Origin of the sequence: Streptomyces sp. NPDC017890, from assembly GCF_044328675.1 — a bacterium.
Taxonomy (GTDB): domain Bacteria; phylum Actinomycetota; class Actinomycetes; order Streptomycetales; family Streptomycetaceae; genus Streptomyces.
On record NZ_JBIRHU010000016.1, the window covers coordinates 111,539 to 168,029 of the forward strand.

Genomic DNA, 56,491 nt, shown 5'->3' on the forward strand with positions numbered 1-56,491 from the left:
GCGCCCGCGAAGGCGGCCAGCGCCTCCTTCCCGGCCCGGCCGGCCACCGCTGCCGCGATCTCGTCGATCAGCTCGCCGCCGGCCAGCAACGAGACCCGGACGCGCAGGTCCTGGAGGTTCCTGACGTGCGTGTAGAGGCTGGCGTCCTTCACCCCGAAGCGGCGGGCGAGCGCGGAGACGGTGACGTTCTCGAACCCGGTCTCGTCGGCGAGGTCGGCGGCGGCGGCGACGACGCGGTCGGTCGTAAGACCCGCTCGGGGCATGGGCCACCTTCCCGCTTCCTAGGGATCCTAGGTTTCATGCTAGGGCAGGCCGGGCGGCAGGCGGGGCTCATCTCCGAGTCGTTAAACGTTCATCTTCTGCCTCGATTCTCCTCACAGCCGCGCACGGCGGCGGTATCCAGGAGGACCTTCATGGGGCACGGACACGGGCACACGCACGGCCATCACCACCACGGACACGCACACACGCACGACCACGATCACGAGGCCGCGCATCCCCTGCCCGCCGCCTTCGACACCAGCGTCCCCGACGAGGCCCTGAGCCCCGAACAGCAGTCGCGCCGCGGCCTGCTGCGCCGCGCCGGCCTGCTCGGCGCCGGGCTGGCCGCCGGCACCGTCCTCGCCCAGACCGCGACCGCCGCTCCCGCCGAGGCCGCGGGCAACGGCCGCCGCGGGAAGGGCTTCCTCTGGCTCGCCGGCGACCACCACATCCACACCCAGTACAGCAGCGACGGCAAGTACCGCGTCGTCGACCAGGTCCGTCAGGGCGCCCGGCACGGCATGGACTGGATGGTCATCACCGACCACGGCAGCGTCACCCACGCCAAGATCGGCGTGGAGAAGGTCAACCCGGACATCCGCGAGGCCCGCGACGCCCACGAGGACACCCTCGTCTTCCAGGGCCTGGAGTGGAACATCCCGGCCGCCGAGCACGGCACGGTCTTCGTCCACCCCGGCAAGAACGAGGTCTCCGTCCTCAAGCAGTTCGAGACCGACTACGACGGCGGCGTCAAGGGCGCCACCGCCTCCACGCCCGCCAACGAGGCCCTCGCCGTCGCCGGCCTCTCCTTCCTCGCCGACCAGGTCAAGCGGCGCAAGGTCAAGGACGCCCTGATGCTCGCCAACCACCCGGCGCGCAAGGGTATCGACTCCCCGCACGAGATCCGCGCCTGGCGCGACGCCACCTCCCGCGGCCACCAGATCGCCGTCGGCTTCGAGGGCGCCCCCGGCCACCAGGCTGCGGGCCTGCCCGAACCGCTCGGCATGGGCCGCGCCCGCGGCATCTACGACGGCAGCCCGGGCGCCAACTCCTTCCCCGGCTACCCGCTGGAGAGCTACCGCACCTGGGGCGGCTTCGACTGGATGACCGCCACCGTCGGCGGTCTGTGGGACAGCCTCCTCGCCGAGGGCCGCCCCTGGTGGATCACCGCCAACTCCGACTCCCACCAGGTCTACGCCGACACCGCCGCCCGCGGCGGCGGCGACTTCAACGCCAACGGCCGCTACGACGACCCCGTCTACGCCGGCCAGATCGACGTCACCCAGGGCGACTTCTGGCCCGGCCAGTACAGCCGCACCCACGTCGGCGCCGACGGCTTCGACTACGCCGCCGTCATGGACGGCATCCGCGCCGGCCGCATCTGGGTCGACCACGGTCAGCTCATCAGCGGCCTCGACGTCCGCGTCTCGGGCGGCGGCCGCTGGGCCACGCTCGGCGGCGCCCTGCACGTCCGCAAGGGAACCCGGGTCACCCTGTCCATGGACGTCGCCCTGGCCGGCGGCCCCAACTGGGCCGGATTCACCCCGAAGCTGGCCCGGGTCGACGTCATCCAGGGCGACGTGACCGGCACGGTCGCCGACAAGGACACCTTCACCGCGCCGACCGCCAGGGTCGTCAAGTCGTACGAGGTGAACAAGGACACCGGCACCGTCCGCCTCACCTACGACCTCGGCCGCGTCGACCACCCCGTCTACCTCCGCACACGGGGCACCGACGGCAACCGGTCCGCCGTCGGCGCCCTGGGCGCGAAGGTCGACCCGGCCGGGCCCGCCATCGACGTCGTCGGCGACGCCGACCCGTGGCGCGACCTGTGGTTCTACTCCAACCCGGTGTGGATCCTGCCCTCGTGACACAGCCCTCCGCGCCGTACACCATCGGCATCGACACCGACGCGACGACGCTGCGCGAGGCCGATCACCTGCTCCAGGCGCTCGCGGCCGAACTCGCCCTCCCCGAGAGCGTCTTCGGCTGCACGCACCTGGTGCGGGACGGCCGCCCGCGCGTCGCCCTGTCGCTGGCCGCCGGGGCGGAGCCGGTCCTGCGCACCGCCCGGGACCGGCTCACCGCCCAGGGGTACGAGGTCCGCGACGGCGCCCCGGACGAGGTCGGCCGCGCCGTCCTCTACCCGGGCGCGGGCGCCCTCACCGGCACGCTGACCCTCACCGAGCTGCTGGCGCGCTCCGCGATCGACCGGGTGACCGTACTGGGCACGCCGGAGGAACCGGCCCCGGACATGCGGTTGGTGACGCGGGAACACGTCCGCCCGCAGTGGCAGGACGGCCACCTCGTCCTGGCCGCCATGCCCGCGGCGGGCGGCACCCTGGTGCCGTTCGAGGACCCCGACCCGACGCCGTGCTGCGCGGACCACTGACACCTCCGTAAGGTGGTCGCCGACCGGACAGGGGAGCGGACGGGGGAGGCGGCCGGTATGCGGCGACGACAGCGGACGGCACCGGCCCGATGACCCACGAGGCACGGGACACCGGGCGCGCCGCGGACCGCTCCCACGAGGACGGCCGCCCCCTGTGGCGGCAACGGGACTTCGGCGTCTTCTGGGCCGCGCAGACCCTGTCCGTCCTCGGTGACTCCTTCGCCCTGATCGCGCTGCCGCTGCTCGTCCTGGAGGCCACGGGTTCCATCGCGCGGATGGGCCTGCTGACGGCCGTCGGCGGCGCGGCCGCGGTCCTGGCTGCCGTGTTCGCCGGGGCCGTGGTCGACCGGGTGGACCGCCGCAAGCTGCTCATCGGCTGCGATCTCGTGCGGATGGTCGTCTACGGGCTGGTGCCCGTCGTCTGGCTGTTCGGCCCGCAGATCTGGCTGCTCTACGTCGTGCTGCCGCTGTGCGAGGCCGTCGGCATGCTGTTCGCCGTCGGCTACGTCACCGTCGTGCGCAGCCTGGTCGGCACCGAACAGCTCACCGAGGCCAACGGACGCCTCAATGCCACCGCCGCCGCGGCCGGCGTGCTGGGACCGCTGTGCGCCGGAGTGGTCGCCGGCTGGTCGGGACCGGCGACCGCCATCGGCGTGGACGCGGCCAGCTTCGGCGTCTCGGCCGCCTGCGTCGTCTTCGTCCGCTTCCGGTCCCGCCCCGCCGACGACGCCCCGGCCACCGGGAAGCGGCCCGGCCTGTGGCAGGACCTGCGCACCGGCGTCGCCTTCCTGTACGGGCATCCGGTGCTGCGCTCGCTCACCGTGCTGCTGTGCGGGTTCAGTTTCTTCACCCTTGGCCTGAACGACCTGGTCATCTACCACCTCAAGCACGACCTGGGCCGCGACGACGGCACGGTCGGCACCGTCATGGCGGTCGGCGCGCTGGGCACCATCACCGGGGCGCTGCTGGTGGCACGCGCGCGGCGCGTGCTCGGCTTCGGCCGGACCTGGACCGGAGCGGTCGCGGTGTGCGGGCTGGCCTTCGCCGGTCTCGGCTGGGTGAGCGAGGTGCCCGCCGTCGCCCTGCTGAGCGCCGTCTTCCTCGCCTGCGTCGGCATGGCGGGCACCTGCTCGATGTCCCTGCGCCAGGAGGTGACCCCGGAGCCACTGCTCGGCCGGGTCACCTCCGCCTTCTGGACCCTTCAGTACTCGGTGGCGCCCATCGGCGCGGCAGTCCTCACCTGGGCGGCGGAGCGGCGCGGCACCACGCCGGTCGCTCTGGCGGCGGGCGCCTGCTGCGTCCTCATCGCGGCCGTCGCGCTGCTCACGCCGATTCGCCGGGCGGGCCGGACCTAGGGCCGTCCGACCGCGCCCGCAGTCCCGCCCGGTCCCGTCCAGTCCCGCCCGGTCCCGCCCCGGTCCCGTCCGGTCCCGCCCTGTGCCGTCCCGTGCCGACAGCCGGGGCCGTCAGCCGCCCAGCACCCCGCGGACGAACGCGTTGGTGAACTTCCCCGCCGGGTCCAGCGCCCCGGCCAGCGCCCGGAAGTCGTCGAGCCGCGGGTAGAGGGCGCGCAGCGCGCCCGCAGGTGTCGTGAACACCTTCCCCCAGTGCGGCCGGGCCGCGAAGGGGGCCAGCGCCTCCTCCAGCCGCCGCACCACCGGCAGCACCGCCGCCGTGTCCTCGACCCAGGTGAAGTGCGCGGCCACGGTGTCCCGGCCGTACGCCGGGCTCAGCCACTGCCCGTCGGCGGCGACCGTGCGCACCTCGCAGGTCTGGAGCACCGGCGCGATCGTCTCCCGTATCGCGTCCATCGCGCGCAGGGCGCCCAGGGCGTGCTCGCGCGGCATCAGGTACTCCGACTGGAGCTCGGCACCGCTGCTGGGCGTGAACTCGGCGCGGAAGTGCGGCAGCCGCTCGTGCCAGGGGCCCGGCACCCCGAACTGCTCGGTGCAGTTGACGGCGGGCATCCCCGGCACCGGATGCATCTTCTCGGCGGCCGGCGTGGCGTACGGGAACTCGGGCAGCGGCTGGTCGGTGCGCCGCTTCAGCCACACCTGCCGGAAGCCGGGAGCCCGCCAGTCCGTGAAGAGGCTCACGCTGTACGCGGCCGCCATCACCGTGTCGAAGGCCGCCGCGTCCAGCCCGGCGAGCGGCAGCTCGGTGAAGACGTGCTGTTCGACCTCGTAGGCCGGCTCCAGGTCGAGGGTGAGCGAGGTCACGACGCCCAGCGCGCCGAGCGAGGTCACCGCACCGCCGAACCGCTCGTCGTCCCGCCCGACGGTCACCGTCGAGCCGTCCGCCGTGACCAGCTCCACCTCGCGCACGGACGAGGAGAGCGGCCCGTTGCCGACCCCGGAACCGTGCGTGCCGGTCGCCACCGACCCGGCGACCGAGATGTGCGGCAGCGACGCCATGTTCGGCAGCGCCAGCCCCCGTCCGTGCACCAGCCGGGCCAGCTCCGCGTACCGGACGCCGCCGCCCACCCGTACCGTACGGGCCGCCGTGTCGACGTCCACCTCGGCCGGCAGCGCGGCCAGCGACAGCAGGACGCCCTCGGCACCGGGCTCCGCGATCTCGTTGAAGGAGTGTCCGCTGCCCAGCACCCGCACCCTCGCGCTGTCCGCCACCAGGGCCCGCAGCGCGTCCGGTGAGTGCGGCCGGAGCAGCTCCTTGGCCGTGTACGTGATGTTGCCGGCCCAATTGGTCACGGTGATGTCGCTCATACCGCGGAAACCTACCCGGCGCGTCTGGAGGGGCCCCGCGCGGGAAGCCGCACCGGCGGGGGCATACCGTGAGAAGTCGAACGCCTGAGCCGGGAGGAGACACGGGATGGGCAGCCGTACCGCGCTGGTCGAGGATCTGATGGAGCGCTTTCCGCACGTACCGCGGGAAGCCGTCTTCAAGGAGGACCTGCTCCGCGGCGGGGTGGCCTTCGACCCCTCCGCGCTGAGCGACAACGAAGACGGCGAGGTGAAGCCGAAGTCGTACTTCATCTTCTCCTTCGACCACGGCACCCTGCCCGAGCTGGGGGAGGCCGCGCTGCGCCGCCCGCCCGAGGAGATCATCCTCACCGGCGGCCCCTACGACCTGCGCCGCACCGTCGTCTCGGTCCGCGTGAACCCGTCCTCCCCGTACCGCGTGGCGGCCGACGAGCAGGGCCAGCTCGGCCTCTACCTCGACGGCAAGCGCATCTCGGACGTCGGCGTGCCGCCCATGCCGGAGTACTACCGGCACAAGCTCGCCAACGGGAAGTCGGTCATGGAGGTCGCCCCGACCATCCAGTGGGGCTACCTGATCTACCTGACCGCCTTCCGGGTCTGCCAGTACTTCGGCGCCAAGGAGGAGTGCCAGTACTGCGACATCAATCACAACTGGCGCCAGCACAAGGCGGCGGGCCGCCCGTACACGGGCGTGAAGGACGTCGACGAGGTCCTCGAAGCGCTGGACATCATCAACACGTACGACACGGCCAAGACGTCCACCGCGTACACCCTCACCGGCGGCGCGATCACCTCGAAGGTCCAGGGCCTGGACGAGGCGGACTTCTACGGGCGCTACGCCAAGGCCATCGAGGAGCACTTCCCCGGCCGCTGGATCGGCAAGGTCGTCGCCCAGGCCCTGCCCAAGGACGACGTCCAGCGCTTCAAGGACTACGGCGTCCAGATCTACCACCCCAACTACGAGGTGTGGGACGAGTACCTGTTCAAGATGTACTGCCCCGGCAAGGAGCGCTACGTCGGCCGCGACGAGTGGCACAAGCGCATCCTCGACTCCACCGAGGTCTTCGGCGCGCGCAACGTCATCCCGAACTTCGTCGCGGGCGTGGAGATGGCCGAGCCCTTCGGCTTCAAGACGGTCGACGAGGCCATCGCCTCCACCACCGAGGGCCTGCGCTTCTTCATGTCGCACGGCATCACGCCCCGCTTCACCACCTGGTGCCCCGAGCCCACCACCCCGCTCGGCAAGGCCAACCCGCAGGGCGCGCCGCTGGAGTACCACATCCGGCTGCTGGAGGCCTACCGCGCCACGATGGACGAGTTCGGCCTGTCCTCGCCCCCCGGCTACGGCCTGCCCGGCGCCGGCCGCGCGGTCTTCTCGGTCAGCTCCTTCATGGACAGCCTGCCGGAGGACGAGCCCGTCGAGGTGTGAGCCGCCGCACGAGCGCACGTGACGTGCGAGCCGCGAGGTGGGACGAGCCGGCCGCCCGGCCCCCGCAGGACTCCTGCGGGGACCGGCTCCGCAGGCGGGTCCGCGCGGGGGCGGCGGTCGCGCCCACGGCGCTCAGCAGGACGGCTGTCCCGGGAGGCGCACCGTGAAGCTGACCAGCGGGCCGAGCCACACCCGGTCGCCGTCCACCAGGCGTTCCGTCCGGCCCGGAGCCAGGACCCGGTCGTTGACCCGCACGCCGTTGGTGGCGCCCTGCGGGACCTCCGTCAGCGAGACAGTGCCGTCCTCGCCGTGGGCGACGCCGGCGTGCCGGGCCGACACCGTCGATTCCCCGGCGAGGAGCCCGGCCGCCTCCGGGGCCCAGACAGGGTCCCGCCCGAGGCGCAGTTCCCCGCCGGGCGGCACCTCGAGATGACTCCCGGCGCCGCGGAACACCAGCCGCAGCGCCGCGGTCCTGGACGGCCCCCGCGGGGCGCCCGCCGGCGCCGGGCCGCTCCGGAGCGGCGACAGGCACGCCGGACACGAGGCCGTGCCGGCCGGAAGCCGGGCGCCGCAGTGCGGACACGGGACGAGGCGTGGCGCGGCGGCGGGTGGCGTCACGGGGGTCGCGGTGCCACCCCCGCGCGGGCGCAGACCGGACCGCGGGACCAGGGCCAGCCCGTCGTCCTCGGGCCCTCGCGCGTCGTCGTCGAACCCGGCGTCCGGCACCGTCATCGCGCCCCGTCCTCCGCGCCGTTCTTGAAGTCGACCGCGATCTCCACCCGCCCGGTCTCGTCCTGCCTGACGTCCGAGACCAGCGCCACCGCCCCCGGGACCAGATGGGGCTTGGCGAACAGGGCGCGGGCCAGCGGGTTGATCAGGTGGGTCTCCAGGACCATGCCGATGCCCCGCCCGCCCTTCCAGGGGTCCTGCGTGCAGTGGCCGAGCAGTACCTCGCGCGCCTCGTCGGTCAGTTCCAGCACGATGCCGTGCCCGGCGGCCAGCTGCCGCCGGACGTTGCCGACCTGGAGGTCGAAGATCTGCTCGGCCACCTGAGCGGAGATGAAGTCGAACACCACGACGTTCCCGCCCAGCCGGTTCATCAACTCCGGCCTTCCGATGACCCGTTCGAAGTGTTCCTTGATGTTCCTGCGGACCAGGGCCTCCAGCTCCGGGTACGGCGTGCCCGGCTCCACCAGCGGCTGCCACTCCTGGGTCTGCGGGTCGGTGCGCTGCACGCCCAGGTTGGAGGTGAAGATCAGCACGCACTCGCTGAAGTACGTGGTGACGCCCTGCCCGTCGGTGAGCCGGCCGTCCTCGAGGACCTGCAGGAACTTGTCGAGGACACCCTTGTCGGCCTTCTCGATCTCGTCGAAGAGGATCACCCGGAACGGGTTCTCCCGCACCGCGGTGGTGAGTTCACCTCCTGCCTCGAACCCGACGTAGCCGGGCGGCGCCCCGACCAGGCGGTCGGCGGAGTGCGCCGCGGAGAACTCGCTCATGTCGAAGCGGAGGTACGCCTGGTCGCTGTCGAACAGCACAGAGGCGACCGCCTTCGCCAGCTCGGTCTTGCCGGTGCCGGTGGGCCCGGCGAAGAACAGCACGCCGCGCGGCCGGTGCCCGGGGCTGGTGGCCTGCGCGCCGGAGAGCCCCAGCGCGGCCCGCTTCAGGATGTCGAGGGTCATCGCCACGGCGGCCTCCTGGCCCAGGACCCGCCGCGGGATGGCCCGTTCGTCCGAGGGGTCCTCGCCTTTGAGGATGCGCCGGCGGATCTCGTCGCGGCTCCACGGGTTGCGCTCCACGCCGAGCCGGTAGATCCGGACCGCGTCCGGCATCCGGTCGAACGGGAGGTGCCGGGCGAGTGCGAGGCGCAGGCTCTCCTGCATGGCGGTGAGGTTCATGCCGGAAGCGGCCCGCGCGAACGCTCCGACGGCCTCCTCCGCCGCCTCCTCGGCCGCCTGCTCCCCGGCCGCCTGCCAGGACGGTGCGGCGCGCAGGTACTCCCGCCGCAGCTGCCGCGCCATCCGCCGCCGCTCGTCGGCGTCCGGCTCGGGCACCGCCACGGTACGGATCCGCTCGCTGCCCGCGAGCAGCCAGTTCGGCAGGTCCCGTTCGCCGTCGGCCAGCCAGATCAGCGGGTTGAACAGCGCTCCGGCCGCGTCATCGGTGGCTCCCGGCGGGCCCGGTACGGGCTTGGCCTCGCCCGCGAGCTGGAGGCAGGCGAGGAAGAAGTCGCGTTCCTCGGGGGTCAGCCGGTTCACGTCGCCCACCAGCCGTGAGGCGTGGTCGATCACCAGGGCCACGCGCAGCGGCGGCAGTACGCGGTCGCCGCGCACCTTGGCCCGCTCCGGTCCCCAGCCCTCGCTGATCGCCCTCAGCTGCGCCACCGTGCGCTGGGTCTGCGCCGGACCGGTGCCGGGGAAGTCCAGCGGCTCCAGGAGCGTCAGTACCGCCTCCCGGACGTTGTCGTCCGCCTGCATCACCTGGATGCCCGAGACCTGGTCGCACAGCAGCAGCGCCTGGTAGCCCAGCGGCCGCAGCCGGTTCCACAGCACCCCCAGCAGCGGCAGCGGATGGTCGCGGTCGCGGATCCGCACCAGGTGCAGGTCGCGGAAGTTGCCGTACAGCACGTACTGCGCGTGCACGCTCAGGGTGCCCGCCAGCTCCTCCGCGAAGAGCGGGAACCGGGCTTCCTTCTGCAGGTCCATGTGTCCTTCCCGATGGGGGTGCCCCGGCCGTCTCAGCGGGTCCGGTCACCGACGGTCCGGGCTTTGCGGGCGGTTGCCCCGTGGTCCGGTACGCGGCCCCGGGTGCCCGTCGCGAGCATCTCGTCCAGTTCGACGGCACCGTCCTCGCCGCGCAGGCCCGGCAGCGCGCCCTCGGTCCGTTCGATGCGCATGTCCAGGTCCAGCCCCAGCTCGCGTGCCACGACGGCGAACTCGTCGATCCGGCGGCGGGCCTCCGCGCACCGTGCGTCGTCCACCGCCCGGTCCTCGGGCCGCCGCTCGCCGGGGCCGCCGCCGCGGTACATCGTGGCGATGCGCAGCGTGCCGCGGACCAGGGTCGCCCGAAGCCAGTGCTCGGGCCCCCAGCCGTCCGGGGTCCAGTCCAGGCGCAGTTCCTGCCCCTCGGGACGCGTCGCGTCGGCCGGTCCTCCGTGCCGGGCCGCCAGTTCGGCCAACACTGCGGTCAACTGGGTACGTACGTACAGGGCTTCGAGGTGGGTCAACCGCTCGGTGACCCGCAGTTCCACCAGCCGCCGTTCCTCGGGGGTGAGCGGCACCCCGTCCGCCAGGAGCCGGCGCAGGGGCCGCTCCGCGTCGGGCGCCTCGGGCAGCGGCTCCGCGTCCCCGGGGGCGCGGCGGGTGAGGAAGTCCAGCTGTGCGGCGGCCCACTCCTCCTCGGCCCGGCGGACCCGTGCCCTGCGGTTGGCGTCCTGCACGAATCTGCGGGCCTCGCCCAGGTGGCGCCGGGCCCGCGTCGGGTTCTCCCCGGCATGCCGCGTGGCCCGCCCCACCGACGCGACGGCCAGCTCGACGGTGGCCGGTGCCGCCTGCGGGTCCAGTGCGGCCAGGATGTCCGCGCCCAGCCGGCGGACGGCCTCGGTGTCCCGCTCCGTGTCCGCCGACGCCCGGGGCGGTTCCGCAAGGGTCTGACCGGCCTGCTCCGCGGTCGGCTCGCGGTGCGTCATGTGGCGGGCCAGCATGGCCTTCTGACGCTCCCGGACCAGGCGCCGCCAGGTGTCGTCGGCCTCGGCCGCGTCGTCCATCACGTCCGTGAGCCGGCTGATCTCCCAGGCCGTCTGCGTCTCCTCGGCCCGGCGTACGGCCTCCTCGAAGCACGCCAGATCGGCACGGAGGGCGCCGAGCGGCCGGCCGACCGGGTCCAGTGGCGGAGGCAGGTCGGGGCGCGGCGGCCCCTGGTCGCCGCCGGACGGGGCACCGGCGCGAGCGTGCCGGGCCAGCAGCGCGGTCCTGCGGGCGTTCGCCCGGACCACGGCGTACGCGGCCGCCTCCCACTGCTCGGCGGCGGTGGCGGACAGGGCCTCCTGCCGTTCCAGGCAACGCTGTTCCTCGGCCGCCCGGACGGCGGCCGAGGCGAGGACCTGGGTGGTGAGCATCGCGGCACGGCCGGCGAGCAGGACGCCGCTGAGTGTGCCGAGTACCTCCACGGCGGCCTGGCCCGCCTCCTGCAGCCCGTGGCTCACCGCGTCCGACACCTGCGTGGCGGCCTCGCTCACCTGGGTGGACGCCTGGGCGGCGGCGTCGCCCACCTGTGCCGCACCGGCGTCGGGCACCGCGTACAGGTCGACCGGTGGTGCCGGGGCCGGGAAGGCCACGGCCGGTGCCACCAGGTCGAGGGTGGGAAGCGCGGCTCCTGCGCTCATCCCCTGCCTCCCGTTCTCTGATCACTTGCATCGGAATGTCGGTGCCGGACGGGGCCGTCAGACACGGCGGGCGGCGACCCGGCCGCGCCGCACGTCCAGGCGGCGGGCCAGCCGGGCGCGCCGTTCCCGGCGCCAGGTGTGGCAGCGGCGCACGCTCCACCCGGCGAGGAGGACGGCACTGGCCAGGGGCCATACCCACGGGGCGACGGCGAGCGCGTAGAAGCCCAGCGTCACCGCCCCGGCCAGGACGGCCGCGCCGAGCAGCACCGTCACGAACCGGCGGGAGCGCACGAACGCGGCGGGCCGGTCGGCGGTGCGGATCAGCAGCGCGGCCAGCGACCGGTGCGGGTGGTACGCGGGCGGCCCGATGTAGGCGGCGGTCAGCAGCTCCGCGGTGAAGACCGCGGCCGCCGCCGGGACCGTCTGCACCCACGCGGTGACGACCGCCTCCTGGGAGGCGCGGCCGAGTGCGTCGGCCAGCCCGATCACGAAGCACCAGGGCGCCATCAGCACGGTGGCGCCGAACAGCGCCCAGGCCAGCGTGGGCAGTCGGTCCATGCGCCGCATGACGGCCACCACTCCGTCCGCGTCCTCGTCCATCAGCCGCTGGACCTCCTCGTCCACATGCCGCCGGTGCAGCTCGGCGGCCTCGCGGACGGCGTGCTCGGCGAGCAGCAGCGCCATCAGCAGCCGCGACGGCTCGACGTCCGTGCCGGACTCCACGAGCCGGTCGAACCAGGGCACGGATGCCACGAGCCGGCCCCGCACCGCGGCGGCCTCCTCCGCGAGCCGGGCCGCCGCGCGGTCGGGTTCACGGGCCAGTTCGAGGAGCCGGGCGTCCACGGCGGGGGTCCGCCTGAGAGCCCTGCGGACGCGGTCCAGGCCGCCGATGTCCGGGTTGCGGCGCACCTCCCGCACCTGGTGCGGCCAGCGGTCCCGCAGCGCACCCCAGTCCGCGCGCACCTCGTCCAGGCCTTCCCCGCGGGGTCGCCGGGACAGTTCGGTCAGGATCTCCGGTGTCGCCGTCAGGTGCCGGATCAGGGCGAGAGCCTCGGAGTCGCCCCGGCGGGCCCCCCGGCTCAGCGCGCGGATGCCGTCGGCGGTCAGCGGTATGCCCCACAGGGAGACCTCGCGGTACGGGCCGAGCCAGGTGATCAGCCGGACGCCGGTCTCCGGACCCGGGGGCTCGCGCAGCTCGCGGCGGAGCGCGGTGAGCCGCCGCAGCTCCTCGGGGCTGCGTCCGCCGGCGGTCTCGAACTGGCCGAGCCACTCCACGAGGGCGGCACGGTCCTCGGTGTCGGCCAGCATCGCGGCGGTGGCGGACGGATGGCAGTCCAGGGCCCGGGCCAGGTGTTCCGGTTCCACGTGCCGCTCGCCGAGGAAATGGAAGGGCCGCAGGTCGGAGGGGGGCGGGGTACCGGGTGCCTGCCCCCGGGTCCGGCCCGGGACCGGCGGTGATTCCCCGGCCAGCCACGCCGCGACCTCGTCCGCGCCCCAGCGGTCCTCCGGGGCGCGGGTCAGCAGCCCCTCGCACAGCCGGCGGGTCCGGCCGTCGCGGACGCCGCTGATGTCCGGGTCGTGCGTGGCTATCTCCCTGAGTACCGCTTCGTCGCTGAAGAAGTCCACGGGGTGTGTACCCAGGGCGAGTTCGGCGAGAATCATGCCGACCGACCACCAGTCTCCCGCCTCGGAGACGGTCTGGTGGAGGGGGCCGGCCTCGGGCGCGAGGTACTTGGGCTTGCCCCGCCAGGCACGTCGCGGTCCCGGGTCCTCGTCGGGCCGGTACGCGGCGACCCCGTAGTCGACGAGCACCAGCTCCAGCGCGTTCCCGCGGCGGCTCTGGACCATGATGTTGTCCGGGGTGACGTCGCGGTGGACGATCTCCCGCTCGTGCAGCGCGGACACCGCGGCGTGCAGCTGCCGGGCCACCGCCTCGAGGTTCGCGGGCGGCATGGGGCCGGGGTCCTGGTCGAGGTAGGCCCGCAGGTCCGTCTCCCCGTGCGACCGGAACAGCTGGTAGGGGTGGCCGTCTGCGAGGCCCGCCTCGACGAGCCGTTCCAGGTGCGGGCCGGGGTCCTCGCCCAGCAGCCGTCCCACCGCGGGGTCCGGGGCGTGCATGCGGTGGTACCACTTCAGCACCAGCGGCGCGTCACTCGCCTGGGCGTCGGCCTCCCGGACGCGCAGCACGACGGCCTGGCTGGGGCGTTGTGCGGCCCTGATGAGCTTCACCAGGGCGAATCTCCGGGCCAGCGCCGGCGGCACGTCGTCGCGTACGGGGCGGGTTTCGGTCCGGCCGGCGTCGGTGAATCCGCCGTCCGTGGGAGAAACGAAATCAGTCACCATCCGGCCTTCCGGGAAGTCGGCTTCGGGGACGACCGCAATGACGGGTGCGGGGGTGGCACGACAATACCGAAGACAATTCCCGGTACGAACGCGTTCCACGGAATTACCCGGGACCGTACCAGCGTACACAGAATGCGCGCTCCGGACCGCTCTCCTCGCGCGCCCCCCGGATTACCATGCACCGCATGCGCTCCCTTCCCCCGCACCACGCTCTCGTCGAGGAACTGAGGGCCCTCAGGCGGCCCGGTCTGCCCAGGCTCCGGCACTGCGCCCGGGAAGCGCTGCGGGACACCGCCGTCGCGGCCGGGCTGTGCGGTGGAGAGGACGACGAACTGGAGGGCATCGAAAGGCTGCTGGCGGCGGCCGTGCGCCGTCTGACGGGCGGCGGCCCCCTGCACGATGGACCGGGGTGCGATCCGCTGGCCCGCGCAGCCGCGCACACCTTCGGACTGTTCGCCGACCGGCGCGGAGTGCCCGCGGCCGACCGGAGGAAGGCCGCGGCGGCCGTCTACGGAGTGAGCACCGAGCGGTTCCGGCGCAGCCACGAGCTGGAGGTGTTCGCCGAACTGGCGACCGGCGCCCTGGCGTTGGCCCGAAGGGTCACGGCGGGTCAGCCGGGCCAGAACGGCCGGAACAACCAGAACGGCCCGGACGGCCCGGACGGCCCGGACGGCCAGAACGGCCCGGACGGTTCGAACAGCCAGAACGGTCGGAACGACCCGAACGAGCAGAGTGGTCCGAACGGTCGGAACGCCCCGGGCGGCGCGGCGGGCGACACCTCGTCGTGGACCGCGCCGACGGCGGCCGCGTCCCTCCTGTTCGCCGATCCACCGCCCGCCGCCCCGGTGCCCGGGCACGTGGCGGCCCGCATCGAGATCCGGGTCTGTCCGATAGAACTCGTACGGGACGCTGACATCCTGGTCTCCTCGGAGAACGTCTACCTCGAGATGTCCAAGATCTTCCGCCCGACCGTCTCCGCGGCGCTGCGCAGGGCCGCCGCCACCCGCAACGCCGCCGGGGAGATCGTCGACGACGTCCTGCCGCGCGAGCTGAGCACCTGGCTCCGCGGCCACGGCCGGGCCGGTCTGCCGGTGCGGCCCGGCACCGTGGTCGCCACCTCCCCCGGAGCGCTCGCCGCGCACGGCGTACGACGCATCCACCACGCCGCCGTCTCCACCCCCGTGGAAGACGGTGACCGCTACCACGTCGCACCCGCGGCACTCGCCGAGGCCGTGCAGGCCTCGTTCGCGCTCGCCCGCAAGGAGCGCGCGGCCCTGTCCCTGCCCCTGTCCACCATCTGCTTCCCCCTGATCGGCGCGGGGCGGGGCGGCCTGCCCGCCCTGATCGCCGCCCGCTGGCTGCTGTGGGCCGTCTGGCGCGAACTGAGCGAGGACACCACCTGGTCGGTGCGTCTTGTGACGCGCCGACCGGACCACGCCGACGTGCTCAGGGCCGCCAGCTCGGATCGCTGAGCGACACGCCCGCTCCCTTCGACCGCCTTTCCAGCAGCGCCAGTTCGCCGCGCGACGGCACCCCGTAGAGCCGCAGACCCACGGTGGCCCCGGTGTCGACCACCACCTGGAGGCGGGCGCCGGTGCTCTCCCGCTCCAGGTGCGGCGCGTAGCGGGCGACCCCCCGGGGCGTGCGCGGCCGGATGCGCTGGTTGGCGGAGCCCCGCCACACCAGGCCAGTCGGCTCGGCCACCCGGAACCGTCCGGTGACCACGGCGTCGGCGTACCGGAGCGCCGCCGCCTGAGCCTCCGTCAACTCGGTCGGCTCGTAACCCGTGTACACCAGCAGGTCGGCCGTGGCGATCCCCCCGGCCGCCCCGGCCCCGGCGCCGGCCGCGGAGCCGCCCGCCGCCTCGTCCCGCAGACCGGCCGCACCGGCCAGCAACCCGGCCAGCGCGTCCGGCTGCTGGAGGGGCTCACCGCCACTGACCGTGAGCCCCTCCGCACCCCTTTCCAACGCCTCCCCCCACAACTCCAGCAGCGCGGAAACGGATACGTGCGTCCCCCCTCGGGCATCCCATGTGTGCCGGGACATGCACCCCGCGCACGCCAGGGAGCAGCCCTGGAACCAGACACCGAGACGCCTGCCCGGCCCCAGTGTCTCCAGGGGGAAGTGGGTCCCGCTGATCCGGACGTCCATGACCGCTCCTCCTCGGGTGCTGACCGCGAGTATGTCGGGCTCCGGATCCGGCCCGCAATGGCGTTCCCGCCTCTGCCCGGCCGGATCCCGGACGGAATCCGGTTGTTTTTCGGAGGGCCGCCGGAATGGTCGATTCCCTCTCTGTTTTCCCGTCTCCACAGACGATCGTTTCCGCTACTCTCTCCGTCACCGCGCCACGGTCTCCGCGGAGATCACGCGGGGAATGGGGGTAGCTCCAATGATCAATTCCGGCCGCACGGGCGGAACCGCCCGAAGACTGAGAATCGGACTCGTTTCGTCGGCCGTCGCCCGCGGCCACGGCCGACGCGACGCACCGGGACTCCTGGACTTGCTGACGGACGTAGGGGAGGGGCGGCACCCCTCCACGGACGGCCTGCCGCCCTATGTGCTGGGCGTGCGGGCGCAGGTCGTCCGCAGCACCACCCGGTTGCGTTCGCGCATGCTGCTCGGCAACCGCGCACTGAGCGAACGGATCCAGGCGGAGTCCGTCCGGGTCGTCACCCAGTACACGGTGCGCGGTACGCCGGCTCCGGCCGCCCTCGCCCGCTACGGCGAGATGGTCGGCACCTGGCGCAACTCCGCGACCGTCTGCCGGTCCCGCGCCCAGGGCCTCGTCGACGAGGCCAACCACCTGCTGGCCTGCTACTGGGACGCGGCCTGGATACGTGCCCGCCGCTCGCGCGAGATCCCGGAGCGGCGCCCCACCGGCTGGCTGCCGGGCCGGACCGAACTGGACACCACCTGGCACCGGGTCGACGACGGCCTGCTGTCCGACCGCTGGTACGAGTCGCCCGGTCCACCCGGTCCACCCGGGGCGGCCGGCGACCCGGCGGCCGTCGCGCAGGCCCTGGCCATCCTCGACAGCCAGGCCACCCGGGGCGGCGCGCTGCGCGGAACAGGCAACAGGGGATGAGCTCCCCCTCCACAAGGAAGGTCACCGTGCACTCCTCAGCACACCTGCGGCCCCGGCCGCCCCGCGGGGGCCGGCTGCTCGCCCTGATACCGACGGCCGCCCTGGTCGGCGCCCTGGCGTCCTGCACCTCCCAGTCCGAGGCGCTCACCACACCCTGCGGGGTGGTCGTCGACGGTTCGGGCTCGGCGGGCGCGACGAAGAACGGGTTCGACGCGGAGGCGAAGCTGAAGGACGAGCTGCTGCCGTTCCTCCAGGAACAGAAGTGCGGCACCGTCGACTTCGCCCCCATCACGTACACCTCCCAGATCTCGTCCTGCAAGGTGGACCGGATCGACCTCGACCCGCCGCACGACGAGACGACGGACCAGGACAGCCAGCGGCGACAGGCCCGCGCCCGCGCCGCCGGCGAGGCGCTCAAGGAACTGAAGTGCGCCAAGGAGGAGCGTCCGGGCTCCGACGTGTGGGGCGCGCTGGACCGCATCGCCTCGGTGATGCCCTCGGACGGCCCGAAGGCCAAACTGCTCGTGGTGAGCGACTTCGAGCAGTCCGACCCCGAGTTCTCGATCGGTGACGCCGATCTCACGACGAAGGCGGGGCGGGACAAGGCCATCTCCTCCCTGGTCAAGCAGCGCGGCCTGCCCGCCATCAACGGAATGGGCGTCTACCCCGTCGGCTTCGGCATGAAGTACGGGGACCGGGCCAGCGAGTACGAGGGGTTCGAGACGTTCTGGATGGAGGTCCTGGAAGAGAGGGCGAAGGCCGATGTCCACAACGAATACCAGTGAGCCGCGCCGCCAGCGGCGCGGCCGGCTGAGCCTGCCGACGCCCCGCAGAGCGGACCGGCCGAGCGGTGTCCGCGGCCGCAGCGTCGTGCCCGTACCGCCGTCCGACGGTTCCGCCGTCCTCAACGACCGGGCCGAGCGGCGGCTGCTGCGGACCGCGAGCGCCATGGGCGGCAAGGCGGCCAAGCGGGGGGTTCTCGACCCCTGGGTGCTGCAGAGCGGGGACCGCGTCCCCTACTTCGCCGAACTCGCCTCCGTACGGGACCGGGTCATCGGGCGGATCGGTGAACAGGCCGGGCTCACCGAGGAACAGGAGAAGCTCCAGGACGCCCGCGCGGAGTCCGAGGTCACCAAGTGCACTGCGGACACCACGCTGATCGACCACCGCCTGCGCGAGGCCGAGGAGCAGATCGCCACCGCCAAGGAGCAACTCGACATCCTCGCCCGGCGCACCACCCGCTGGAACCGCTTCCGCGACGCCATCCGCGCCCGGCTGGAGGCCCGGTGGATGGAGCAGACCTTCCCCGCCGTACCGTCACCCCGCCGCGCCGACGGCGGTGACGGTGACGGTGACGGGGACGGCGACGGCCGGCAGGCGCAGACGCCCGCGGCCGTCCCCGCCCAGGCGCGGCAGACCCGTTCCGAGGAGGAGCCGGACATCCTCCAGCCGGTGCCCCGTACCGGTGAGGCGCCCCGGCCCGCCGACGGTGACGGTGAGGGCGGTCCGGCACCGGCCCGCACCTCGTTCACCGGGGCGCGGACCGTCGTCGGGGACGTCCCCGCCGACGCGTGGGAGGGACTGGCCAAACGGCCCGGGCTGCCCGGCTGGATGACGTGGGCGACGCTCCTGGCGATCGTTCTGGTGGAGGCGCCCATCTACTGGGCGGCCTTCCAGCCGTTCCACGGGGTGGGCAGCGTCGATGCCGACACCCAGACCATCACACTGGCGGCGGCCGCGGCGTTCGTCATGGTCCTGCTGCCCCACCTCGCCGGACGCATGCTGCGCTGGCGTGCCACGACCGGAGCCGTCCGCGCCTCGTGGCTGCCGTCCCTCACCCTGCTCGGGGTGTGGGTGGCGCTGACCGTCCTCTTCGGCGTCCTGCGTGCCAAGTTCGTGACACAGAGCGAGGGCGAGACCGACCTGCCCCCGGAGGCCGAGGGGTTCGCCGGCGCGGACACGGGACCGACCGCCACCCTGCTCGACCGCCTGGATCTGGCGCCCCAGACGGTCACCGCGATGTTCTGCGCCCTTCTGCTGCTGTCCGGCGGGATCGGCTTCCTCCTCGGGCTCTTCCGCGAACACCCCTTCCTCGACGCCTACCGGACGGCGCTGGAACGCCGCGCCGCACTCCTGCGTCGCCGCGAGGAGAGCGTCGCGGCGACGGAACGGGCACGGGCCACGCAGAACACGGCCGAGGCACGCAGGGAGGACCGACGGCAGGCGACGGAGCAGCGGATCCGCGCCGTGCACGCGCTGTACGACGCGGCGGCGGCGGCCTATCTGAACGGCCTGGTCAGCGGATCCGGCGACCCGGCGGTGACGGAGGCGGCCATGAAGCTGGCCGACACCTGGCCGCTGTTGCCGACCGCCGGACGGCACTGACCGCTGGACGGCACAAACCGTCGGCCGCCTCGGGGGCCGTCTCCCGGACCCGCCCGCCCGGGCGGGTCCGGGAGACGGCCCTTGGCCATCGTCGGGACCATCGCCGGGTCCGGGTCCGGGTCCGTGGCCGGGGCGGCGGAGGGCAGTGGTGCGGCTGAGGCCCTGGGCTGCCTGCCGGTACTACGGCCGGGCAGCCGGCCGGCGGAGGCCCTGCCGGACTCCGCGGGCCGGACTCCGCCGTCAGAACTCCGGCTCCGAGATCACCGCCCGCAGCGGGCCCAGCAGCCGGTTGGCCTCCGCGAGGCCACTGGGGGAGTCCAGCCGGTAGTACTCCTCCGGCCGGGACGCGAAAAGCGGCTCGGGGCACCGGTCGCCGAAGAACTGCAGGGCCCGCCGCGGCATGCAGCGCTTGGACGTCCAGCACAACCCCTGCGCGTCCAGGCTGTTCGCACGGATCAGCCGGACCCAGTACCGGGTCTGCGCGTACTCCATGCTGGTCACCAGCCAGTCGTCCTGCCACACCGCCGCCAGGCCCTCCGCGCTGGTGAGGTCGACCAGCGTCACGTCCGAGACCGTACGGACCGCCGAGAGCAGGTACCGGGACGCCTGCGCCCACGGCACCTGCCGGACGGCCGCCCGGTCGTCGAACTCGACCGACCTCAGCAGCACCTCCGCGAGCGCGGTCACCGGATCGAGCGCGGCGTACAGGTACGGGTACGGGTCCTTCTCCGTGGAGTCGAACCGGCTGCCCTTGAAGTGCTCGTGCGCCGTGCGAGGGTTGTACTGCCCCACGCCGTACCGGGCCTCGTGGCAGCGCCAGAGCAGGGTCCCTGCCGGGAGTTCGGTGGTCACCGGCTCCATGGCCACGCCCTCGGGCGGAATCTGGCCGACCATCAGCCGCCCTCCACCAGTTCGGCGGCGGCCTCGACCAGGTCCTCGTCCGGCAGGGTGCCGAGCAGCTCCGCCGGGACCCCGCGCAGCCATGTGTTGCCGCCCAGCCACCAGTCGGCGGCGCCCCAGGGGTCCCGGTCGGCCCGCAGCAGCTCGTTGATCCGCCGGACGACGGGCAGCGGCTCAGCCGTGCCCGGCAGGAACTGGAACCGCGGGTAACGCGGGCCGCTCCCCGGGTCGTTGAGCCGGATCACCCCGGGTGGCTCCGGCCCGCCGTCCGGCACACGGGCCAGGAGGCCCGCGTGTTCCTGCGGAGACAGGGCCGGCGCGGCGAGCAGGCGAGCGCGGGCGGAGCGTCGCAACTCCTGCGGTCCGGGCGGTGCTTCACCCAGGATGCCGATGAGGTCCGCCACGAGCGCGGCGGACGGAACGCTCGGGGCCTCGGTGGCGTACCGCCGGCCGTCGAGATGTTCCGCGACGGGATGGCCGGGCGGGAGCACCGCCAGCGCGCGCACCAGCCGGCGCAGCGCGCGGGCCGTGCCCGGCACCCGGCCGGCGACGGCCTCGTCGTACAGAAGGCGCAGCGCGGCGACGACCTTCTGCCGGGATTCCTCGTCGAGTTCGCCCGGCAGCAGGCGGGCGTTCTCCTTCAGTGACAGGAGCAGGTCGGTCGGGTTCACCGGGTTCCCTCCTGGGCGGTCTCGGGCGGTGCGGCCGGGGCGGGATTGCCCTGGTGGACGAAGGCGGCCCAGGTTTCGGGCCGTTCGCGGAAGTCCTGGCGGAGCCGGTAGCCGGAGACGTCCGCCAGTCCGGCCACCGAGGGACGCAGGTCCGGCGGGGTGATCATCCAGCGCTGTGCGGCTCGCAGGGCGTCCGGTGGCGCGAGCCCCGCGGCGAGCCGGTCGTGCAGGACCAGCATGAGGAGCTCGGAGCTGCCGTCGGGCACCCGCCAACGGGAACCGATGGCGTCGGCCGCGAGCCGGTGGACCAGGACCGAGGTGACCGTCAGGGCCTCGTCGTGGTCGCGGGTGGTGAGGTCCGTCTCGCACGCGCTGCACACCACCAGCGGGCCCGGCGTCTGCGGCGAGGCGCCGCCGGAAGGGGTGTCCAGCAGCGTGCTGAGGGTGAGGTCGGCGCTGACGGCACCGTCCGCCGCGGCCGCCGGGGGCGGTGCCAGCCGCAGCGCGGACGTGGTCGGGTCCGGGCCTGCCAGCCCGTGGCAGGCGAGGTGCACCAGCGATGCGGGAGTACCGTCCCGCGCGCCGAGCAGCCCCAGGACCGTCTCCGGGGTGGGGGTGGTGCCGTACGACTCGGTGAAGTGCTCGGCATCCGGGTAGTACCGCTCCTGGAGGACCTCGACCTCCTCCTCCGCCCACACCAGGTCGTGCCCGTGGAAGACCAGGGCGGGCCGTTCGGCCGGGCGCATGCGCCGCCGTGCCGACGCGCGGAGGAACTCCCGCCCCGAGGCGGCGTGCGAGACGACCGCGACCTCGCACAGCCGCACCGCGTCCGGGCCGCCGGCCCCGGAGGGCGGCCGCAGCACGGCCGCCTGCCACGGCACCACCCCCAGCTCACCGCAGGGCACCAACACCAGCCGTACGGCGGCCGAGCGTGCACCCTCCGCGCGGGCCGAGCGTGCACCCTCTGCGCCGGCCGAGTGTGCGCCCTGCCCGTCGGCGGAGGGCGCACTCTCCGCGCCGGCCGAGTGTGCGCCCTGCCCGTCGGCGGAGCGTGCGCGCTCCGTCTCCGCCGGGTGACGGGCGAGTCCGGATTCGTGCAGGGCCCGTTCCCACAGGCCGAGGCGGTCCAGAACCGGGCCCACCACGCCACCGGCCCAGTCGCACAGCGCGGCGAGGGCCGCCGACCACGCCCGGTCCGCCCGGTCGTGTTCCTGGTGCGACACCTCGCCGTCGGCCGACTCCAGCCGCTGCCGGGCCGCTCCGGCCGCCAGGAAGTCCGTGACCGGGGTCCGGCCGGCCCCGGACAGTCCGGGCGACCGGACCACGCCGACCGGTCCGTCCGGGGTGACGAGGAGCAGCGCGCCGTCCTCGGCACCGGAGCCCGGCAGCAGATGGACCAGGGCGTCGACCCCGGACCGCGCCAGACCGGCGCGCAGTGCGGCCACCGTCTCGGCCGACGGTTCGTCGGCCGGCCGCTCCCGGCCGCGCAGCAGGGCCAGCGACTCGCGCCGCAGGTCGCCGGGGAGCGAGGGCCCGCCGGGCGATCCGGACAGCAGTTCGTCGAGTGGTGAGCGGGACTCTGCGTCGGCGGCCGGGACCTGGCCCACCGGTGCGGTGGCGCGCCAGCGTTCCGCGAGTTCCCGCGCGCCGAGCGCGGCCAGTCGGTCGGCGACGCCCAAGGACACCGCGGCGGCCCGGAGCACCAGCGAACGGCCGGCCTCCAGACAGCCGACCGCTTCCTCAGGGTCCCCGATCCGCAGAGCCCACAGGGCAGCCGTGCGCCCCCGGTCGGCCCCCTGCCGGGCCATCCGCAGTCCGTGGCGCACCCCGGCCTGCAGCAGCACGTCGTCCGCCGTGGCCCGCAGCGCGTCCCGCGCCGCACCCACGGCGGCGCGCAGGTCCTCGGTGGCCTCGGGAGTGCCGGGCCGCGTGCCCGCCCGGTCGGCCAGGGTCTTCGCCAGCGATCCGTGGACGGAAGCGTTGCCGGGGGCGTCCGGTGGCAGCGCCGACCGGGCCAGCCGCAGCTCCGCCACGGCCTCGTCCAGGGCGGCCGGGTCGCCCGTGAGCTCGTACAGCGTCCCCAGGGCGATGGCGAGCGCGCTCCGCACACGTGACTCGAAGTCGAAGGTCACTCCGGGGCCTTCGAGAGCGGACCGGGTGCGCTCGATGCCCGCGGCGAGGCGGCTCGGGTCCTTCTCCACCGCCGCGGTGAGCGCCAGCAGCGGGGCCGAGGAGGCGTCCAGCAGTTTCCGGAGTGCGGGGATGTCCACCGACTGCTCCATGACCTGCTCGAAGTGGTGCACGGCCGTGCGGACGTCCGCCGTCGCCCGGCTGAGCAGCGCCATCGCCAGAGATGCCGAGCCCAGCAGGAACGAGTGCATCACCGTCACCCACTCCTCGGCCCCGGCGAGCGCGTCGTCCAGATCCTGAAGCTCGAGCAGCACTGACTCGACGGCGTCCAGGTCACCGCTGTCCGACGCCCGGGACAGGGCGATCTGAAGCCGCAGGAAATGGCCGCACGCGCGGAGCGTGATCGCCAGCCGGCCGCCCGACGGACCGCCGGCCCGGTCGAGATCGCGCAGAATGGCGTCGGCCAGCTCCTCGTCCTGGAGGCTGCCCCCGGTCATCGAGGCTCCGGCGAGCATGCCGGCCGTGACGCCCGGCAGCCAGTCGGTGAGCTGGTCCGCGTCGAACTCGCCGGCCGCGAACGCCTCGTGCACGAGTTCCAGCCCGGCGTTCATGCCCGTCATGTCGCCGGTGCGGGTGGCCTGCGCCAAGTGGAGCATGGCCGCGATCATCCGGGCGGACAGCGAGGAGTCGTCCGGCCCGGCGTCCCCGCGGCCCGTCAGGGCGACGAGGAGCTTGGGCAACTCGGCGGGGGCCAGCGTCCCGGGGTCCTGCGCCTCGGTCAGGGCAAGGATCTCCCACAGGGCGTCCATGCCGCCGTTCGGGTTCGGAGTCTGTTCCTCCGCGTCCGCCGGAGAGTCGGCCGGCAGCACCGACAGCAGGGTGGGCAGCACGGAGTCCAGCAGGCGGGGCAGGAAGGAACCCTCGTGTCGACCGGACCGTACCAGCGCTTCGGCCGAGGCGAACACGCCGTGCATGTCGTCGCGCTGCATCGCCTCCAGGGCGGTACCGAGCAGGAGGAAGTGTTCCCGCTGCTCGGGGCTCAGGTTCCCCGAGTCGTTCGCCAGCACCAGTCGGAGCAGCAGCTGGGAGTCCTCCGGAAGGCCGGAGCCGCCGTACCGCTCGGGCCTGCCGGCCTCCATGGCCATGCGTACGTCGTCGAGCCGCAGACCGTCCGCGGCGTCGACCCCCGCCTCCCGCGCCTGCGCTTCCAACCGCACCAGCCGCGACCCCAGCAGGGCGACGAGATCGCGGCGCGCGGTGCCGCGGCACTCCGTGTCGAGCAGCGCCGACTCGCAGGCCTCCTGCAGCAGCTCGCGGGCCCGGAGCCGGTCCTCGGGCCGCTGTCCGAGGACGTACCGCGTGGCGACCAGCGCCCCGAGCCGTGCCCTGAGCCGGGCCCGGAGCACCTCATGGCCGGCCGCCCGCACCGACTCGTCGGCGAGCAGGGACAGTTCGTCGATCAGGGCGTCCAACTCCGGGCCGCTGGGGCCGCTGTGCTCCCCGGCGCGGAAGGGGACGACGCAGTCCCCGGTGCCGGCCAGGGCGGCCTCGGCCCGTGCGCCGGGCGGCGAGTCGTCCGAGTGGTGCGGGGCGTGTGTGTCGTGCGCGGCGTCGTCCATCCGGTGTTCCCTCCCGTACTCATCATGCCCGTTCGTCAATTCCGGTACGGCCGGTTGGCGAGGGCCGTCGCCGCACGACCGGAGATCGACCGCTTACCGCCCGGCAGCCGACCACTCTCCGTCCGAACCGGGCGTTTCCCGGTCGTGGCCCGTCGACGCGGGGCTTCTCATGGTGTCCTGGCAGGGGTTTCGGGCCAACGGGCGCCCGACAGGCGCGTGGTGGGCTCGAGGAGACACACATGACGGACGCTGACACGGGCACGGGCACGGGCACGGGCACGGGCACCGGCACGGGCACCGGCACCGGCACGGGCACGGGCACGGGCACGGGCACGGGCACGGGCACGGGCATCGACACCGGCACGGACACGGGCACCGCCCCGGCCGGTCGGGCTGCGGCCGGTTCGGCTCCGGCCGGTTCGGCGCCGGGAGCCCGTGAGCCCGTCGCCTACCGGGAGACGACGCAGGCCGAGTACGCGGCGACGTACACGGACGCCTTGGACGTCGTGCCCGTCAACCAGGAGACGCTGGTGCTCAGCGGACGGTGCCCGCGGTGCGGATGCGCGTGCACCTACCTCCACGTCCGGCGCGCGTTCCGCGGACCGTCGCACCGCGCGGACGGCATCCCGGTCATCTGCACCTGCGAGACCGCGCATCCTGGCCGCCCGGAAGGGGAGACCGGCTGCGGCGCCTACTGGAACGTACGGCTGGAGCGCGTGTGACGGCCGGCCGGCGCGTCGTGCCCGGGCCCCCGGCGACGGCTGCCGACCGCGAGGCGGCCCGCCGGACCGTGGATCTGCTGGCCGCCGAACTGCCCCGCGTCCGGGAGGCCGCGTACGCCTGGCGGCACGGACTGGCCGGCCTCTTCGTCGGGCTGCTCGGCTTCGGCCTGATCAAGGGACGGACCGACGTCAGCAAACTCGCCGCCCCCTACGGCGTGTTGGTCGGCGGGACGCTCCTGCTCTCCCTGGTGTGCGGCACGGCCGGTGCCCTCCTGCTGCTGCGTGCGGCCCACGGTGCGCCCGGCATGGTCTCCCTCGCGTCGGACACCGCACCGGCCGCCGCACGGCTCCGGGCGGGCGAACACGTGGAGACGCTGCGCGCCGTGCGGGCGCTGCGGCTGGGCGTGCTCCTCACCCTGGGCTGCGGTGCGGCGCTGGTGGGTGCGGTCGCGCTCACCTGGTACGGCCCGGTCCAGGAGGGGCCGCGGCTGCTCGTGAGGACCTCCTCGGCCGCCTTCTGCGGGCAGTCCCTGCGCGTCACCGACGGCCGGCTGGTACTCAGGACCGACTCGGGTGAGGTGAGGGTGAGTCTCGCGGACATCGTCTCCCTGGGCGCCGTCGACGCCTGCCCGGCGGCCGGGGCGAGCCCGTGAGGGTCCCGAGGAGTGCGCGGACTTCACCGCCGGACCGGCCACGTCACATCGATGGCAACGGACGCTGCCCGCATCCGGTGCTCCCTCAGCCCACCTCCACGGCCGTCGGCCGGCTCGGACCGTCCGAGTCGTGAGCCCGGGGCCGCCCCCTCGAAGGCTCACGTGCCCGTGTCCACCGCTACTGCTCATCGACGGCGAGGTCGGCCGCCACGGGCACGGCTGCCCGCGCCGGCCCCCGCCGGGTGGCCATGGCCCTCAGCGTCTCGAAGGCGGTCGCCGTGGGGCTGGCCGGTTCGGCTTGATAGACCACAAGTTGCTGATGCGGAGCCCCGTTGACCGTGAAAGCCGCGAACTTGATGTGCAGGTCTCCGACCTGGGGGTGCTTGAGATGCTTGCCTTCCTGGGACTTGCTCTTGACCTCGTGCATCTGCCAGATGCCGGCGAACTCCTCGCTCTGGGCGGACAGTTCAGCCACGACCTCGGCGATGCGGGCCGACTGCGGGTCGTGGCCGAAGGCGGCCCTGATTTCGGCGACACAGGAGTGTGCGGCTCGCTCCCATTCCTGGTAGAACTCGCGTCCTGCCGGGTCGACGAACACCATGCGGGCCAGGTTGTCGAACTCGTCGAACCCGCTGTGGAGGGCCGTGGCGAGGGAGTTGCCCGCCATGATGTCGAGCGCCGGACCGACGACGAAAGCCGGAGTGTGGTCCCATCCGTCCATCAGCTGCAGCAATTGTCGGCTGACGTCCGTCTCACCCCAGTCGCGCGGGCGCTGCGAGGCGGTGAGGCACAGGCGGTTGAGGTGGGCGGTGGCCTCCGCGTCCAGTTTCAGTGCCTGCGCCACGGCGTCGAGGACCTGCGGGGACGGGCTGTTCTCGCGCCCCTGCTCGAGTCTGATGTAGTAGTCGGAGCTGACTCCGGCGAGCAGCGCGACCTCCTCTCTGCGAAGTCCCGGCACCCGGCGTCGCCCGTGTTCCGGCAGGCCGACGTCGTGCGGCTTCAAGGCGTCTCGGCGGGCTCTGAGGAAATCACCCAAAGGTGTTCCATTGTCCATGCGGCAAGGCTAAGTGGTTGCGACTGACGAGAGCCATCGGTCGCCCGGAATCGCACCGGGTGTTCACGGTTGCACGCAGGGCGATTGTCCGGGGCGACGGAGGGGCGCCGGTGACTGGGACGTGACGCTTGCGCAGCGCCCGTCACGACTTCCCGCGGTCCGTCACGGGCTTCTCCTCCCCGGGGAGGCCCGGTGTTCCTGGGTGCGATGCACCCACCGTCGGCAGGACTTCGCCCGGCGTTCTCCGCCTAACCTCGACTCCATGGACAACGACGCGCGCCCTGACCCGGTCGGAGGGCTCGGTCAGTTCCTCCGCTCCCGCAGAGAACGCCTCGGTCCTGCCGCGGCGGGACTGTCCCTGGCGGGCCGGCGAAGGGTGCCCGGCCTGCGGCGTGACGAGGTCGCGACGCTCGCAGGTGTCAGCCTGAGCCACTACAGCCGACTTGAGCAGGGCCGCGAACTCAGCCCTTCGCTCCGGGTGCTGGAGGCCCTTGCCCGCGCACTGCAGCTCGGGGACGAGGACAAAGGGGAACTCTTCCGGCTGGCCCGGCCGACAGCACGCCGCACGAAGCCCCCGGTCCGGGTCGAGCGGGTCCACCCGCACCTGCGGCAGCTGATCGAAAGCTGGACCGGGACGCCGGCCTTCATCATCGGGCACGCCCAGGACCTGCTGGCCACCAACGCACTGGCCGACGCCCTCCACAGTGACTTCGCGCAGCACGACAACGTGTTGCGCATGCTCTTCCTCGACCCCGCGGCGAAGTCCTTCTACCGAAACGCGCAGCGGGCCCGGCATCGTGCGGTCGCCGACCTCCAGCAGACCGCGGCGGGCACTCCACAGGACCCCCGCGTCCTCGAGCTCGTCGGCGAACTGTCCGTGCGCAGCGGCGAGTTCCGCTGCCTGTGGGCCCGCGAGCGCACCCGGGTCCCGTCCTGCGACGTCCAGCACGTGCACCACTCCGTCGTGGGAGGCCTGGAGTTGCGGCACGAAGCCCTCACCATCCGCAGCGCCCCGGGGCAGCAGCTCATCATCCTGCAGGCCGAGCCGGGCTCCCCCTCCGCCGACGGGCTGGCCCTGCTGGGCTCCCTCGGCGCACCGGTAGTCCCGCCCCACCGGCCGAATCCCGCGCACGGCTCCTGAACCAGGAGACCGCCGGAACAGCGCCTCCACCGGTACACGCAGGTACGCCTGGACCGTCATGGGGGATCGAGGCTGGGTGTGACACTCCTAGGAATGGCACAGCCACCATAGCGTCGTAGCCGACGGGAACACTCGAAAACGTCCACAGGAAATCCCCGAAAGGGGAAGAGACGAAAGAGGTTCTCCCATGGCTACGTGGTTTGTCACCGGCGCCTCGCGTGGAATCGGTGCGGAAATCTCCCGTGCCGCTCTGGCGGGAGGTGACAATGTCGTGGTCGCCGTACGGAATCCGGAGCGTCTGCCGGACGATCTGAAGAACTCGGACAAGGTTTTCGCCGTCGCCCTGGACGTCACGGACAACGACAGCATCCCGCTGGCGGTCGAGGCCGCCGTGGACCGGTTCGGCGGCATCGACGTCCTGGTCAACAACGCCGGCCGCGGCCTGCTAGGCGCGCTGGAGGAGGTCACCGACACGGAGGCCCGGTCGCTGTTCGACCTCAACGTCTTCGGCCTGATCAACGTCACCCGCGCCGTGCTGCCCGTCATGCGCAAGCAGGGCGCGGGCCGACTGGTGCACATCGGTTCCCGCTCCGGTTTCGAGGGCGAGCCCGGCGTCAGCCTCTACAGCGCGTCGAAGTTCGCCGTCGCCGGCATCAGCGAGGCACTCTCCGCCGAGATGGCCCCGTTCGGTATCCAGTCGATGGTCGTCGAGCCGGGTGTCTTCCGCACCGACTTCCTCGACGCCAGCTCCCTGTCGGTCGCCGCGAACCGCATCGCCGACTACGACGGCACACCCGCCCACGTGACGCTGGACTGGGTCGACCGGGCCAACCACGCCCAGCTCGGTGACCCCGTCAAGGGCGCCGCGCTCATCGTCGAGGCCGCCTCCGCGGAGAGGCCGCCCACGCACCTCTACCTCGGGCGCGACACCCTCGAGCGGCTCGACGTCAAGTACCGGCAGGTACAGGAGGATCTCGCCCCGTGGCGCGAGAAGTCCGCTGCCACCGGCCACGACGACGCCGCCTGACATTCCGCCGGGCGTCCTCGCCTTCGGGCGCCCGCGGCCCTCTCCAGCAGCCCGGCGGGGCAGGACGATCCGGCCCGCCGGGCACCGCGCCACCCCTGCTCTCCCCACCTCCGGGGCCTTCCGGTCAAGAGAGATTGAGGTTCTGTGATGTCCGCTGCCCTGATCACCGGTACTCCCCTCGACGGTCGTGTCGCCGTCGTCTCCGGCGCCTCCAGCGGCATGGGTGCCGTCACCGCTCAGCGCCTCGCTGAACTCGGTGCCACCGTGGCCGTACTGGCCCGGCGCAAGGAGCGTCTCGACAGCCTCGTCAAGGACATCGAGGCCGCCGGCGGCACCGCGCTCGCCCTGGCCGTCGACGTCACCGACCGCGCCGCCGTGCAGACCGCCGCCGACCAGGTCGCCGCCCGCTTCGGCAAAGCCGACCTCGTGTTCAACAACGCCGGCGTCCAGCTCGTCTCCGGCATCGAGGAACTCAAGACCGACGAATGGCAGCGCCAGATCGACCTCAACATCACCGGCCTGATGAACGTCATCGCCGCGTTCCTCCCGCACCTGACGGACTCCGCCGCCCAGGGCAAGCCCGCCGACCTGATCAACACCTCGTCCATCGCGGCCACCCGAATCCTGGAGAAGTTCTCCGTCTACTCCGGCACCAAGGCGTACATCAGCCACCTCACCCGGCTGCTCCGCGTCGAACTCGGGCGCAAAATGGTCCGCGTGGCCACCATCGAGCCCGGCATGGTCGAGACGGAACTCCCCGAGCACGTCACCGACCCCGACGCCTCCAAGCTGATGGCCGACCTCATCCACGACATCGACTGCCTGCGGTCCGCCGACATCGCGGAGACCGTCGCCTTCATGGCCGCCGTCCCGCGCCACGTCAACCTCACCGAGATCACCGTCCTGCCCACCGCCCAGGCCGTCTGAAGCCCCTCAGCCGGCGCGATGGCACCACCGGGACGCGTGGGAGTCTCCCCGGCCGCGGGAGGAACGGCCGGGGAGTGAAGGAGGGGAAGGCGAATGCCCGGGCGGTGGGAAGGCTCAGGCAGCCGGGGTGTTCAGCACGTACTCGCGCGAGGCGTGCACCTCGCCGCGCAGGGCGGACAGGTCGACGTCGAGGACCTGCCCGTCCCACTTGCGGGGCTCGCCGTTGATGAGGACGGCGCTGATGTTGCGGGCGTCGGAGCCCAGCACGATCGTGCCGAACGGGTCGTTGAGCGGCATGTTGTTGAGGTCCTCGGCCTGGATGACCAGCAGGTCGGCCTTCTTGCCCGGGGTGAGTGAGCCGGTGACCCCGGCCAGGCCGTTGGTACGGGCGCCCTGGAGGGTGGCGAAGTCGAGGACGTCGTGGGTGGTGATGCGGGAGGGCTGTCGGCCGGTGCCGTGAACGGCGTTGACCGCGCGCATCCGCTGAATGGCGTGCAGGGCCCGCATCTGCGTGAACATGTCGCTGGCCAGGGCGACTTCGACGTCGATGCTCAGTCCGGGGCGGATGCCGACGGACAGGGCCTCGTCGACGGCGGGGATCGCGGTCTCCAGGCCGATCTGCGCGTCGGAGGTGGGGGCGAGGGCGACGGTGGTGCCGGTGTCCCCCATGACCCTCCATGCCTCGGAGGTCAGCCCGGTGGCGTGGATGAGGGTGACGTCGGCGTTGAGGATGCCGGCCTTGGCCCAGCGCAGGACCGCCTCGGAGGAGGCCGTGCCGAAGACCGCGTCCACGCTCACTCCGATGCCGAGGTCCTCGGCGACGCGGGCGAGTCCGGGACCGTAGGCGAGCGCCGGCCCGGCGATCTCGTCGGTGGCGAGCGTGGCCAGGCGCAGGGTCAGCAGCTGTTCGGTACTGCTGAAGTACTGCTCCTTGAGGCGGGTCAGGTCATCGGGCCACTGCTTGTCCCAGTCGCCGAAGTGCGGACCCATGGAGGCGTGCACGCCGCGGATGCCGGTGTCGCGGAGAGCCGCGATGGCGGCGTCGGAGTGCTCGCGGGTGCGGGAGTTGTGGGAGAAGTCGAGCATGGTCGTGATGCCGCTGTCGATCGCGGTGAGGGCGGCCAGCTTGGTGCCGATGTACATGTCCTGGGGCCGGTAGACCGTGGCGTAGCCGGCCAGGGTGGACATGACGTAGGCGCCGAGGTCGTCGACGTCCGGCATGATCCGGCGCAGCTGGGCCTCCCAGGCATGCCGGTGGGTGTCGACGAAGCCGGGGGCGAGGATCGTGCCGGTGGCGTCGGCGACCACGGCGTCTGCCGCTTCGAGGTCGCGGCCGACGGCGGTGATGGTGTCGCCCTCGACGAGGAGGTCGCCGCCGTCGATGACGCCGAGGCCGGGGTCCATGGTGACGACGGTCGCACCGGTGAACAGGATGCGCCGCCGGTCGGCGGGCCGGCGCCGGAGCACTTGGAGGACGGCGGCGCCGGCGGCGTCGTCGAAGTTCATGAGAGGTCTTCCTTCCGTACGGGGGAGAGGACGAGGGGACACGGGCCGTCCGCCGGAGAGGGCGGTAAGGACTGGGACGGTCAGCCCAGCTTCATGACGTAGCCCGCGTGGTGCAGTTCGTCGCCCTGGAACTCTCCGTAGGCCCAGAAGCCGAGGTCGTCCAGGTAGTCGATGTGGTCGCCGTCGATCCAGTACCGGCCCTGGTAGGCGTGCGGACGTCCGCCCCGGGTCTCGTCGTAGCGGCCGTCGGCGGTGAGTTCCTGGTGCAGGAAGCCGTTCGTGTCGATCCAGGTTCCGACGCGCGGGCTGCCGGTCAGGTCTTCGGCCGCCGGGATGCCCGCCTCCGGGGCGGTGGCCCGGCCGGGGACGCCGCCGCCGGCCCACAGGACCGGCCGGCCGGCCGCGACGAGTGCGCGCACCTGCTCCGGCCGGGTGATGAGAGTGGCCACCGCGCTCGGAACGTCGGCGGCGAGTTCGTCGGGCAGCACCAGGAAGTCGGCGGTGTTGCCCGGTGACAGCGTCGCGACGTACTCGGAGCGGTGGCCGCGGCCGCCGGCCAGCGCGACGGTGTCCACGACGGCGGGGGTGATGGTCAGGCCGGTGCAGTCGACCACGACGGCGTTGTCGTCCCCCGCCGCGGTGATGATGGCGGGGCCGACCCCGACGACGAGGGAGCCGACGAAGAGGAGGTCGGCGCCGGTCGTGGTCGCGATCAGCGGGTCCATCGTCAGGATGCGGGCGTTGGTGAACAGAACGGGACGCCCCTCGTCGTTCGAGAGGATCGCGTCGAGGGCCTCGGGGTTCCAGCTCACGGTGTCGGTGATGCTCAATGCGTGCTCCTCGGTAGCGTCGCCTCATCGGCGTCCCCGCCGCGCGAGATGCGCGCCGGTGCGGGTCCGAGGCGAGTGTCCGGCAGCCACGACGGCTGCCGGCTTCCTGACCACCAGGTTGGTCGCACCGTGGAGTCGGAACCAGACCGTGGTGACCCCAGGTGTCGGACACCCAGGATCCCGGGTGTACCGCGGCACGAACCGGTGGAGACCACCACGCCTCCCGGGGTCGCCGTGAGCTACCGGCGGCCGGTCGTCGAGGCCGGTGACACCCGGGCCCTCGCCCAGGACGTTGTACGGCTCGCGGCATGACGTCGGTCTGCGGCAGCTCCTTTTTTTCGTGCGGGTGAGGCCCGGCGTTTAATCGGTGGTGCCGCGACCTGGGGCGGGGCTAGGCTTCCGCTCAGCCGTTCTCGAGGGGGCGGTGTTGGTTCGTCGAGAAGAAGCAGGAGGTGAGGACGTTGATGACTGTCACGGTGACGGGCACGGCCCGCATTCAGGAGTTCATCGTTCCCACCCCTGTGGTCTCCGGCTGACACCCACTCGACTTCCGCGCGGAGCGCGCCGCCGGGGCCACCCTTCGAAGGGCCCCCCTTGTTCAACGCTTCACTCAACACATCCTCCCTTTCCCATGCCCAGCAGGTCCTCGCCGCCTACGGCTGGGACGCGGGCTGGGAGGGCGAGTTCGCCCCGTACGCCGGGCAGGGTCTCCTGCCCGGCCGGGTCGTCCGCGTCGACCGCGGTCAGTGCGACGTCGTCACCGCCGACGGGATCCTGCGGGCCGACACCGCCTTCGTCACCCCGCACGACCCCCTGCGCGTCGTCTGCACCGGCGACTGGGCCGCCGTCGAACCGGACGGCAACCCGCGCTACGTACGGACCTGTCTGCCGCGCCGTACGGCCTTCGTGCGCTCCACCTCCTCCAAGCGCTCCGAGGGGCAGATCCTCGCGGCCAACGTCGACCACGCGATCGTCGCCGTGTCGCTCGCGGCCGAGCTCGACCTCGCCCGGATCGAACGGTTCCTCGCGCTCGCCTGGGAGTCCGGGGCGCAGCCCCTGGTCGTGCTCACCAAGGCCGACCTCGTTCCCGACCCGGTGTCCCTGGCGTACCTCGTCCAGGACGTGGAGACCGCCGCGCCCGGCGTGCCGGTGCTGTCCGTCAGCGCCGAGCACGGCGAAGGGCTCGACGTGCTCGGCGCCGTCGTCAGCGGTGGTACGGCCGTGCTGCTCGGGCAGTCCGGCGCGGGCAAGTCCACCCTCGCCAACGCACTGCTCGGCGAGGACGTCATGGACGTACAGGCCACCCGGGACGTCGACGGCAAGGGCCGGCACACCACCACCACCCGCAACCTCCTCGTGATGCCCGGCGGGGGAGTACTGATCGACACCCCCGGGCTGCGGGGCGTCGGGCTCTGGGACGCGAGCACCGGGGTCGGGCAGGTGTTCGCCGAGATCGAGGAGCTGGCCCGCGGCTGCCGGTTCCACGACTGCGCCCACGAGAGCGAGCCGGGCTGCGCGGTCGTCGCCGCCATCGACACCGGTGAGCTGCCCGTGCGACGGCTGGAGAGCTACCGCAAGCTCATGCGGGAGAACCAGCGCATCGTCGCCAAGACCGACGCCCGGGTGCGCGCCGAGATCCGCAAGGAGTGGAAGCGCCGGGGAGCCATCGGCAAGGCGGCGATGGAGGCCAAGCGGGGCCGCGTGCGGTAGCCGCCGCCCCGCCGACGCCATGTCCGAATTCCGCCAGCCCGGCCCTCCGGTCCGGCGGAGACTGGAGAGCGTGATGGGGAACGGGACGAAGACCGCAGAGCACCTGACGGACGAGGACAGCAGGTACGAGGCCGTCCGCAGCCGGGACGCCCGGTTCGACGGCGCGTTCTTCTTCGCCGTCGAGACGACCGGCATCTACTGCCGGCCCAGCTGCCCGGCGGTCACGCCGAAGCGGCACAACGTGCGGTTCTACGCGACGGCCGCCGCCGCGCAGGGCTCGGGGTTCCGGGCCTGCCGGCGGTGCCGTCCGGACGCCGTGCCGGGCTCGGCGGACTGGAACGTCCGCGCCGACGTCGTCGGCCGGGCCATGCGGCTGATCGGCGACGGCGTCGTCGACCGCGAGGGTGTCGCCGGACTCGCCGGCCGGCTCGGCTACAGCGCCCGCCAGGTGCAGCGGCAGCTCACCGCCGAGCTCGGCGCCGGGCCCGTGGCCCTGGCCCGCGCCCAGCGGGCGCACACCGCGCGGGTCCTGCTGCAGACCACCGGCCTGCCGGTCACCGAGATCGCGTTCGCGTCGGGGTTCGCCAGCGTGCGGCAGTTCAACGACACGATCCGGGCCGTCTACGCGGCCACCCCGAGCGCGCTGCGCGCCACCGCCCCGGCACGCGACCGGGCGGCCGCCCGGCGCGCGGCCGCCCCCTCCGCCGGCATCCCGCTGCGGCTCGCCCACCGGGGCCCCTACCAGCCCGGTCCCGTCTTCGACCTGCTCCAGCGGGAGGCCGTCGCGGGAGTGGAGGAGATGAGCGGCCCGCCGGGCCGCCGCGTCTACCGGCGCACCCTGCGCCTGCCCCACGGCACCGGGATCGTCGCCGTCGACGAGCGGCCGGGCGGACCACGCGCGGGCAGCGGCGGCTGGCTCGACGCCCGCCTCCACCTCACCGACCTCCGCGACCTGACCACCTCCGTGCAGCGGCTGCGGCGGCTGTTCGACCTCGACGCCGACCCGTACGCCGTCGACGAGCGGCTCGGCGCCGACCCCCGGCTCGGCCCGCTGGTCGCCGCCCGCCCCGGGCTGCGCTCACCGGGCACCGCCGACCCCGACGAACTCGCCGTCCGGGCCCTGGTCGGGCGGGCGGAGGCCGAGCGGCTGGTGCGGCGGTACGGCAAGACGCTGGACGCGCCGTGCGGCACCCTCACTCACCTCTTCCCCGAACCGGCCGTCCTCGCCGGTGCCGAGCCGGACGGCACCCCGGGCGCGCTCGCCGCCGCCCTCGCCGACGGCACCGTACGCCTGGACCCGGGCGCCGACCGGGACGACGCCGAGCGCGCGCTGCTCGCCGTGCCGGGCCTGGACGCCCGTACGGCCGCCGTCGTCCGCACCCGCGCCCTCGGTGACCCGGACGTCGCCCCGCCCGGCCCGGCCGTGCCCGACACCTGGCGCCCCTGGCGCTCGTACGCCCTGAACCACCTGCGCGCAGCAGGAGAGTGGGAGCAGCACCGATGACGACGACCATCACGACCACGACGTACTGGACCGAGACCGACAGCCCCGTCGGCCGGCTGGCTGATCCTGCGCCCCTTGCCACCGGGTGATCGGCGCCGACGGGCTCCCTGACGGGGTACGCGGGCGGTCTGGAGCGCAGGACGCGGCTGTTCACCGTGGAGGGCGCCGCGCTAGCCCGCCAGCACCGCGCCCAGCCACGCTCCGGTGATCAGCAGGCAGGCGAAGAGTTCCGTCAGCACACGGGAGCCGCCCGAGCGCATCACCGTGCGCAGCGCCGCCACCGCTTCGCCGTGCCGGCCGAGCCGCAGCCGTTCGGCGAGGTACACGCCGCCCACGAAGCCGGGGATCGCGCCGAGAACAGGGACCAGGACGAAGCCGAGGAAGGCGCCCGCGCCCGCGTACGCCGTGATCCGGCGGGTGGTGTCGTCCCGGCGCGGCCGCCGCGCCGGCAGTGTCCAGCGGACCGCCAGGGAAAGGAGCAGGACCACCGTCGCGCCGACGAGCACGGCCCACGCGAGAGGCCGCGGATCCTCCAGCGCCCACCACAGGACCCCGGCCCACACCAGCCACGCCCCCGGCATGCCCGGGAGCAGCACGCCGCACAGCCCGAGCAGAATGACCAGGCCGGACAGCAGGAGGTCCCACGCTCCCATCTGTCCAGGGTGCCGGAGACGGGCGCCGAGCGCAGATGTCCGGCGGCTCGGGCAGGGCGGCGGGCCCGTTCAGTGCTTCCGGGCCACCCAGTCCCGTTCGTACGCGTGCCAGCCCAGCTGGAGCCGGGTCGTCACCCCGGTCAGCTCCATCAGGCGCTTGACGCGGCGCTGTACGGTCCGCAGGCCCAGGTCGAGCTGTTTGGCGACGCTCGCGTCGGTCAGGCCGGCCAGCAGCAGGGAGAGGATCTCCAGGTCGGTCTCGTCGGGCCCGTCCGGGCCGTGCTCGCTGACGCCGGACGCGCCGAGTCGCAGCGGCAGCGCGTCCCGCCACACCGACTCGAACAGGCCGGACAGCAGCTCCAGCAGTCCACTGGCGTGCACGACCAGCGCGGCCGGTTCCGAGGAGCGCGCGGTGAGCGGTACCAGGGCGAGGGCCCGGTCGGCGACCACCAGCTTGGTCGGCACCCTGTCCACCACCCGTACCTGCTCGTCGCGGCCCAGCGCGGCGGTCAGCTCCGTGATGCCGGTCGGCTTGTCCAGTACCGACCGCTCGACCACCACCCGGTAGCGGACCCCGCGTCCGGTGGCCTGCTCCTCCGCGTCGTTCTCCATGCCGGTGACGGCGACCGGGGTGCCGGTGACCAGCGCGCACACCTCCTCGCTCGCCGCCAGCTGGAGCTGGAAGAAGCGCTGGGCGACCGCCGCGGCGCCGGTCACCACCTCCACCAGATCGTGCACGGCGGGCTCGGCCGCCGCCGCCCGGTACTCCTCGGCCAGCAGCGCCGCCGCCAGCTCCGCCTTCTCCAGTTCGTGCCGCTGCTGGGTGAGCAGTGCCCCCAGCGCCACTCCCGGCGGCGCGGCGACCCAGCGGCCGGGCCGGGCCGAGGACTGGGCCGCGAGCCCGTTCTGCTCCAGCCGGCGCAGCGCCCGCTCGGTGTCCTGCTCGCCGAGCGCCAGCCGGCGGGCGAGATCGGGCACGTCGGCGGCGCCCACGGACACCAGCGCCCGGTACGCCGACTCGTGCGTGTCCTTGAGCCCCAGCACTCCCAGCATCAGGCGTCGTCCCTCCCCGAGAAAAAACTCACCACGTACCCGCGCGACCGGCCGTGGCGGAAAACGGCCACGGCGGGAACCCGCCTTCGGACATCATCGCCGTAGCGCCGGTCACTCTGCCAATGTGGCGTGGCCGAGCGGTTCTCCCGTGGGGGGTGGGACCGCTCGGCCACCCTGCCTCGCAACACTGTTCGAGGGGTCCCTCCGACACGCCGTACGGCGCGCGCGGGTGCGCCGGATTTTCCGGATGCCCCGTTTTCATACGGCTCCGTCGGTGGACAATCAGGAGCATGAGTCAGCAGGGGGGAAGGCCCACCGGTCATGACGACGACTGGTGGGGGCAGCTGTACGACGACTCCACTGACGACACCGGCCCCACGGCCGCACCCGATTCCCTCGACGACCGTTTCGCCTCGGCAGCGGGGACGGTGGCCGGCCGGCCGGACCGGGACACCCGGGAGGGGACGCCACCGCCGAAACCGCCGCAACCGCCTCCGGCCGAAGAACCGCCCCCCTGGTGGGCGGCGGCGCCCACCGGCATCCCCGGCCCCCCAACCGCAGGCTCACAGGCTCCGGCCGCACAGCCGGCAGCCGAGCGGCAGCCCGGTCCCGTACAGCCGGCCGTCGAGCGGCAGCCCGGCTCCGCACAGTCCGCAGCCGAGCGGCAACCCCCCACGCGGCCGCCCGCACCGCCGTCGCCTCCGCGACCGGCCGGGCAACGACAGGGGCCGCACGACCGCACCACGTCGGGGACCGGCCCCGCCGATCTCACCGAACCCCCCGCCACACCACTTCCGGCCGCCGGACCGGCCCCCGACGGACCACCGCGCCCACTCAGGATCATCCCCGGCCTGCCCCCGCTCCCGCCACCGTTCCTCCCCGCGCGGCCCTTGGAGCCCCTGCCCACGCGGGCCCCGGACGGCACCGGCGAGGCCTCGCCCTCCGCGCCCGCCTACGTCGGTTCCGGGCCGCCCACCTACGACGCCGAGCCGACCGCGCTGCCGCCCGCCGACCCGGACGGGCTCGACGGGCTGGTGGCGGACACCGTGCTGGAGGGCGCCCGATACGGGACCTGCGCGCTACGGGCCGTGTCCGTACGGGGGGACTCCGCGCGCTACCGGGGCGACCCGCGACGCGACGCGCTGCTCGTGGCCCGCTTCGGCACGGGGGAGCAGGCGCTGATCCTGGTCGCGATGGCGACCGGCGCCCGCGCGACCGCCGGAGCGCACCGCGCCGCCGCCGAGGTGTGCCAGTGGATCGGCCGGGCCGTGGGCCGCAGCCGGGCCCGGCTCGCCGAGGACCTGCGGGCCGCCCGGCGCGGCGACCTCAAGTCCGGCCTGCACCGCCTCACCGACCGCAGCCTCGGCAGACTCCGGGCCGGCGCCGCCGAACAGGGCCTGGCCCCGGACGAGTACGCGGCCACCCTGCGCTGTCTGCTGCTGCCCGCCGATCCCGAGTGCCGTACGCGGGTCTTCTTCGGTGTAGGCGCGGGCGGACTGCTCCGGCTGCGGGACGGCGCCTGGCGGGACATGGAGCCGAGTGCCGGCGACGTCACCGGTGAGCCCGTCGTCGGGTTCGGCTCGATACCGAGCGGAAGGCCGAGCGGAAGGCCGAGCGGAAGGCCGACCGGAGAGCCGGGCGACGCACCGGGTGGGAAGCGCGGGGACGACCGGCTCACCATGGACCTCGGCATCACCACACCACCCGGTCCGTACGACGAAGCGTTCGTCGAGCCGGCGCGCGAGCCGTTCCGCTTCCGCGCTTCCGTAGCCCGCCCGGGTGATGTGCTCCTGATGTGCACCGCGGGCCTCGCCGAGCCGCTGCTGAACGAGCCGGAGCTGGGCGAACTCCTCGCGCGGCGATGGGCCGGAGGCACCCCGCCCGGCCTCGCGGAGTTCCTCGCCGACAGCGGCGTCCGGGTCAAGGGCTACGCCGACGACCGTACGGCGGCCGCCGTCTGGGAGGCGTGACAGCGCTTGCTGTGCCATAGCTGGAGCCATGGCCAAACAGAACGTCGCGGAACAGTTCGTCGACATCCTCACCCGCGCCGGAGTCGAACGCCTCTACGGAGTCGTCGGCGACAGCCTCAACCCGGTCGTGGACGCCGTGCGCCGCCACTCCGGCATCGAGTGGGTGCACGTGCGGCACGAGGAGACCGCCGCCTTCGCCGCCGGGGCGGAGGCCCAGATCACCGGGAAGCTGACCGCGTGCGCCGGCTCCTGCGGACCCGGCAACCTGCACCTCATCAACGGCCTCTACGACGCTCATCGCTCCATGGCCCCCGTTCTCGCCCTCGCCTCGCAGATCCCCTCCAGCGAGATCGGGCTCGGCTTCTTCCAGGAGACCCACCCCGACCAGCTCTTCCGCGAGTGCAGCCACTACAGCGAGCTGATCTCCAGCCCGAAGCAGATGCCCCGGCTGCTCCAGAGCGCCATCCAGCACGCCGTCGGCCAGGGCGGCGTCAGCGTCGTCTCCCTGCCCGGCGACATCGCCGACGAGCCCGCGCCGGAGAAGGCCGCCGAGACCGCGCTCGTCACCTCCCGGCCGACGGTGAGGCCCGGTGACGAGGAGATCGACCGGCTGGTGCGGCTGATCGACGACGCCGACAAGGTCACCCTGTTCTGCGGCGCCGGCACGGCGGGCGCACACGCCGAGGTGATGGAGTTCGCCGGGAGGATCAAGTCCCCGGTGGGGCACGCCCTGCGGGGCAAGGAGTGGATCCAGTACGACAACCCGTACGACGTCGGGATGAGCGGCCTGCTGGGGTACGGCGCCGCCTACGAGGCCACCCACGAGTGCGACCTGCTGATTCTGCTCGGCACGGACTTCCCGTACAACGCCTTCCTGCCCGACGACGTGAAGATCGCCCAGATCGACGTCCGGCCCGAGCACCTGGGCCGCCGCTCCAAGCTGGACCTCGCGGTGTGGGGCGACGCGAAGGAGACCCTGCGCTGCCTGATCCCGCGGGTGAAGGAGAAGAAGAGCCGCCGCTTCCTCGACCGGATGCTGAAGAAGCACGCGGACGCCCTGGAGGGCGTCGTCAAGGCCTACACCCGCAAGGTCGACAAGCACGTGCCGATCCACCCCGAGTACGTCGCCGCCGTGCTCGACGAGATGGCCGACGACGACGCGGTGTTCACCGTCGACACCGGCATGTGCAACGTCTGGGCCGCCCGCTACATCTCGCCCAACGGGCGGCGCCGCATCATCGGCTCCTTCTCGCACGGATCGATGGCGAACGCGCTGCCGATGGCGATCGGCGCCCAGTTCACCGACCGGCGCCGACAGGTCGTCTCCATGTCCGGCGACGGCGGGTTCACCATGCTGATGGGCGACTTCCTCACCCTCGTCCAGCACGACCTGCCGGTGAAGGTCGTCCTCTTCAACAACTCCTCACTCGGCATGGTCGAGCTGGAGATGCTGGTCGCGGGCCTTCCCTCGCACGGCGTCTCCAACGCCAACCCCGACTTCGCCGCCGTCGCCGAGGCATGCGGGGCCTTCGGGGCGCGGGTGGAGAAGCCCAAGGAGCTGGCCGGGGCGCTGAAGGCCGCGTTCAAGCACAAGGGGCCCGCCCTCGTCGACATCGTCACCGACCCCAACGCCCTGTCCATCCCGCCGAAGATCAGCGCCGACATGGTCACCGGCTTCGCGCTGTCCGCCTCGAAGATCGTCCTGGACGGCGGCGTCGGACGCATGGTCCAGATGGCCCGCTCGAACCTGCGCAACGTGCCGCGGCCGTAGGGTCCGACGGGACATTCCCGTCGTCCACCCGGCGGGAACCGGCCAGTTCGACCGCTCCGGTGGCCGAACAACCGGTCGTTGAGCATGCGACATGACTGCCTGGGGTCCGGCCGGGCAAGGATTCCCCCGTGAACGTGTTCGAGGGGCTTCGAGCGGAAGGGAACGGACATCGGCACGCGGACGGGGGACAGGAAGAGGCGGGCGGTGCCACAGCTCAGGTGCAGACTCGCTCAGAGGGACCTGCGGGCCGTGCCCGAGGCACGCCGGGCGCTGCGCGACATGCTGCGGCACTGGGGCAGGCCCGGACGGTCGGAGATCGCGGAGCTGCTCACCAGCGAACTGGTCACCAACGCGCTGGTCCACACGGACGACGACGCGGTTCTGACGGCAACGGTCGGACCGGACGGACTGCGGGTCGAGGTACGGGACTTCGTCGGCGGGCTGCCCAGGCCGCGGGCTCCCGAACCGGAGGAGCGCACGAACGGCAGGGGACTGGTCCTGGTGCAGTCCCTCGCGGACGCGTGGGGTGTACGGCCGCACGGGGTGGGCAAGTCGGTCTGGTTCCGGCTGGACGCCGAGGCCGCGTGAGGGGGCGCCGGGGTCCCGGCGCCCCCTCGGCCTTCGGCTAGCCGAACTGCTGCTCCAGATCCTTGAGTTTGCGCTCCAGGGAGTCCAGGCGCGGCAGGGCCTGGGTGTCGTCCTCCGCGGTGAGGTCGACGGTGACCTGGTCAGCTCCGCGACGTACGGGCTGCAGGGAGGGACGCCCGCCCGCGGGCAGCGGCTCCGGGGTGGATATGGCAGGCTCCGCGGTGGCGCGTTCTGCGCCCCGTTCGCCCTGCTGCACCTCGACCTCGACCGGCCGGCCACCGCGGCCGGGGAGGCCCCGGGGGCCGTGGCCCCGGCTGATCGCCTTCAGCTGCGCCCGCTCCAGACGCTCATGCTCGCGCCGCCGCAGCTTCTTCTCCTCCTTCTGACGCCTGTCGTCGCGGACCTCCTCGACCGCCTCGTCGAGGCTGCGCACGCCCTCCAGGAGCATCAGCGACCAGGCGCGGTACGTCTCCCGGGGAGCCCGCAGCCAGCGGACCATGCGGATCTGCGGCAGCGGACGCGGCACCAGGCCCTGTTCGCGCAGGGCGGCCCGGCGGGTCTGCTTCAGGGCCCGGTCGAACAGCACCGCCGCCGACAGGGACATGCCCGCGAAGAAGTGCGGGGCACCCGCGTGACCGATGCCGCGGGGCGCGTGCACCCAGTTGAACCAGGCCGCCGCGAACGCGAAGGTCCACACGAGTATGCGGGAGCCGAGCGCCGCGTCACCGTGGCTGGCCTCGCGCACCGCGAGGACGGAGCAGAACATCGCCGCTCCGTCGAGTCCGAACGGGACCAGGTACTGCCAGCCGCCGCTCAGGCCGAGGTTCTGCTCGCCGAAGCCGACCAGACCGTGGAAGGAGAGCGCGGCGGCGACCGCGGCGCAGCAGAAGAGCAGGACGTAGGAGACGCTGCCGTAGAGGGCCTCCTTGCGCCTGCGGCGCTCCTCCATGCGCTCCCACGAGTCGTCCGTGCCCGCGTCCTTCCCCGAGGAGCGCTTGCCGCGCGCGAGCACCGCCACCGCCGCCAGCATGCCCAGGAGCAGCACGGCGCCCGGAAGCAGCCAGTTCAGCGATATGTCGGTCAATCTCATGGGGGTCCCTCGCATTGGGATAGGGCCTGACGCCCGCCATGGTGGCCCAAACCCCAGGAGCCTCAAGGGGTTTCGGGGCAAGAGGACGCCAAGAGGGCGCGAGGGGGTGCCCGGAGCGATGTTCAGCTCGAACTTTCGTATGACGAGCGGGTTCTGGGTTCGAATGCGAGCTTGGCCGGTGACCTCAGGAGGCGACGCGCGTGAGCGCGTCCGGAACGCTCAGACCGCCGTGGCGAGCAGCTTGGTGACGCGGTCCGCGTCGCAGGTGCGCGGGCAGGTGGCGCAGGTGTCCTCGGGGCGCAGCGTGTAGAACATGCAGCAGCTCGCCCGGTCCCGGGTGTGCAGCGGCTCGCCGTCCGGCCCCTTCAGTTCCCGGAACGCGGCATCGCCGACGTACGGCTTGGTCGCGCCCGGCAGCAGCAGCTCCAGCTCGTGCCGCGCCCGCTCCTGCTCACCGAGCAGATGGGCGACGTACCACAGGCCCTCGACGACCTCGTCGGTCGCCATGCCCCACAGGGCGCGACCGCGCCGCCGCATCCGCGGTCCGAAACCCGCCAGCACCGGCTCCAGATGCTCGGCGACAGCGGCCCGCACCTCGGTCCGCAGCGCCTCCTCGTCGGCGACCACGCGGGCACCGGGCAGGGCGGCGGCCGGATCGCCGGGCAGGCAGGCGAAACCGGCGGGGCGCACGGCCATGCGGCCGAGGGGGAGGCCGGCGGCGGAACGGTCGTAGGCGACGTGGGTGGCGGGGTAGCGGGGCACTCGGCGGTGCAGGAACCAGGGCACGGTGATCAGCAGGCAGGCCGGCCACGCGTACCGGTGCAGTCCGAAGCTCGCGACCACGTCCGGCCGGGCCCGCTGCCCGTAGTCCCGCAGCACCTGGGCGTCGTCCCAGGCGAGGAAGGCCTCCAGCTCCGACTCGCCCGCCGCGAGAGAGGCGGCGCCGACCCATCCGCCGCCGCGCGGGACCTCGTGGGCCGCGTCCAGCTCGGTGACGCCCAGTCCCGGGAGGACCTCGGACAGGCGCGCGTAGGCGTCCGTGAGGGCCGAGCGGGTGACAGGCATGCGGGACCACCGATCCACGTCGGAGAACGGGCGAGCTTCAGGTAAGCCTTACCTTACCGAAGTTCCCCGGGATTTGAACTGACGGCCCGTGCCCTTATGGTGCTTGACGGACAGGTGACAACCCGCCGTTAATGACCCCAAGTACCGACACGTCCCACAGGAGGACCCGTGAAGCCGAGCACGCAGGGTGCGGCCGGGACGGGCACGGGGCGGGTCCGTACCGCCGATGCCGCCGACCCCGCCCGGTCGGTGCGGGTCCCGGCGCGGCCCGGCGCCGCGGACACGGACCGGGCACGGGGAGCCGGGGAGACGGTCGGTGCCGCGCGCGGCGAACACACGCACAGCGAACCACCCTCGCCCCGCCCGCGCGCCCTCGTCCAGCGCTCCTCCGTGCGCGGGCAGGTCCTCGACGCCCTGCGCACCGCGCTGGTCTCCGGCGAGCTGCGCCCCGGCGAGGTCTACTCGGCGCCCGCGCTCGGCGAGCGGTTCGGTGTCTCCGCCACGCCCGTACGGGAGGCCATGCAGCAGCTCGCCCTGGAGGGCGCCGTCGAGGTCGTCCCCAACCGCGGCTTCCGCGTCGTCGAGCGCGGCGACCGGGAACTGGCCGAGCTCGCCGAGGTCCGGGCCCTGATCGAGGTCCCGGTATGGCTCCGCCTGGCCCGAACGGTGCCCGCCGAACGCTGGGCGGAGCTGCGCCCCCTCGCCGAGGCCACCGTCAGGGCCGCGTCGTCCGGCTGCCCGGCGACGTACGCCGAGGCCGACCGCGCCTTCCACCGCGCGGTGCTCGCGCTGGCAGGCAACGACCAGCTCGTCAGGATCGCCGGTGACCTGCACCGCCGCGCCCAGTGGCCGCCGGCCGGCGCCCCCGCGGTACGGGGACGGGCCGACCTGATCGCCGACGCCCACGAACACACGGCGTTGCTGGACGCGCTGATCGCCGGCGACCTGGCCGTGGTGCGGGCCCTGGTGGGGGAGCACTTCACCGTGACGCCCTGAGCACGACGCCCTGAGCACGCCGCCCTGAGCCCCTGAGCGCGACGCCAAGGGTGCGGCGCCCGTGGGTGCGGTGCGGCGCCGCGCGTGCGTGCCCCTGCCGGTTAGCGGACCTCCTCCCGTTCGGCGCGGCTCGCCGGCACCTTCCTCTCCGCCGTCCCGGCCCCGACCCCGCCCTTGCGGCGTGCCGGACGAGATCCGCCGCCGCGGTCGTACATCTCGATGGCCAGCGGGGAGGCGGTGAACACCGAGGAGTACGTGCCGACCCCCACGCCGATCAGCAGGGCGAGGGCGAAGTCGGTGAGCGAGTCGTCGGCGAGGAGGGCGAGCGAGGCGAGGATGAGCACCGCGCCCATGCCGGTGTTGACCGTGCGCGGCAGGGTCTGCAGGACCGCCTGGTTCGTGAGCCGGGCGAACGGTTTCTTCCGGTCCTTGCCGGCGAGCAGCTCCCGGATGCGGTCGAAGAGGACCACCGAGTCGTTGACCGAGTAGCCGATCACGGTCAGCAGCGCGGCCAGGAACACCCCGTCGATCGGCTTGCCCAGCCAGGCGAACACCCCGACCAGGATGACCACGTCGTGGGCGAGCGCGCCGACCGCCGCCGTGCCGAACAGCAACCGGAAACGGACGGCGAGGTACAGCAGCTGGGCGGCCAGGGCCAGGCCCAGGGCGATCAGGGCGTCCTTCCGCAGCTCCGCGCCGAGACTGGGGCCGATCAGCTCGTCGCGGACCTTCTCCGTCTCGCCGCCCAGCTCGCCGACGGTCTTCGTGACGGTCTCCGCCTCGGCGTTGGTCAGCTTCTCGGTGCGCACCGTGAGGTCGCCGTCGCCGGAGGACTGGACCACCGCGCGGGGGAAGCCCGCGTCGGCGAGGGCGTCCCGCGCCCGGTCGGCGTCGACCTGGGTGGCCGTGGAGTACTCGATGAGCCGTCCGCCGGTGAACTCGATGCCGAAGTCGAGGCCGCGGACCAGGATGCCGGAGCCGGCCACCACGAGGACGACCGCGGAGGCGGCCAGCCAGCGGCGCGGCCGGCGCAGCAGGAACGGGTCGCGGCGCAGCAGGGCGTCGCGGACCGGGCCGGTGGTCGAGATGCCGGTGATGTGCGGGCGGCGGAAGACCGCCGGGCGGCTCGCGGCGAACTCGGCGAGCACCCGGGTGATCACCAGGGCGCTGACCATGGAGGCCAGGACGCCGATGCCCAGGGTGACGCCGAAGCCCTTCACCGGCCCCGAGGCCAGGAAGAACAGCAGGGCGGCCGCGATCAGCGTGGTGATGTTGGAGTCGGCGATCGCGCTGAAGGCACTGCGGAAACCGGCGGTCAGCGACGAGCGGGTGCTCGGACGGGTACGGGCGGCCTGTTCCTCGCGAGCGCGTTCGAAGACGAGGACGTTGGCGTCCACCGCCATGCCGATGGCCAGGACGAAGCCGGCCAGGCCGGGCAGGGTCAGGGTGGCGCCGATCGCGGCCAGGGCGGCGTAGGAGATCAGGCCGTAGCAGAGCAGGGCCACGGTCGCGAGGGCGCCCATGAGCCGGTAGACGACGATGATGAACAGCCCGGTCAGCGCGGTGCCGATGACGGCGGCCCAGGCGCCGGCCGAGATGGCCTCGTCGCCCAGGGTCGCGCCGATGGTGCGCTGCTCGATGGTCTCGACCGGTACGGGCAGGGCGCCGCCCTTGACGAGCAGGGCCAGCTCGCGGGCCTCGGCGTCGTCGAAGGAGCCGGTGATCTGGGTGGAGCCACCGGCGATGCCCGCCCCGCAGGCCACCGACGGGTCGACCTGCGGCGAGGAGATGATCTTGTTGTCGAGCACGATGGCGACCCGGCGCTGCGGGTCGCCGGCCGGGTGGCAGGCGGCTTCGCCGGTCACCTCGGCCCAGCGGTCGCTGCCCGCGTCCTCGAAGTCGACGGTGACGTGCCATCCCGCTCCGCCCTGCTGGTCGAAGCGGGCGTCGGCGCCCTTGACGTCCTGCCCGGTCAGCGTGGCCGCCTTGAGCCGGAGGGACTGTCCGGACTCGTCCGGCAGGACGCGCTCGCCGTCCGCGCCGGAGGAGGTCTCGGTGTTGTCGGGCCTCGTGTCGTCAGGCTTGGCGTCGTCGGCCTCGGCGTCCTTCGCGGCGTCCGCTCCTTCGGCCCCGGCCGGGCCGAGCACCGAGTGGACGGTGAGCTGCGCGGTGCGGCCCAGCACGTCGGCCGCCTTCTTCGGGTCCTGTACGCCAGGCAGCTCGACGACGACGCGGTTCTCACCGGAGCGGACGATGGTCGGCTCGGCGACGCCGAGCGCGTCGATACGGCCGCGCAGCACCTCCACGGTGCGGTCGGTGGCCTCCCGGTCGGCCTCGGTGGTCTCGGTGGACTTGGTCTCCAGCACGATCTGGGTGCCGCCGCGCAGGTCGAGCCCGAGACGGATCGGCATGGTCAGGGCGATGGCCACGGCTCCGGCCATCACCAGGAGGGCGACGAGCGCACGCCCCCTCAGGGAGCGGGGACGGGAGGGGGGACGGGAACGTTTCAACACGGGCCTCCGGCGGGCACGCCGCGGCAGCGGCCCAGCGCGGCCGCGGCGAAAGAAGGTGAAGGAAGGTGGACGTAGAAGTACGGGTGTCTCAGGTGCCGGAGGAGACAGGAGGGGCCCGCACGCGGTCGTGGCTCGTACGGCCGGGGGAGACGGGCACGGCGCCGGACGGTGCCGTGGTCCGCGCGCGAGCGGCGGGGGCGCCGCCCGTGAAACGTGTCGTGACGGCGAGACGGTCCGGGGGCGCCGGACGCTCACCGAGGTGGTCGTGCCGGGACCTGGCCTGGGCGGCGCAGGCGGTGGCACAGCCGTCGTCGGCGTGGTAGCCGGTGTCCGGGTGCGGGACGGTCGTCGCCGCGGGCACCGGGACGAGACCCGGGGCGGCGCCCCGAGCGTCCGCCGAGGGCGCGGCCGGGACCAGGATCAGCAGGACGGCCAGCAGCGCGGTGAGCGTCGCCGCGAGCCGGCGACCGGGGGCGGGGAGGGGTGTGAGGGCGGGGGCGGTGCGACGTGCGGGGCGCATGCACCGTCCCCTTTCGTGGTGGGTGATGCGTGGTGGGTGCTGCTGGTCGGTGCTGCTGGGCTGGTGGGTGGTGCGTGACGGTTGATCAGCAGTCTGACGGCCGGGGAGGTGGAGCGGAAGCCCGGGGCTCCGGCCGGGGAGTGGGCGGCCAGAGCCACGGGCGGTTCGGAGGGACCGTCGGAGCTTGTCGCGGCTCGTCGCGGGTCGTCCGGACTCGTCAGGGTTCGATGAGCCCGGCCCGGATGGCGTAGCGGGTCAGTTCCAGGCGGTCGCGCAGGCCGAGTTTCTGCAGGAGGTTCGCCCGGTGCCGTTGCACGGTCTTGATGCTGATGAAGAGGATCTCGGCGATCTCCTTCGAGGAGTGGCCCTCGGCGACGAGCTTGAGGACTTCCTCCTCACGGGGCGTGAGGATGTGGTCGGCGCTCTCCTCGCCGTGCCGCACCCGGTCCAGGAAGTTGCGGATCAGCGCGGTGACCGCACCCGGGTACAGGAAGGGCTCGTCGCGCATCGCGGCCCGGCAGGCGGCGACCAGATCGCGGTCGGCGACGGACTTCAGCACGTACCCGCAGGCCCCCGACTTCAGCGCCTGGAACAGGTACTGCTCGTTGTCGTGCATCGTCAGCATCAGGATGCGCAGCCCCGGTTTCAGCGCGGCCAGCTCGCGAGCGGCCTGGAGGCCGGTCAGACGGGGCATCGCGATGTCCAGGACCGCCAGGTCGACGGCGTGGGTCCGCGCCATGTCGATGGCCTCCGCGCCGTCACCGGCCTCGGCGACCACCTCGAGATCCGGCTCCCGGTCAAGGATGAGCCGTACCCCGCGGCGCACCAGCGCGTGGTCGTCGGCGAGCAGGATGCGGATCCTGGCCGGATCGGACGCGGGCACCTCGGTCGGGCCGGACGCGGTCGGCTCGGGCAGGGACGGGTCGGGCATGGTCAGGGCTGCTTCCTGGGTACGGGTGCGGTGAGCCGGATGCGGGTGCCGGCGCCGGGCGCCGAGGTGATGTCGAGGGTGGCCCCGATGAGCAGGGCCCGTTCCCGCATACCGCGGATGCCGGCGCCCTCGCACGCCGCCTCGATTCCGCGGCCGTCGTCGGCGATGGTGAGCGTCACCGCGCCGTCGGCGGGGCCGAGGCCCACCTCCAGCCGCCCGGCGTCCGCGTGGCGGGCCGCGTTGGTCAGGCTCTCCTGCGCGACACGGTAGAGGACCAGCTCGGTCTCGGGGTCCAGGACGGGCAGGTCGGCCTCGAACCGGCGCACCACCCGCAGGCCCGTGTGGGTGGCGAAGTCGTGCGTGAGCGAGGACAGCGCGCTGATCAGACCGAGATCGTCCAGGACGCCGGGCCGCAGCCGGCGCACCAGGCGGCGGACCTCGTCCAGGCTCTCCCGGGTGATCTCCTGCGCCTGGTGCAGCTCGTCGCGCAGCGGCTGGTCGGCGTCGTCCGCGGCACGTCCCAGGACCAGCAGGATCGCGGTCATGCTCTGCCCGACCTCGTCGTGCAACTCCTGGGCGATACGGCGCCGCTCCTCCTCCTGGGCGAGCAGGACGCGGGCGGTGCTCGTGGCCCGCTCGTGCTCCAGCCGGTCGAGCATGTCGTTGAAGGTGCGGATCAGTTCGGGGACCTCACCGCCGCCGGACACCGGCAGCCGCTGGCCGGGGCGCAGCAGGTCGACGGTGGTCATCAGCTTCGTGAGCCGGTCCAGGGGCGCGAGGCCCCAGCGCAGCAGGGCCCCGTTGGCGACCAGCATGACGCCCAGGCCGCCCACCAGGATGACCGCCTCGGTCAGCAGGACCGGCACGGAGACGGTCACCGGAGCCCACAGCAGCAGTGCCGTGGCGAAGCCCAGCACCACCGCGTTGAGCCCGAAGATCCGCCAGAACAGGGACACCGGGGGGTACGCCTCCTTCTGCGACGCGTCGACTGGTACGCCTCTACTGTCGGTCATCGCACCCTCGGCGGGAGCCGCGGCCGGGGTCGCGACAGAGCAAAAGACCAGCCTGCCCCGCCCGCACCCGCCGGGTCGATGGGTGCCGGCCCCCATTTCCGGGCCACGGCACACCCATACGACCGCGCACCGGGCGCGCCGCCAGTGGATGCTCCGTCCCCGGGTAAATGGGGCCCGCGCCCGATGGGTTTCCCCCGACGGCCCGGCCATGGTTGAGCTGACCGGGTCCGTTCGGCCCGGCGTTCGCCATACCCGCAGGCCCCCTTCGGAGAAGCAGGCCCTGTTGAGAAGAGGACTCGCCGTGTCGCTCGACACCTCCCGCATCGAACCGCGCCCCGAGCGGCTGACCGCTCACGAGGCACGCCAGCGCCTCGAACACGCCCGCAACACCCGGATGACCCAGCTGCAGGCCCTCGGGGAGAGCGGTCAGGCGGACGACCAGCTGATGTCCGCGCAGAAGGCCGCCATCGAGCGGGTGCTCAAGGAGATCGAGGAGGCGTTCGCCCGTATCGACGACGGCATGTACGGCACCTGCCTGGGCTGCGGCAAGCCCGTCCCGGGGGAGCGCCTGGAAATCCTCCCCTACACGCGGTACTGCGTCGCCTGCCAGCGCCGCGCCGCCGCCTGACCACCGTCCGTCCAGTCTTCGTCTCCCGCCCTGCCCAAGGGGTGAAGTGGGTGAAGTGGTGAACAACCAGATCATCGGCGACCGCGACGCACTTCTGTCGCCATCGTCGCCTCTGTCGCCCGAGGATCTCGCCGCACTCCGGGACAACCTCCACGAGCAGCGGCTGTTCCGCGAGGAGCAGCTGCGGCAGATCGCGACCGTCCCGTCCCGTGCCGACGAGCTGACCCAGCGGCGGTCCGCCGCGCAGACCGAGGTACGGGTCAAGCTCGTGGCCTCCGCGCGCATGGTCCTCGCCGACGTGGAAGCGGCCCTCGCGCGCATGGCCGAGGGCCGATACGGCCGCTGTCATCTGTGCCGGCGTCCCATCGACCGCGAGCGCCTGATGATCGTGCCGCAGGCCCGTTACTGCGCTCGCTGCCAGCAGGTGCGGGAGGCCGGACGATGACCGTGGTCCGCCGGCCCCTGGCCGGCCTCGCCCGGCACCGGCCGTGGCCGCTGTGCCGGCAGTGCAGTGGCGTCGCCCTCGACATGGGCAGCGCCCGCACCCGCGCCTGGGTCGCCGGGCGCGGCATGATCCTCGACGTGCCGACGGTGACCTTCCCCGGCGCCGGTGCGGTCCACCCCATCCAGCGCGGCTCCATCGTCGACACCCAGGGCACGGCGCGGATGCTCGACCGGCTGCTCGGTCACCGCCTGCCCCGCTCCGCCCGTCCCCTGGTCGTGGTGACCGCGCCGGTGCTGGACGGGTTCGCCTACCGGGCCGAGGCCCGCACGGCCGTGGAGGTGCTGCGCCCGCGCTGTGTGCTGACCGTCCCCAGCGCGCGCGCCGTGGCCCTCGCGGCGGGCGCGGACCTGTCCCGGCCGTTGCTCGTGATGGACATCGGCGCGCATCTCACCGAGGTGGTGCTGCTGGTGGACGGTGCCGTCTTCGACGCGCGCCGCACCGCGCTGGGCACGGGGGACATCGACGACACCGTCCCGGCCGTGCGGATCGGCGAGGCGGTGGCCGACATGACGGCCTCGATGCTGCGGCAGGACAGTACGTCCCTCACCGTCGACGCGCTGAGCAGGGGACCGCTGCTCGCGGGCGGGGGTGCCCTGCGGCCCGAGATCACCTGCCACCTCGCCGGCAGGCTGCACGTTCCGCTGCGCGCCGTGCCGGCCCCGCACACGGCCGCCGTCCGCGGCGCCGCCAAGCTCCTGGAAGCCGCGCACTCCCACCCGTCGACCACGGGCACGGATCCACCGGACGAACACCCGCACTGACCCGGCGCCGGCGCCCTCTCCGCCGGACCGGCGTGGGCGGTGCCGCTCCCGCCGTCCCGCCCCTGGAAGGAGGCACACCCGTGGCTGGTGAGATACCTCCCGCACAGCCACCGCCCGCAGCTCCCGACCCCGGACGACAACCGCGCCCCCTGCTGTGGCGGTGGCGGCGCAATCCCCTGCGGCGCCGCACCGACCGGCTGCAGGCGTGGGCCGCCCTCGGGATCCTGCTCGCCGTGCTGGTCGCGGCCCCGGCGGCGATGTTCGCGGTGGGGGACACCGCCCACCGCCACTACCGGGGCACCGCCGAGCACGAGGCCCAGACCCGGGACCACCGCCCCGCGGTCCTCGTTCACGACGCCCCGCGCCACCCGGAGCCCGGTTCGGACGAGGCGAAGAAGACCCGGTACCCCGTCAAGGTGCGGTTCACCGGACCGGACGGGCGGACGCGGACCGGGAAGACCGACGTCGAGCCGGGGCTGCCCGCGGACAGCACCGTCCTCGTCTGGGTCGACAGGGCGGAGAAGATCACCGGTCCGCCGCTGACCGCGCAGCAGATCCACAGCCGCACGATGGGCTGGGCGCTCCTCGCCTTCCTGGGCGTCGCCCTCACCGGTCTCGCCGCCCACGGGGTTACCGGGCTCCTGCTGCGACGCCGCAACCTCGCCGGGTGGGACGCCGCCTGGGCCGCCACGGCCCCGCGCTGGACCAGGCTCCCGTGACGGCGGCCGGGCCGCGCGCCGTCACCCTGCCTCATGGGTCCGCCGGGCCGGGTGCCGTCACCCGTCGCCGGCGCGCACCGCCGGGCCGCGCGCCGTCACCCTGCCTCATGGGTCCGCCGGGCCGCGTGCCGCCGCGTCCTCCCTTGCGCGCCCCCGCACTGGACCAGGCTCCCGTGACGCCCGCCGAGCCGGGTGCCGTGGCCGTGCCCGTCGCCGAGCCGGGTGCAGTGACCCGTTGCCGTGCCCGTCGCCGAGCCGGATGCTGCCGCCCCCGCCGCCCCGCGCAGCGCCGGGGCGCGTGCCGTCACGCCGTCGCCGCGCCCGCCGCCGGTGGTGCCAGTTGCCGTGCCAGCCACGTCGGTACGCCGCCGAGCAGCCGGAACAGCCGCCGCGCCTCCTCCCGCAGCCGCGACGCCTCCGGTTCGCTCTCGGCGTCCGCGAGCGACACCAGCGCCGGGGCCGTACCGACGAGGTACCCCAGCTCCTCGCGGATCCGCAGCGACTCGGCGAAACCGTGCCGTGCGTCGGCCAACTCCCCTTCCCGCAGGGCGAGTCCGGCCAGATGTCGCCAGGTGAAGGACTGGAGCAGCGGGTCGGCGTGCGCGGTCGCCCCCGCATGCGCCCGCCGGTACGCCGCGCGGGCGGCCTGCGGCGAACGGGTCAGGTTCTCCGCGAGCAGCCCGCGCCGGAAGTCCAGCAGCGCCCGCCCCCCGGCCCCCGGCGCGATCAGCGCCGCCGCCCGGCCCAGCGCGGCCCGCGCCTCGTCGGCACGATCACGTACCCCGTGCACCGTGGCGGCGTACGCGAGCTGCCCGCGTTCACAGGCGGCGGCCCCGCGCTCGTCGTCGCTGTCGGCCAGCGCCTCGGCGGTGCGCAGCGCGTCCTCGGCCTGGGCCCAGCCCTGCTCGGTGTACAGGCACCGCTCCACCAGCAGCGCGGTCCGCTGCAAGGCGGTGGCCGCGGTGACCGGCTCCAGCAGGGCGGCCGCGTCGGCCCAGCAGGCGCGCGAGCGCAACCGCCATACCGCGGTCTGGAGCGGATCGTCACCTTCGGTCGTTCCCCAACCAGAACCAGCCATGGCGGAATGCGCCACGTCGCCCTCCCTAGGCACGCCATCGAGCTCTCGAGTGGTGGCCGCATCTCAGCACGGATCCGGCGGCCCGGCCAAGAGGGTGGGTGAAACTTTTCACAAAGTCGTGGGACTTCCCGGTCCCGAGGTTTGGGACCGTTTCGGCCCTTCGCGCGCCCCGCGTCTCAGCTCATCCGCAGTGCCAGGAAGAAATCCAGCTTGTCCTCGAGGCGCGACAGGTCACGCCCCGTCAACTGCTCGATCCGCCCGACCCGGTAGCGCAACGTGTTGACGTGCAGGTGGAGCCGGGTCGCACAGCGCGTCCAGGAGCCGTCGCAGTCGAGGAACGACTCCAGCGTCGGGATCAGCTCGGCGCGGTGGCGGCGGTCGTAGTCCCGCAGCGGGTCCAGCAGCCGGGCGGTGAAGGCCCGGCGGACGTCGTCGGGGACGAAGGGGAGCAGGAGGACGTGCGAGGCCAGTTCCTGGTGGCCGGCCGCGCACACCCGGCCGGGGCGCGCCGCGGCGACCCGCCGTGCGTGCCGTGCCTCCTCCAGCGCGCCGCGCAGTCCCTCCGCCGAGTGCACGGCCGCGCTGACCCCGATCGTGACCCGCCCGTCGCCGTCCAGTCCGGCCGACAGCGGTTCCCGTATGGACGCCAGCAGCGTGTCCGCGAGGATGCCGGTCTCGGAGCCGTCGTGCTCGCTGGAGACCGCCGGCAGCGGTACGAGGGCGACGGCCTCGTCGCCGGTGTGCGCCACCGCGATGCGGTCGGAGTGCTCCGGGCCCGTGGCGAGCGGGTCGACGAGGACCTCCTCCAGCAGGGTCTGGGCGACCGGGCCGGTCTCCGTCGCGCCGTCGGCGCCGTCCTCCCATTCGACGCGGGCCACGACGACCTGCCAGTGCGGGGCCGCGCCGAGGCCCGGCAGCAGCACCGGTGCCGCGACCCGCAGCCGGGCCGCGATCTCGGCGGGCGCGGCGCCCGTCTGCACCAGTTCCAGGACCTCCTGCGCGAGCCGCCGCCGCACCGTGCGCGCCGCGTCCCGCCGGTCCCGTTCGACCGCGATCAGCTGAGTGACGCCGTACAGCAGGTCGAGCCGCTCCTCGGCCCAGTCCCCGGCGTCCGCCTCCACGACCAGCAGCCAGTCGGACAGCACCGTCTCGCGCACGTCCCGGGGGGCCTGCGGCAGACGCCCCGCGCCGGCCGCCGGGCGGTGCCCGGAGCCGTGCACCGGGAAGAGGCTGTACGTCGTCGCGCCGAGGGTCACCCGGTGCGGCGCGCGCCGGCCCGCGCGGGTGGCCGCGAGATGCTCCGCCGCCAGTTGCGCGCACACCTCCGAGGACAGGGCCAAGCCCGCGTCCTTCGGGCCGGCGACCGGCCGCCCGGTCGGGGACAGCACCCACGCCCGCAGGTCCAGGTCGGAGCCGAGCAGGTCCAGGACGACGTCGGGGCCGCCACCCGCCGGGCCGGAGGTCATCATCCGGCGGTGCCGGTCCACCACGGCCGCGAGGTCGCCGGCCCGCTCGCCGGAGACCTGGCGGACGACGTGTTCGGTGATGGTCGCGAAGGCCACCGACTCGTTCACCGCGAACAGCGGCAGCCGGTGCCGCGCGCACGCCGCCACCATGTCCTCGGGCACGCGCCCCAGCTCCGCCTCGCCCGCGGCGAGGGCGGCCACCCCGGCCTGGACCAGGATCCGGACGAACGGGTCGGAGTCGGCGGCGTCCCGGCGCCAGGCCAGACCGGTGAGCACCAGCTCCCCGCCGGAGAGATAGCGGCTGGGATCCCGCAGGTCGGTGGTCATCACGCCCCGCACGGAGCGGTCCAGCTCGTCCTCGCCGCCGAGCAGCTTGAGGCCCAGCGCGTCGGTGTCCAGCAGTGCGCGCAGCCGCATTCTCGTCGCCGCCGTTCTTTGTCTCGAAGTGTTCCAGGTCACGCGGCTGTGTCGCCCGTTTCCGGAGGAAAACGAGGAGGTGACTGAGGACCTCCTTTCATACGAATCTACAAGATGCCCGCGCTGGCCAGCCAACTCCTTCATGGTTTCTGCGACTGACCCCGGTGGAGCACCGGGCGGTGTACTGAGCCCACTCCACGTGAACAGCACTTGAACGAGCCGGGACCGCCGCACACGGATTGGCTCAATCTGTACGACTCACCAGACGAAGACGAAGAAGAGAGCCGGTCATGGACTTCCTTCGCCCCGCCAGCTGGGAGGAGGCGCTCGCCGCGAAGGCCGAGCACCCCACCGCTGTGCCGATCGCGGGTGGCACCGACGTGATGGTCGAGATCAACTTCGACCACCGTCGGCCCGAGTACCTCATGGACCTGAACCGCATCGGCGACCTGACCGAGTGGGAGGTCGGCGAGGATTCCGTCCGGCTCGGCGCCTCCGTGCCGTACACGCGGATCATGGAGGGTCTGCGCACCGAACTCCCCGGTCTCGCCCTCGCCTCGCACACGGTCGCCTCACCGCAGATCCGTAACCGCGGCGGCGTGGGCGGGAACCTCGGCACCGCCTCCCCGGCCGGCGACGCCCACCCGGCGCTGCTCGCCGCCGGCGCCGAGGTCGAGGTGGAGTCGGTGCGCGGCGCTCGCCGCATCCCGATCGACGAGTTCTACACCGGCGTGAAGCGCAACGCGCTCGCGCCCGACGAACTGATCCGCGCCGTGCACGTCAAGAAGGCCGACGGTCCCCAGCAGTTCTCCAAGGTCGGCACCCGCAACGCCATGGTCATCGCCGTGTGCGCCTTCGGTCTCGCCCTGCACCCCGAGACCCGTACCGTCCGAACCGGCATCGGCTCGGCCGCGCCCACGCCCGTCCGGGCCGAGGCCGCCGAGGAGTTCCTGAACGCGGCGCTCGAAGAGGGCGGCTTCTGGGACAACGGGAAGATCATCACCCCGTCGGCCGCCAAGCAGTTCGCGGACCTGTGCTCCGCCGCCTGCAACCCGATCGACGACGTCCGGGGCACCGCTAGCTACCGCCGCCACGCGGTCGGCGTCATGGCCCGCCGGACGCTGACCTGGACCTGGGAGTCGTACCGCGGCGCCCGCCACACCACGGAGGAAGCGGCGTAATGCGCGTCAACTTCACTGTCAACGGACGTCCGCAGGAAGCCGACGACGTGTGGGAGGGCGAGTCCCTGCTGTACGTGCTGCGCGAGCGGATGGGCCTGCCCGGTTCCAAGAACGCCTGTGAGCAGGGCGAGTGCGGTTCCTGCACGGTCCGCCTGGACGGCGTTCCGGTGTGCTCCTGTC

The 56,491-nt window shown here is 73.5% G+C and carries 47 protein-coding genes and 1 pseudogene (2 of these 48 cut by a window edge); 25 read left to right on the forward strand and 23 right to left on the reverse strand.

Annotated features, from left to right (window positions below; translation table 11 throughout):
* Positions 1–263 carry the start of a TetR-like C-terminal domain-containing protein gene (locus ACH4F2_RS21885; RefSeq protein ID WP_398134380.1) on the reverse strand. It extends 322 nt beyond the left edge of the window, so only the first 263 of its 585 coding nucleotides appear in the window; it begins with the start codon at positions 261–263; its stop codon lies beyond the left edge, outside the window.
* A 150-nt stretch (positions 264–413) separates the two neighbouring features.
* Between ACH4F2_RS21885 and ACH4F2_RS21890 the strand changes: the two genes are divergently transcribed.
* The 3 genes from ACH4F2_RS21890 (at position 414) to ACH4F2_RS21900 (ending at position 4,008) form a co-directional block, all read left to right on the forward strand.
* On the forward strand, positions 414–2,132 hold the full coding sequence (locus ACH4F2_RS21890; protein WP_398134381.1) for a PHP domain-containing protein: 1,719 nt from the start codon (positions 414–416) through the stop codon (positions 2,130–2,132).
* Positions 2,129–2,653 (forward strand): hypothetical protein, encoded by a 525-nt coding sequence (locus ACH4F2_RS21895; protein ID WP_398134382.1) that lies wholly within the window; start codon positions 2,129–2,131, stop codon positions 2,651–2,653. Before ACH4F2_RS21890 ends, ACH4F2_RS21895 begins: the two co-directional genes overlap by 4 nt.
* An 89-nt stretch (positions 2,654–2,742) precedes the next feature.
* Entirely contained in the window at positions 2,743–4,008 is a 1,266-nt protein-coding gene (locus ACH4F2_RS21900; protein WP_398134383.1) for an MFS transporter, read from the forward strand.
* A gap of 111 nt (positions 4,009–4,119) precedes the next feature.
* Here ACH4F2_RS21900 and ACH4F2_RS21905 read toward each other — a convergent pair whose 3' ends face one another.
* The gene (locus tag ACH4F2_RS21905; protein ID WP_398134384.1) at positions 4,120–5,376 is read right to left on the reverse strand and encodes an FAD-binding protein; all 1,257 of its coding nucleotides are present in this window, start codon (positions 5,374–5,376) and stop codon (positions 4,120–4,122) included.
* Positions 5,377–5,482: 106 nt separating this feature from the next.
* Here ACH4F2_RS21905 and ACH4F2_RS21910 point away from each other — a divergent pair, with 106 nt between their 5' ends.
* Positions 5,483–6,802, forward strand: coding sequence for a radical SAM protein (locus ACH4F2_RS21910; RefSeq protein ID WP_398134385.1), 1,320 nt, complete (start codon positions 5,483–5,485; stop codon positions 6,800–6,802).
* Between the two features lie 132 nt (positions 6,803–6,934).
* Here the strand turns inward: ACH4F2_RS21910 and ACH4F2_RS21915 are convergent, their stop codons facing one another.
* Genes ACH4F2_RS21915 through ACH4F2_RS21930 form a run of 4 tightly spaced genes read right to left on the reverse strand, consistent with a single transcriptional unit; the run spans position 6,935 to position 13,529 of the window.
* The gene (locus ACH4F2_RS21915; protein ID WP_398134386.1) at positions 6,935–7,534 is read right to left on the reverse strand and encodes an FHA domain-containing protein; all 600 of its coding nucleotides are present in this window, start codon (positions 7,532–7,534) and stop codon (positions 6,935–6,937) included.
* A complete protein-coding gene (locus ACH4F2_RS21920) occupies positions 7,531–9,507 on the reverse strand; it encodes an AAA family ATPase (protein ID WP_398134387.1) in 1,977 nt (658 codons plus the stop codon). Before ACH4F2_RS21920 ends, ACH4F2_RS21915 begins: the two co-directional genes overlap by 4 nt.
* A gap of 32 nt (positions 9,508–9,539) precedes the next feature.
* Entirely contained in the window at positions 9,540–11,186 is a 1,647-nt protein-coding gene (locus tag ACH4F2_RS21925; protein ID WP_398134388.1) for a hypothetical protein, read from the reverse strand.
* Positions 11,187–11,243: 57 nt separating this feature from the next.
* Positions 11,244–13,529, reverse strand: a complete 2,286-nt coding sequence (locus ACH4F2_RS21930) for a serine/threonine protein kinase (protein ID WP_398134389.1) — start codon at positions 13,527–13,529, stop codon at positions 11,244–11,246.
* Positions 13,530–13,714: 185 nt separating this feature from the next.
* Between ACH4F2_RS21930 and ACH4F2_RS21935 the strand changes: the two genes are divergently transcribed.
* A complete protein-coding gene (locus ACH4F2_RS21935) occupies positions 13,715–15,001 on the forward strand; it encodes a macro domain-containing protein (RefSeq protein ID WP_398134390.1) in 1,287 nt (428 codons plus the stop codon).
* On the opposite strand, the gene ACH4F2_RS21940 is transcribed toward ACH4F2_RS21935, so the two are convergent.
* The gene (locus tag ACH4F2_RS21940) at positions 14,976–15,680 is read right to left on the reverse strand and encodes a 4Fe-4S single cluster domain-containing protein (protein ID WP_398134391.1); all 705 of its coding nucleotides are present in this window, start codon (positions 15,678–15,680) and stop codon (positions 14,976–14,978) included. The genes ACH4F2_RS21935 and ACH4F2_RS21940 overlap by 26 nt on opposite strands.
* A 349-nt stretch (positions 15,681–16,029) precedes the next feature.
* Between ACH4F2_RS21940 and ACH4F2_RS21945 the strand changes: the two genes are divergently transcribed.
* The 3 genes from ACH4F2_RS21945 to ACH4F2_RS21955 are packed head-to-tail and all read left to right on the forward strand — an operon-like array spanning position 16,030 to position 18,999.
* Entirely contained in the window at positions 16,030–16,614 is a 585-nt protein-coding gene (locus ACH4F2_RS21945) for a hypothetical protein (protein ID WP_398134392.1), read from the forward strand.
* A 26-nt stretch (positions 16,615–16,640) separates the two neighbouring features.
* The gene (locus tag ACH4F2_RS21950) at positions 16,641–17,399 is read left to right on the forward strand and encodes a hypothetical protein (RefSeq protein ID WP_398134393.1); all 759 of its coding nucleotides are present in this window, start codon (positions 16,641–16,643) and stop codon (positions 17,397–17,399) included.
* Complete coding sequence (locus ACH4F2_RS21955) at positions 17,377–18,999, forward strand: hypothetical protein (protein WP_398134394.1); 1,623 nt, start codon at positions 17,377–17,379, stop codon at positions 18,997–18,999. The genes ACH4F2_RS21950 and ACH4F2_RS21955 overlap by 23 nt, the downstream gene beginning before the upstream one ends.
* Positions 19,000–19,239: 240 nt before the next feature.
* Here the strand turns inward: ACH4F2_RS21955 and ACH4F2_RS21960 are convergent, their stop codons facing one another.
* The 3 genes from ACH4F2_RS21960 to ACH4F2_RS21970 are packed head-to-tail and all read right to left on the reverse strand — an operon-like array spanning position 19,240 to position 24,319.
* Positions 19,240–19,893, reverse strand: a complete 654-nt coding sequence (locus ACH4F2_RS21960) for an RES family NAD+ phosphorylase (protein WP_398134395.1) — start codon at positions 19,891–19,893, stop codon at positions 19,240–19,242.
* Entirely contained in the window at positions 19,893–20,570 is a 678-nt protein-coding gene (locus ACH4F2_RS21965; RefSeq protein WP_398134396.1) for a hypothetical protein, read from the reverse strand. Before ACH4F2_RS21965 ends, ACH4F2_RS21960 begins: the two co-directional genes overlap by 1 nt.
* The gene (locus ACH4F2_RS21970; protein WP_398134397.1) at positions 20,567–24,319 is read right to left on the reverse strand and encodes a CHAT domain-containing protein; all 3,753 of its coding nucleotides are present in this window, start codon (positions 24,317–24,319) and stop codon (positions 20,567–20,569) included. Before ACH4F2_RS21970 ends, ACH4F2_RS21965 begins: the two co-directional genes overlap by 4 nt.
* A 239-nt stretch (positions 24,320–24,558) precedes the next feature.
* Here ACH4F2_RS21970 and ACH4F2_RS21975 point away from each other — a divergent pair, with 239 nt between their 5' ends.
* Both ACH4F2_RS21975 and ACH4F2_RS21980 read left to right on the forward strand, forming a co-directional pair.
* The gene (locus ACH4F2_RS21975) at positions 24,559–25,041 is read left to right on the forward strand and encodes a hypothetical protein (protein ID WP_398134398.1); all 483 of its coding nucleotides are present in this window, start codon (positions 24,559–24,561) and stop codon (positions 25,039–25,041) included.
* A complete protein-coding gene (locus ACH4F2_RS21980; protein ID WP_398134399.1) occupies positions 25,038–25,694 on the forward strand; it encodes a hypothetical protein in 657 nt (218 codons plus the stop codon). The genes ACH4F2_RS21975 and ACH4F2_RS21980 overlap by 4 nt, the downstream gene beginning before the upstream one ends.
* 178 nt (positions 25,695–25,872) lie before the next feature.
* Here ACH4F2_RS21980 and ACH4F2_RS21985 read toward each other — a convergent pair whose 3' ends face one another.
* On the reverse strand, positions 25,873–26,748 hold the full coding sequence (locus ACH4F2_RS21985; protein WP_398134400.1) for a helix-turn-helix transcriptional regulator: 876 nt from the start codon (positions 26,746–26,748) through the stop codon (positions 25,873–25,875).
* A 262-nt stretch (positions 26,749–27,010) separates the two neighbouring features.
* On the opposite strand from ACH4F2_RS21985, the gene ACH4F2_RS21990 reads away from it, so the two are divergent.
* From ACH4F2_RS21990 to ACH4F2_RS22000, 3 genes are all read left to right on the forward strand, one after another.
* A complete protein-coding gene (locus ACH4F2_RS21990; protein ID WP_398134401.1) occupies positions 27,011–27,889 on the forward strand; it encodes a helix-turn-helix domain-containing protein in 879 nt (292 codons plus the stop codon).
* Between the two features lie 187 nt (positions 27,890–28,076).
* Positions 28,077–28,916 (forward strand): SDR family NAD(P)-dependent oxidoreductase, encoded by an 840-nt coding sequence (locus tag ACH4F2_RS21995; RefSeq protein WP_398134402.1) that lies wholly within the window; start codon positions 28,077–28,079, stop codon positions 28,914–28,916.
* Positions 28,917–29,063: 147 nt separating this feature from the next.
* A complete protein-coding gene (locus ACH4F2_RS22000) occupies positions 29,064–29,843 on the forward strand; it encodes an SDR family oxidoreductase (RefSeq protein ID WP_398134403.1) in 780 nt (259 codons plus the stop codon).
* A 114-nt stretch (positions 29,844–29,957) separates the two neighbouring features.
* On the opposite strand, the gene ACH4F2_RS22005 is transcribed toward ACH4F2_RS22000, so the two are convergent.
* Together ACH4F2_RS22005 and ACH4F2_RS22010 are read right to left on the reverse strand one after the other, a co-directional pair.
* Positions 29,958–31,349: an amidohydrolase family protein gene (locus ACH4F2_RS22005; protein ID WP_398134404.1), complete on the reverse strand. Its 1,392-nt coding sequence runs from the start codon at positions 31,347–31,349 to the stop codon at positions 29,958–29,960.
* A gap of 80 nt (positions 31,350–31,429) precedes the next feature.
* On the reverse strand, positions 31,430–32,179 hold the full coding sequence (locus ACH4F2_RS22010; RefSeq protein ID WP_398134405.1) for an Atu4866 domain-containing protein: 750 nt from the start codon (positions 32,177–32,179) through the stop codon (positions 31,430–31,432).
* A gap of 594 nt (positions 32,180–32,773) precedes the next feature.
* On the opposite strand from ACH4F2_RS22010, the gene rsgA reads away from it, so the two are divergent.
* Both rsgA and ACH4F2_RS22020 read left to right on the forward strand, forming a co-directional pair.
* Positions 32,774–33,889 (forward strand): ribosome small subunit-dependent GTPase A, encoded by a 1,116-nt coding sequence (gene rsgA, locus ACH4F2_RS22015; RefSeq protein WP_398134406.1) that lies wholly within the window; start codon positions 32,774–32,776, stop codon positions 33,887–33,889.
* Between the two features lie 73 nt (positions 33,890–33,962).
* On the forward strand, positions 33,963–35,393 hold the full coding sequence (locus tag ACH4F2_RS22020) for a bifunctional transcriptional activator/DNA repair enzyme AdaA (RefSeq protein WP_398134407.1): 1,431 nt from the start codon (positions 33,963–33,965) through the stop codon (positions 35,391–35,393).
* 170 nt (positions 35,394–35,563) lie between these two features.
* On the opposite strand, the gene ACH4F2_RS22025 is transcribed toward ACH4F2_RS22020, so the two are convergent.
* Positions 35,564–36,046, reverse strand: a complete 483-nt coding sequence (locus ACH4F2_RS22025; RefSeq protein WP_398134408.1) for a DUF456 domain-containing protein — start codon at positions 36,044–36,046, stop codon at positions 35,564–35,566.
* Positions 36,047–36,115: 69 nt separating this feature from the next.
* Positions 36,116–37,099, reverse strand: a complete 984-nt coding sequence (locus ACH4F2_RS22030; RefSeq protein ID WP_398134409.1) for a helix-turn-helix domain-containing protein — start codon at positions 37,097–37,099, stop codon at positions 36,116–36,118.
* Between the two features lie 290 nt (positions 37,100–37,389).
* Between ACH4F2_RS22030 and ACH4F2_RS22035 the strand changes: the two are divergent.
* From ACH4F2_RS22035 to ACH4F2_RS22045, 3 genes and pseudogenes are all read left to right on the forward strand, one after another.
* A pseudogene (locus ACH4F2_RS22035) lies at positions 37,390–38,955 on the forward strand (protein phosphatase 2C domain-containing protein); the annotation flags it as partial.
* A 142-nt stretch (positions 38,956–39,097) separates the two neighbouring features.
* On the forward strand, positions 39,098–40,840 hold the full coding sequence (locus ACH4F2_RS22040) for a pyruvate dehydrogenase (RefSeq protein ID WP_398134410.1): 1,743 nt from the start codon (positions 39,098–39,100) through the stop codon (positions 40,838–40,840).
* Positions 40,841–41,044: 204 nt separating this feature from the next.
* Positions 41,045–41,428: an ATP-binding protein gene (locus ACH4F2_RS22045; RefSeq protein WP_398134411.1), complete on the forward strand. Its 384-nt coding sequence runs from the start codon at positions 41,045–41,047 to the stop codon at positions 41,426–41,428.
* A 37-nt stretch (positions 41,429–41,465) separates the two neighbouring features.
* On the opposite strand, the gene ACH4F2_RS22050 is transcribed toward ACH4F2_RS22045, so the two are convergent.
* Positions 41,466–42,518, reverse strand: a complete 1,053-nt coding sequence (locus ACH4F2_RS22050) for a DUF2637 domain-containing protein (RefSeq protein WP_398134412.1) — start codon at positions 42,516–42,518, stop codon at positions 41,466–41,468.
* A 219-nt stretch (positions 42,519–42,737) separates the two neighbouring features.
* The gene (locus ACH4F2_RS22055) at positions 42,738–43,583 is read right to left on the reverse strand and encodes a (2Fe-2S)-binding protein (RefSeq protein ID WP_398134413.1); all 846 of its coding nucleotides are present in this window, start codon (positions 43,581–43,583) and stop codon (positions 42,738–42,740) included.
* Positions 43,584–43,751: 168 nt separating this feature from the next.
* Here ACH4F2_RS22055 and ACH4F2_RS22060 point away from each other — a divergent pair, with 168 nt between their 5' ends.
* Positions 43,752–44,579: a GntR family transcriptional regulator gene (locus ACH4F2_RS22060; protein ID WP_398134414.1), complete on the forward strand. Its 828-nt coding sequence runs from the start codon at positions 43,752–43,754 to the stop codon at positions 44,577–44,579.
* A gap of 101 nt (positions 44,580–44,680) precedes the next feature.
* On the opposite strand, the gene secD is transcribed toward ACH4F2_RS22060, so the two are convergent.
* From secD to ACH4F2_RS22080, 4 genes are all read right to left on the reverse strand, one after another.
* The gene (secD, locus tag ACH4F2_RS22065; protein ID WP_398134415.1) at positions 44,681–47,089 is read right to left on the reverse strand and encodes a protein translocase subunit SecD; all 2,409 of its coding nucleotides are present in this window, start codon (positions 47,087–47,089) and stop codon (positions 44,681–44,683) included.
* A 91-nt stretch (positions 47,090–47,180) separates the two neighbouring features.
* Positions 47,181–47,612 (reverse strand): hypothetical protein, encoded by a 432-nt coding sequence (locus ACH4F2_RS22070; RefSeq protein WP_398134416.1) that lies wholly within the window; start codon positions 47,610–47,612, stop codon positions 47,181–47,183.
* Positions 47,613–47,829: 217 nt separating this feature from the next.
* Positions 47,830–48,543 carry a response regulator gene (locus tag ACH4F2_RS22075; RefSeq protein WP_398134417.1) on the reverse strand — a complete coding sequence of 238 codons (714 nt, stop codon included), beginning with the start codon at positions 48,541–48,543 and terminating at the stop codon, positions 47,830–47,832.
* A 2-nt stretch (positions 48,544–48,545) separates the two neighbouring features.
* Positions 48,546–49,499 carry a HAMP domain-containing sensor histidine kinase gene (locus ACH4F2_RS22080; protein ID WP_398134464.1) on the reverse strand — a complete coding sequence of 318 codons (954 nt, stop codon included), beginning with the start codon at positions 49,497–49,499 and terminating at the stop codon, positions 48,546–48,548.
* A gap of 358 nt (positions 49,500–49,857) precedes the next feature.
* Between ACH4F2_RS22080 and ACH4F2_RS22085 the strand changes: the two genes are divergently transcribed.
* From ACH4F2_RS22085 to ACH4F2_RS22100, 4 genes are all read left to right on the forward strand, one after another.
* Positions 49,858–50,184: a TraR/DksA family transcriptional regulator gene (locus ACH4F2_RS22085; RefSeq protein WP_398134418.1), complete on the forward strand. Its 327-nt coding sequence runs from the start codon at positions 49,858–49,860 to the stop codon at positions 50,182–50,184.
* Between the two features lie 55 nt (positions 50,185–50,239).
* Positions 50,240–50,629, forward strand: coding sequence for a TraR/DksA family transcriptional regulator (locus ACH4F2_RS22090; protein WP_398134465.1), 390 nt, complete (start codon positions 50,240–50,242; stop codon positions 50,627–50,629).
* The gene (locus tag ACH4F2_RS22095) at positions 50,626–51,450 is read left to right on the forward strand and encodes a rod shape-determining protein (protein WP_398134419.1); all 825 of its coding nucleotides are present in this window, start codon (positions 50,626–50,628) and stop codon (positions 51,448–51,450) included. Before ACH4F2_RS22090 ends, ACH4F2_RS22095 begins: the two co-directional genes overlap by 4 nt.
* 80 nt (positions 51,451–51,530) lie before the next feature.
* Entirely contained in the window at positions 51,531–52,169 is a 639-nt protein-coding gene (locus ACH4F2_RS22100) for a hypothetical protein (RefSeq protein WP_398134420.1), read from the forward strand.
* Between the two features lie 304 nt (positions 52,170–52,473).
* Here ACH4F2_RS22100 and ACH4F2_RS22105 read toward each other — a convergent pair whose 3' ends face one another.
* Together ACH4F2_RS22105 and ACH4F2_RS22110 are read right to left on the reverse strand one after the other, a co-directional pair.
* Positions 52,474–53,262 carry a hypothetical protein gene (locus tag ACH4F2_RS22105; RefSeq protein WP_398134421.1) on the reverse strand — a complete coding sequence of 263 codons (789 nt, stop codon included), beginning with the start codon at positions 53,260–53,262 and terminating at the stop codon, positions 52,474–52,476.
* 161 nt (positions 53,263–53,423) lie between these two features.
* Positions 53,424–55,130, reverse strand: a complete 1,707-nt coding sequence (locus ACH4F2_RS22110) for a PucR family transcriptional regulator (protein WP_398134422.1) — start codon at positions 55,128–55,130, stop codon at positions 53,424–53,426.
* A gap of 290 nt (positions 55,131–55,420) precedes the next feature.
* Here ACH4F2_RS22110 and ACH4F2_RS22115 point away from each other — a divergent pair, with 290 nt between their 5' ends.
* Entirely contained in the window at positions 55,421–56,311 is an 891-nt protein-coding gene (locus ACH4F2_RS22115; RefSeq protein ID WP_398134423.1) for an FAD binding domain-containing protein, read from the forward strand.
* Positions 56,311–56,491 carry the start of a (2Fe-2S)-binding protein gene (locus ACH4F2_RS22120; protein WP_398134424.1) on the forward strand. The gene runs 425 nt beyond the window's last position, so only the first 181 of its 606 coding nucleotides appear in the window; its start codon is at positions 56,311–56,313; its stop codon lies beyond the right edge, outside the window. Before ACH4F2_RS22115 ends, ACH4F2_RS22120 begins: the two co-directional genes overlap by 1 nt.

Coding starts and splice junctions, on each gene's coding strand:
- ACH4F2_RS21890 (WP_398134381.1), top strand. CDS start 414: ATGGGGCACGGACACGGGCACACGCACGGCCATCACCACCACGGACAC.
- ACH4F2_RS21900 (WP_398134383.1), top strand. CDS start 2,743: ATGACCCACGAGGCACGGGACACCGGGCGCGCCGCGGACCGCTCCCAC.
- ACH4F2_RS21905 (WP_398134384.1), bottom strand. CDS start 5,376: ATGAGCGACATCACCGTGACCAATTGGGCCGGCAACATCACGTACACG.
- ACH4F2_RS21910 (WP_398134385.1), top strand. CDS start 5,483: ATGGGCAGCCGTACCGCGCTGGTCGAGGATCTGATGGAGCGCTTTCCG.
- ACH4F2_RS21915 (WP_398134386.1), bottom strand. CDS start 7,534: ATGACGGTGCCGGACGCCGGGTTCGACGACGACGCGCGAGGGCCCGAG.
- ACH4F2_RS21920 (WP_398134387.1), bottom strand. CDS start 9,507: ATGGACCTGCAGAAGGAAGCCCGGTTCCCGCTCTTCGCGGAGGAGCTG.
- ACH4F2_RS21925 (WP_398134388.1), bottom strand. CDS start 11,186: ATGAGCGCAGGAGCCGCGCTTCCCACCCTCGACCTGGTGGCACCGGCC.
- ACH4F2_RS21930 (WP_398134389.1), bottom strand. CDS start 13,529: ATGGTGACTGATTTCGTTTCTCCCACGGACGGCGGATTCACCGACGCC.
- ACH4F2_RS21935 (WP_398134390.1), top strand. CDS start 13,715: ATGCGCTCCCTTCCCCCGCACCACGCTCTCGTCGAGGAACTGAGGGCC.
- ACH4F2_RS21940 (WP_398134391.1), bottom strand. CDS start 15,680: ATGGACGTCCGGATCAGCGGGACCCACTTCCCCCTGGAGACACTGGGG.
- ACH4F2_RS21955 (WP_398134394.1), top strand. CDS start 17,377: ATGTCCACAACGAATACCAGTGAGCCGCGCCGCCAGCGGCGCGGCCGG.
- ACH4F2_RS21960 (WP_398134395.1), bottom strand. CDS start 19,893: ATGGTCGGCCAGATTCCGCCCGAGGGCGTGGCCATGGAGCCGGTGACC.
- ACH4F2_RS21970 (WP_398134397.1), bottom strand. CDS start 24,319: ATGGACGACGCCGCGCACGACACACACGCCCCGCACCACTCGGACGAC.
- ACH4F2_RS21975 (WP_398134398.1), top strand. CDS start 24,559: ATGACGGACGCTGACACGGGCACGGGCACGGGCACGGGCACGGGCACC.
- ACH4F2_RS21985 (WP_398134400.1), bottom strand. CDS start 26,748: ATGGACAATGGAACACCTTTGGGTGATTTCCTCAGAGCCCGCCGAGAC.
- ACH4F2_RS21990 (WP_398134401.1), top strand. CDS start 27,011: ATGGACAACGACGCGCGCCCTGACCCGGTCGGAGGGCTCGGTCAGTTC.
- ACH4F2_RS21995 (WP_398134402.1), top strand. CDS start 28,077: ATGGCTACGTGGTTTGTCACCGGCGCCTCGCGTGGAATCGGTGCGGAA.
- ACH4F2_RS22000 (WP_398134403.1), top strand. CDS start 29,064: ATGTCCGCTGCCCTGATCACCGGTACTCCCCTCGACGGTCGTGTCGCC.
- ACH4F2_RS22005 (WP_398134404.1), bottom strand. CDS start 31,349: ATGAACTTCGACGACGCCGCCGGCGCCGCCGTCCTCCAAGTGCTCCGG.
- ACH4F2_RS22020 (WP_398134407.1), top strand. CDS start 33,963: ATGGGGAACGGGACGAAGACCGCAGAGCACCTGACGGACGAGGACAGC.
- ACH4F2_RS22025 (WP_398134408.1), bottom strand. CDS start 36,046: ATGGGAGCGTGGGACCTCCTGCTGTCCGGCCTGGTCATTCTGCTCGGG.
- ACH4F2_RS22030 (WP_398134409.1), bottom strand. CDS start 37,099: ATGCTGGGAGTGCTGGGGCTCAAGGACACGCACGAGTCGGCGTACCGG.
- ACH4F2_RS22040 (WP_398134410.1), top strand. CDS start 39,098: ATGGCCAAACAGAACGTCGCGGAACAGTTCGTCGACATCCTCACCCGC.
- ACH4F2_RS22050 (WP_398134412.1), bottom strand. CDS start 42,518: ATGAGATTGACCGACATATCGCTGAACTGGCTGCTTCCGGGCGCCGTG.
- ACH4F2_RS22055 (WP_398134413.1), bottom strand. CDS start 43,583: ATGCCTGTCACCCGCTCGGCCCTCACGGACGCCTACGCGCGCCTGTCC.
- ACH4F2_RS22070 (WP_398134416.1), bottom strand. CDS start 47,612: ATGCGCCCCGCACGTCGCACCGCCCCCGCCCTCACACCCCTCCCCGCC.
- ACH4F2_RS22075 (WP_398134417.1), bottom strand. CDS start 48,543: ATGCCCGACCCGTCCCTGCCCGAGCCGACCGCGTCCGGCCCGACCGAG.
- ACH4F2_RS22095 (WP_398134419.1), top strand. CDS start 50,626: ATGACCGTGGTCCGCCGGCCCCTGGCCGGCCTCGCCCGGCACCGGCCG.
- ACH4F2_RS22110 (WP_398134422.1), bottom strand. CDS start 55,130: ATGCGGCTGCGCGCACTGCTGGACACCGACGCGCTGGGCCTCAAGCTG.
- ACH4F2_RS22115 (WP_398134423.1), top strand. CDS start 55,421: ATGGACTTCCTTCGCCCCGCCAGCTGGGAGGAGGCGCTCGCCGCGAAG.